This window comes from Spiroplasma endosymbiont of Notiophilus biguttatus, assembly GCF_964030985.1.
GTDB classification, from domain to species: Bacteria; Bacillota_I; Bacilli_A; order Mycoplasmatales; family VBWQ01; genus Spiroplasma_E; species Spiroplasma_E ixodetis_A.
The window spans coordinates 1326447-1383962 of record NZ_OZ034993.1 but is presented as its reverse complement, the minus strand read 5'-3'; the positions used below and the strand labels follow the sequence as shown (position 1 = coordinate 1383962).

Below are 57516 nucleotides of genomic sequence, written 5' to 3'. Positions count from 1 at the left end.
TTAACAAATATTGTTATTTGTCTACATAATTAGTGTCCAATAAATTGTAGCCGATCCAAATTCACTCTTTAACGAATGAATATAATTTAAAGCACGACTATTATATCTTTGTAAATAAGACCTAGGAAATCATAAACTAAATGTCATAGTTTCGCCACTATAACTAGGTGGCAATCCACCACGTTTAATTATTTTCTTAGTTTGTCTTTTAGATAAGACAACTTTATTATAGTCATCAACATTAGTATAAATATTCAATTTAAATTTAACTAAAAATAATAAAATACGCATTCTTTTAACTTGAACAATATATTCTACTTTTTCACGTGCTTGTTTTGGTATTCTATCGGGGTGTTGTTCAATCATATACATAATTCCATTAAAATTATGACCTATCAATTTACAAAACATTCCTAAACTTTCTTGTGTTTCTTTAAATTCGGGTGATAAATCATTACTATTAATTTTTAAACCTAATTCATCAAAAACAAGCATATCATTCTCTTTAAAAGCATAATTACTATTTAATTGATTAAATTTAAAAACATCATCATAAGAACAACGATAACTATACTCATTACGCACTTTAATAGGAATAGGACTTACTACCCTACCCTTATGTTTTTGTGCTAAACAACAAGCAAGAGCAGATTTACCAGTACGTGGTGGTGCTGAAATAATATAACTACCTACACGTTGTAATATCTTTATATTTTTTCTAGTTATTAAAAATGGATAAACTATTATTAATAATAAAACTCCTAAAAGTAAATAACCATATCAAGGCATTATTTCAACTCCTAACCAACTAAAAATCCAACTGCTTTTAAAAATACTCATAATGTTAAAACTTGTTCTAAACCACTAGTAAAATCAACATTTAAAACAGAACTAATAGTATCATCAAAAATACGCCTTAATAATCCATCAAGTTTAGTAAAAAATTCTCTTAATGGTTCAACTGGTAAAACTTTACCAACAACACCATAAAGTACTCACCTAAAAGCATTACGCAAATGACCAAAAACATCATATCAACTAACACGTTCATACTCAGGGTTAAAAGGGCTATTTGGTGGTACTGGTGTTACTTTCTCACTTGAAAAAATATTAATTTGACCAAAATTTAATTGTGGTGAAAAAGTTGGACTAGTTGATTCACCATGAACATCAAAAAACACTGTTAAATGTCTTAAATTTGGAACACGAATAGGCATAGTAACAAAATTATATAAATCTTGTTGATAAATATCATTATCAACTTTACCTTTAAAAACATATTTTGTATCACCAACATTATCTAAAAAACTAAAAACAAAATTAGCAGTAAAAGTTTTAAAATATTCATATTCAAAATAAAACATAAAACCTTGAATATAAAAACTTAAAGGTTTATCAATTTCAAAATTTAACTGTGTTTGAAAATTTATAATACTTTTACCAGTATTAACAAAATTTAAATTATTAGTATTCTTTTCTGCAACATAATTATGATTAAACATAATACGTGAAAATTCATCTAATTGTTTTCTATTAAAAGTATAAACGCCAGTTCCCATATCTATCATTTGTGATGGAACACCAACTGTATCACTATAATAATAACACGTATATAAACCTTCATTATTACCTATAAATTCACCACTAACTAATTTTAAATCCGGTTGGTCAACATCAAAATAAGCAGAATTTCATGGAATTGTTGCTCAATCATCAAAATTATGGTATTTAACATGTTTAACCATTTCTTTTGTAATATCATAATTAACAACATTAGGGTCATTTGAAGCAATTAAACTAGTCGGTGCTTGAACAGAAGTATTTACAACAAAAAATAATTTAGCAAACTTAAATCACATAATTATTTACCAAATAAACATTTTAAAATTCACCATGAACCATAAAATAAAACAAATCCAATAAAAAACTGTGTTCCATAAACTACTAAATTTCATAAAATAGTAGTAAAATCATCAACTGGATTACCTATAAACATAGTTCAATAATCAACTATACATTGATGTATTTTATTATAAATTTCTAAAACACTCATACTTAACACCTACCCAAACAATGACCTAAAAACAAATTTAATACTACGATAAATAAAATTAAAAAATACACCTAATACCAACCAAAAAGTCAAATTAAACAAAATATAAACTTCATTAGTAATATTTGGTTGATTTAAAAATATTTGAATATCTTTACTAGAAAATATAAAAATAAAATGCAATATACTAAGAACAAAATTAGACATAATTAATTACCTACATTTATTCCACTAACATCTTGTGTTTGTTTATGTCCCTTAGCAATTTGTTTACCAACTCATGATGAACCTTTATAAAATTTAACAGAAGCACGACCCATAGTTTTAACATTCTGTCCTAAATCTAACGTTGGTAACATTAATTCGGGTAAAATAACCCTAAATGCAAATCTAAGCAAAATCAAAAATATCATTAACGTACCCAAATTAAAACCTAAATCACCAAGTGGAAAACTAAAAAACTTCATAAAAATTGAAGCAAATAAATGCATAACTGTTGTAATAAAAGGTATAAACATAATTTCACATCCTAATGTCTTGTAAATCTAAATAATCCTAAAATTAAATAAAATACAAAACTAACATTTATTAAAGCAAGAATAGGCAAAGGTAAAGTATATAAACTATCATAAAAAAACGACTTAATAAAAAGTGTCACAGTATGTAATCCAGCAAAAGAACTTAAATACTGCATATAAATAGTTTGTACCAAAGTATTAACAACTGGTAAAAGTCTACCCAATAAAGGTAAAACAAAAACCAAACTAAAAAATAACTTTACCATTTACTTACTCCTTTCTAATTACTAATGAGTTCCATGGATAATATGACCAACAAACTGCTTAATAAATACAAGAACCATAAATACAATTGAAATTAACACTGGTCAATTTGTAAGTGTTCCACCATCACCAGTAGTAAATACTCAACCAAAAATATAAGTAAAAGCATTTAATAATTGTTGTCCAACACCACCAATCATATTTAATAATGCTGATAGTCCAGCGGGCATATTAATCACCCCCTTTCTCTAATTCTTTTTGTTGTTTTTCCATTTCTAATTTACGTTTCTTCTTTTCAAAATCTTTACGACAAAAAGTACAATCCGGTTCACTATCATTATCTTTTATATGTTTTTTATGTTTAAATCTTTGTATACCTTCACGTATTCAATTTCTACAAAACCAAAGAATTAAACAAAAACCACCAATATATAACGCATATTTTATAATTTCTTTCATGTCCATTATTTAACACTTCCTTTTTTTCTTTTTTTTAAAAAATTAATTAAACTAAATAATTCATAAACAATTACTAAAACAAAAAGTAAAATATTAATCCCTAAATCTAAACCGATAAAAAAGTCAAAATTACCATTTATAATATTATGTATTTCAGCAACAGTTCAAACCATAGAAAAGAAACCAACAATAAAACAAAAAACATGAAATTTAGAAGTGTCATACCACTTTTTTTTAATTTCTTTATTTTCCATTATTAAACACCACCTAGTGTATAAGCATAAGAATAATCCCAGTTTAAACTTACTCTATCTAAATTAATCTCCGACATACTATCATCATTTAAATCAACATCAACCATACTGTCATCTGTACTTTGATAATCACTAACACTAGCATTAATTAATCTTGCCCTTTCATCAGTAAATACTTCTTGTAATTCAGTAGACTTACTGCATAACTAGTTAACTTTTTATTTTTTTGTTATTATTAAAATAAAATTTGAATAGTTAAGGATAAACTTTATGACATATTTTGAATTAAAAGATAAATCTGATCAATATTTTCGTAAAATAGTGGGTATTAATAAACTCGTTTTTAACGAAATTTTAAATATTTTATTAGAACATCAAAAACTCAAAACTACTATTGGTGGAAGGCCATATAAAATGTCAATAGAAGATCGACTAGTAATGAGTTTAAGATATTTATATGAAAATCGTACATATCATAGTATTGGTGCTGAGTATGGTATGGTTGATACTACTGCTTTACGAAATATTCGTTCAATTGAAGATATTTTAATAAAGAATAATAAGTTTAATAATTTAACAAATAAAAATATTTTTTTAAAAAGAAGAATTAAAAAATAAAATTTTGATAATTGATGTAACAGAGGTAGAAACAGAACGACCAAAATATAACCAAAAAGATTGATTTTCTGGTAAAAAATGAATGCATACTGTTAAGTTTCAAACCGTAATTAATGCAAATACTAATGAAATTTTAAATATTTTTTCTGATATTGGTAAAAATCATGATTTTAAAACTTTTAAGAATTCAAAGTTAAAGTTTTTACCAGAAACTATAATTCTTGCAGATAAAGGTTATCAAGGTTTACAAAAAATTCATGCTAATACATTTTTACCCATTAAAATTAGCAAAAATAATCCTAAAACAAATAAAACCAAAATCTTTAATAAGATTATTAATAAAACTCGTAGAAAAATTGAACATGTTTTTGCATTTTTAAAATGTTTTAAGATTATTGGTTATAAATTTAGAAAAGCCAGAAAACGAATATTTTTAAGATTTAATTTAATTGCAGGATTTTATAATTTATCATTAAAACTTAAAAACGTTATGCAGTAAGTCTAATGTATATAAGTTATTGCCAATAAACGTAAAATTCCGAAATAAAATCTAATTAAAGGTGATTGAAAATGAATATTTTAGACATAATAAATAAATTTCCAAACCAAGAATCTTGTATAAAATTTTTAGAAGAAATAAGATGAAATAACAAACCAAAATGTCTTTTTTGTTTTAGTGAAAAAGTTAACTCTGTTTTAAAAGAGTCGCGTTATAAATGCAAAAAATGTCATAAGTCTTTTAGTGTAACTGCTCAAACTATTTTTCATCATACACGTGTACCACTTCAAAAGTGATTTATTTTAATAGTATTAATGGCTAATGCTAAAAAAAGTTTATCATCATCTCAAGCTTCAAGAGACTTAAATTTACGTTTAGCAACTGTATGAAAAATGATGCATAAAATTAGAAAGGCAATGGCTAATGATGAGATTAAATTATTAGCAAAAATATTAGAGATGGATGAAACATATGTGGGTGGAAAACCGCGTAAATATAATGATGTTGATAATAAAAATAACTCATTACGTGATAGAGGAACTAGTAAAGAGTGTGTTGTTGGCATTATTGAACGAAATGGTAATGGATCGGCTACAATTTATTGGACACTAATTATGTAGACAAATAACAATATTTGTTAAAAGAAAGGAAATATAATTATGGCCAATATTACTTCATATACAGATGAATTTAAAAAACAAATAGTAGCTTTATATCAAAGTGGCAAATCAGTATCTTGTCTTGTTAAAGAGTACAATGTTACAAGAGCAGTTGCATATAAATGAATTAAGCAATTTACTAATTCGGGAAGTTTTAAAACTAAAGATAATCTTTCTGATTTAGAAAAACAATTAATTCAAATGAATAAAGAATTAAAACAATTACGAATGGAAAATGATATTTTAAAGCAAGCAGCACTAATAATAGGCAGAAAGTAGAGATTATTGCAAATAATAAATGAAAATATAAGATTCGCCCAATGTGTCGTTTTTTAAAAATTTCTAAATCAACATATTATTTTAATTTAAAGAAAAAAGAAGATAAAATCAAAAATAATATTTATGATCAAGCTGTTATTAGTGCTTTTAAAGAAAACAAATGTGTTTATGGAACAAGAAGATTAAAAGTCATACTAGAAAAACAAGAAATTTATTTATCAAGAAGAAAAATTAAAAAAATTATGGATAAACATAATTTAATGTCAAAATACACTAAATTATCATTTAAAAATCATCGTAATAAAGTAAATAATGAACAAATCACTAATATTGTTAATAGAAACTTTAATAATAGAATTAAAAATGAGGTGATTGTCAGTGATCTTAGTTATGTTGAAGTTAATGGTAAATGAAACTATATTTGCTTATTAATAGACCTATTTAACCGCGAAATTGTTGGACATAGTGTAGGTACTAAAAAAGATGCATCATTGGTATATCAAGCATTTATGCAATCAAATCGCTGTTTAAAAGATATGCAAATATTTCATAGCGATCGAGGTAACGAATTTAATAATAAAATTATTAACAAACTTTTATTAGCATTCAATATTACCCGCTCTTTAAGTAAAAAAGGTTGTCCTTATGACAATGCTGTTGCTGAAGCAACTTTTAAAACTTTCAAGACTGAATTTATTAATGACAAAAAATTTACATCATTAATACAGTTAAAATTAGAATTATTTGATTATATCAATTGATATAACAATATAAGAATCCACAGCACTTTAAACTACTTAACTCCCATTAAATATCAAGAAAAAATGTCTACCAAAAAATAGTCCTAAAAAGGGTTGCCATTTCAATTATGTATTTCAGCAACAGTTCAAACCATAGAAAAGAAACCAACAATAAAACAAAAAACATGAAATTTAGAAGTGTCATACCACTTTTTTTTAATTTCTTTATTTTCCATTATTAAACACCACCTAGTGTATAAGCATAAGAATAATCCCAGTTTAAACTTACTCTATCTAAATTAATCTCCGACATACTATCATCATTTAAATCAACATCAACCATACTGTCATCTGTACTTTGATAATCACTAACACTAGCATTAATTAATCTTGCCCTTTCATCAGTAAATACTTCTTGTAATTCAGTATTATTATGTGTATTTCCTAATGGCAACAGTAAAGTATTTATAATCTCACATGCTCCGGCAATAATAGTAGGAATAGCAAAATAATTATTAAAATCATTATTTATACCCATTGCTACACCACTACTAATCAAACAACCACCAGTACCCATATTCGCTATTTTACGTATAGTTTCAAATCTATTAGGTATTAATTCAGTTAAACCACTAATAACATTTGCTATACCAAAACTATTTAAAGATATATAAGTATCTCAATCTACAAAAGGTACATCAATTATTGGTTTAACAGTTGTAAAGGGTGGATAAGTTGGTCTTGGGGGTTCAGTAGGGCATGGCGGTCAAAAACAAGGTTCATCTTTTAATAAAGTCACAGACTTATCTACATACTGAACAAACTTAGCATAGTTAATTAAACCAATTGTCCCAATTCCTAAAAATATTTTTTTATAACTATTAATAACTTTATTTCTAGTAGTTGGTCTTTGATTAATATTCCATATATCAATTCCTAACTTTTTACTAAATAACAAAGAATTAATAGAACCTAATACTGGGTCTTTTAAATATTGACCATAATAAGCACTAACGCCAACCATTGCACTTAATGGACTTAATCCAGTTCTTAAAATTTTAGTTAAAGTATAATTACTAGTTTGCTCTAATTCCAAAGGCATAAATAAAGCTCCTTACTTTATATACTAATAAGGAGCTTGTATATGAATTATAATCTAATCCATTGGGGCTTAATGAAAAATATATAATCCATATATAAGCCCCTTATTCAATTATTTGTTGATACATTATTTTCATTCAGTAATATCATAATAGTACCGGATAAATCTAATTTTAAATCATAATAATTACCAACTTTAAAACTAAGTTTATGTAAATATTGTGTAAAATCATTAACTACTAACGGGTTATATCATTTATCCCGTACTTTACCGGTAGGTATATTAGTTTGTTTATTAATCTCTAAAAAAGTTAAAACATCAAATTTCAAATTTTGACCATGATTATTTTTATCCGGTATCATTCTATTTTTATCAATATTAACCAATTGAACTTTAAACATAAAAATTGCCAACTTCTTTCTATATAAAATATAAATTGAATTGGCAAACAATTATAAATAATTAAATTAAAAATACATAACTATAAAATTAATTTAATAAATAAAAAGTTCTTAATATTAATATTTAACTATTCCTGCTAGGGAACTGTAAACCAATTCAAATAAGTTAAATATAATTTAAAAACTAATCTAAAACATATTTACTTATGACTAAATAATATCATAATTAAACAAAATATCAATAAATATACAACAAAAAAGTAAAGACATTCACTACCTAGCAGAACAGCAAATATCTTTACCACAATTAAAGTATAACAAATGTACCACAAAAAGCAAAAATATTACAAAAAAATATCAAAATATAACTAATGTAAAATTCTTTTTTGTAAAAATATTTTTTCAATTTTATTTTTTTCAAAAACTTTATAAAGAAAATCTAAAACATCATTTCTATTAAATTTATTTTTTAAGTAATACCTAAATCGTAAACTTTCTAAACTAACATAATAATTAAAATCCTTAAAATAATCACTATTAGCAACATAATCATAACTTCCACCAATTAAATTAGTAATACCTTGTTCATTTGGTTTAGTTTTAAATAAATAAAATTCTTTTGCTTTTTCACATGCTTGTACTAATTGTTGTAAACTTAAAGTTTTAGTACCACGAACTACAAGCGGATTTCTACAATTTCTACTAAAAGAATATGCTTGAACACCAACATCTTTTTGATTTAATGATTTAATATTTTCTTGTACTTTTGTTACATATTTACTTAAATATTTAACTACAAATTCATTTGTACCTTTATGAACAACTTTCAAATCAATACCTTTATTATTACCAGCATGTGGTCATCATGTAGTTATCATGCTATATGGTATTTTACGATTAAATAATATGTGAAAATGAACTGCACCACGCTTTTGATATTCATAAACATAAAAATATCTTAATTCACCTAAATGTTTAGAACGTTTATGGTCATTTCATCAACGCTTTAAACGTTTAAAAAATAATTGTAAATCATGTTTTGCTTTTCTAATATCAGTTTCATTTTTATGATAAGTTAAAGTTAAAAAACTTAAAATTCTTGCATTATAAAAATTATGTAATGCTTTTTGAACTAATTTACATTTAGTACGAACATTATTATTTCTTAACTTAATAACATTACCAATATTCTTTATACCTAATTTATTTCTTTCATTTTTTAAAATATCAATAGGTAAAACAACATTTTTAACATAACAAGCATAAAAAATTTTTTTAACATAAAAATTATATGAAATATTCACTTAAAATCAATCCTGCTAGGAACTTTTAATAAAATTGAATGATTTATAAATAAATATAAATCTTTATATATCTTATCATAAAATAATAAAAAAGTATCAAACTTTACACTTGCGGTGAAAAATGATACTTAACTAAGTAATAGGGGCTTTGCCCCTCTCGTTGCTTCGCAACTCACCCCAGCGGGGCTAAACCCCGCGGCCAACCAACCAAGGTTCTGGTTGGCAACGACCATAATATAGATTTTGTTATATTTTTAATTATTAAATAAAAATATAATAAAAAATGAACAATACCTATTCAAATTGAAATATAGAAATTGCTCATTTTATAATAAAATTTGAAGATAAAATTAATCTAAACTACTTTTGTATAAAATAAAAATACAGATTATTAAAAACCTCAATTTACATTCTAGGTCCTCGTCCTCTATTATTATTTTGTCTTTCTCTTTCAGCTCTATCTCTTGCTTCTCTTTCTCGTCTTTCTTGGTCTCGTCTTTCTCTTTCTGTTTCTTGTCTTAATCTGAAATGGCAACCCTTTTTAGGACTATTTTTTGGTAGACATTTTTTCTTGATATTTAATGGGAGTTAAGTAGTTTAAAGTGCTGTGGATTCTTATATTGTTATATCAATTGATATAATCAAATAATTCTAATTTTAACTGTATTAATGATGTAAATTTTTTGTCATTAATAAATTCAGTCTTGAAAGTTTTAAAAGTTGCTTCAGCAACAGCATTGTCATAAGGACAACCTTTTTTACTTAAAGAGCGGGTAATATTGAATGCTAATAAAAGTTTGTTAATAATTTTATTATTAAATTCGTTACCTCGATCGCTATGAAATATTTGCATATCTTTTAAACAGCGATTTGATTGCATAAATGCTTGATATACCAATGATGCATCTTTTTTAGTACCTACACTATGTCCAACAATTTCGCGGTTAAATAGGTCTATTAATAAGCAAATATAGTTTCATTTACCATTAACTTCAACATAACTAAGATCACTGACAATCACCTCATTTTTAATTCTATTATTAAAGTTTCTATTAACAATATTAGTGATTTGTTCATTATTTACTTTATTACGATGATTTTTAAATGATAATTTAGTGTATTTTGACATTAAATTATGTTTATCCATAATTTTTTTAATTTTTCTTCTTGATAAATAAATTTCTTGTTTTTCTAGTATGACTTTTAATCTTCTTGTTCCATAAACACATTTGTTTTCTTTAAAAGCACTAATAACAGCTTGATCATAAATATTATTTTTGATTTTATCTTCTTTTTTCTTTAAATTAAAATAATATGTTGATTTAGAAATTTTTAAAAAACGACACATTGGGCGAATCTTATATTTTCATTTATTATTTGCAATAATCTCTACTTTCTGCCTATTATTAGTGCTGCTTGCTTTAAAATATCATTTTCCATTCGTAATTGTTTTAATTCTTTATTCATTTGAATTAATTGTTTTTCTAAATCAGAAAGATTATCTTTAGTTTTAAAACTTCCCGAATTAGTAAATTGCTTAATTCATTTATATGCAACTGCTCTTGTAACATTGTACTCTTTAACAAGACAAGATACTGATTTGCCACTTTGATATAAAGCTACTATTTGTTTTTTAAATTCATCTGTATATGAAGTAATATTGGCCATAATTATATTTCCTTTCTTTTAACAAATATTGTTATTTGTCTACATAATTAGTGTCCAATAAATTGTAGCCGATCCAAATTCACTCTTTAACGAATGAATATAATTTAAAGCACGACTATTATATCTTTGTAAATAAGACCTAGGAAATCATAAACTAAATGTCATAGTTTCGCCACTATAACTAGGTGGCAATCCACCACGTTTAATTATTTTCTTAGTTTGTCTTTTAGATAAGACAACTTTATTATAGTCATCAACATTAGTATAAATATTCAATTTAAATTTAACTAAAAATAATAAAATACGCATTCTTTTAACTTGAACAATATATTCTACTTTTTCACGTGCTTGTTTTGGTATTCTATCGGGGTGTTGTTCAATCATATACATAATTCCATTAAAATTATGACCTATCAATTTACAAAACATTCCTAAACTTTCTTGTGTTTCTTTAAATTCGGGTGATAAATCATTACTATTAATTTTTAAACCTAATTCATCAAAAACAAGCATATCATTCTCTTTAAAAGCATAATTACTATTTAATTGATTAAATTTAAAAACATCATCATAAGAACAACGATAACTATACTCATTACGCACTTTAATAGGAATAGGACTTACTACCCTACCCTTATGTTTTTGTGCTAAACAACAAGCAAGAGCAGATTTACCAGTACGTGGTGGTGCTGAAATAATATAACTACCTACACGTTGTAATATCTTTATATTTTTTCTAGTTATTAAAAATGGATAAACTATTATTAATAATAAAACTCCTAAAAGTAAATAACCATATCAAGGCATTATTTCAACTCCTAACCAACTAAAAATCCAACTGCTTTTAAAAATACTCATAATGTTAAAACTTGTTCTAAACCACTAGTAAAATCAACATTTAAAACAGAACTAATAGTATCATCAAAAATACGCCTTAATAATCCATCAAGTTTAGTAAAAAATTCTCTTAATGGTTCAACTGGTAAAACTTTACCAACAACACCATAAAGTACTCACCTAAAAGCATTACGCAAATGACCAAAAACATCATATCAACTAACACGTTCATACTCAGGGTTAAAAGGGCTATTTGGTGGTACTGGTGTTACTTTCTCACTTGAAAAAATATTAATTTGACCAAAATTTAATTGTGGTGAAAAAGTTGGACTAGTTGATTCACCATGAACATCAAAAAACACTGTTAAATGTCTTAAATTTGGAACACGAATAGGCATAGTAACAAAATTATATAAATCTTGTTGATAAATATCATTATCAACTTTACCTTTAAAAACATATTTTGTATCACCAACATTATCTAAAAAACTAAAAACAAAATTAGCAGTAAAAGTTTTAAAATATTCATATTCAAAATAAAACATAAAACCTTGAATATAAAAACTTAAAGGTTTATCAATTTCAAAATTTAACTGTGTTTGAAAATTTATAATACTTTTACCAGTATTAACAAAATTTAAATTATTAGTATTCTTTTCTGCAACATAATTATGATTAAACATAATACGTGAAAATTCATCTAATTGTTTTCTATTAAAAGTATAAACGCCAGTTCCCATATCTATCATTTGTGATGGAACACCAACTGTATCACTATAATAATAACACGTATATAAACCTTCATTATTACCTATAAATTCACCACTAACTAATTTTAAATCCGGTTGGTCAACATCAAAATAAGCAGAATTTCATGGAATTGTTGCTCAATCATCAAAATTATGGTATTTAACATGTTTAACCATTTCTTTTGTAATATCATAATTAACAACATTAGGGTCATTTGAAGCAATTAAACTAGTCGGTGCTTGAACAGAAGTATTTACAACAAAAAATAATTTAGCAAACTTAAATCACATAATTATTTACCAAATAAACATTTTAAAATTCACCATGAACCATAAAATAAAACAAATCCAATAAAAAACTGTGTTCCATAAACTACTAAATTTCATAAAATAGTAGTAAAATCATCAACTGGATTACCTATAAACATAGTTCAATAATCAACTATACATTGATGTATTTTATTATAAATTTCTAAAACACTCATACTTAACACCTACCCAAACAATGACCTAAAAACAAATTTAATACTACGATAAATAAAATTAAAAAATACACCTAATACCAACCAAAAAGTCAAATTAAACAAAATATAAACTTCATTAGTAATATTTGGTTGATTTAAAAATATTTGAATATCTTTACTAGAAAATATAAAAATAAAATGCAATATACTAAGAACAAAATTAGACATAATTAATTACCTACATTTATTCCACTAACATCTTGTGTTTGTTTATGTCCCTTAGCAATTTGTTTACCAACTCATGATGAACCTTTATAAAATTTAACAGAAGCACGACCCATAGTTTTAACATTCTGTCCTAAATCTAACGTTGGTAACATTAATTCGGGTAAAATAACCCTAAATGCAAATCTAAGCAAAATCAAAAATATCATTAACGTACCCAAATTAAAACCTAAATCACCAAGTGGAAAACTAAAAAACTTCATAAAAATTGAAGCAAATAAATGCATAACTGTTGTAATAAAAGGTATAAACATAATTTCACATCCTAATGTCTTGTAAATCTAAATAATCCTAAAATTAAATAAAATACAAAACTAACATTTATTAAAGCAAGAATAGGCAAAGGTAAAGTATATAAACTATCATAAAAAAACGACTTAATAAAAAGTGTCACAGTATGTAATCCAGCAAAAGAACTTAAATACTGCATATAAATAGTTTGTACCAAAGTATTAACAACTGGTAAAAGTCTACCCAATAAAGGTAAAACAAAAACCAAACTAAAAAATAACTTTACCATTTACTTACTCCTTTCTAATTACTAATGAGTTCCATGGATAATATGACCAACAAACTGCTTAATAAATACAAGAACCATAAATACAATTGAAATTAACACTGGTCAATTTGTAAGTGTTCCACCATCACCAGTAGTAAATACTCAACCAAAAATATAAGTAAAAGCATTTAATAATTGTTGTCCAACACCACCAATCATATTTAATAATGCTGATAGTCCAGCGGGCATATTAATCACCCCCTTTCTCTAATTCTTTTTGTTGTTTTTCCATTTCTAATTTACGTTTCTTCTTTTCAAAATCTTTACGACAAAAAGTACAATCCGGTTCACTATCATTATCTTTTATATGTTTTTTATGTTTAAATCTTTGTATACCTTCACGTATTCAATTTCTACAAAACCAAAGAATTAAACAAAAACCACCAATATATAACGCATATTTTATAATTTCTTTCATGTCCATTATTTAACACTTCCTTTTTTTCTTTTTTTTAAAAAATTAATTAAACTAAATAATTCATAAACAATTACTAAAACAAAAAGTAAAATATTAATCCCTAAATCTAAACCGATAAAAAAGTCAAAATTACCATTTATAATATTATGTATTTCAGCAACAGTTCAAACCATAGAAAAGAAACCAACAATAAAACAAAAAACATGAAATTTAGAAGTGTCATACCACTTTTTTTTAATTTCTTTATTTTCCATTATTAAACACCACCTAGTGTATAAGCATAAGAATAATCCCAGTTTAAACTTACTCTATCTAAATTAATCTCCGACATACTATCATCATTTAAATCAACATCAACCATACTGTCATCTGTACTTTGATAATCACTAACACTAGCATTAATTAATCTTGCCCTTTCATCAGTAAATACTTCTTGTAATTCAGTAGACTTACTGCATAACTAGTTAACTTTTTATTTTTTTGTTATTATTAAAATAAAATTTGAATAGTTAAGGATAAACTTTATGACATATTTTGAATTAAAAGATAAATCTGATCAATATTTTCGTAAAATAGTGGGTATTAATAAACTCGTTTTTAACGAAATTTTAAATATTTTATTAGAACATCAAAAACTCAAAACTACTATTGGTGGAAGGCCATATAAAATGTCAATAGAAGATCGACTAGTAATGAGTTTAAGATATTTATATGAAAATCGTACATATCATAGTATTGGTGCTGAGTATGGTATGGTTGATACTACTGCTTTACGAAATATTCGTTCAATTGAAGATATTTTAATAAAGAATAATAAGTTTAATAATTTAACAAATAAAAATATTTTTTTAAAAAGAAGAATTAAAAAATAAAATTTTGATAATTGATGTAACAGAGGTAGAAACAGAACGACCAAAATATAACCAAAAAGATTGATTTTCTGGTAAAAAATGAATGCATACTGTTAAGTTTCAAACCGTAATTAATGCAAATACTAATGAAATTTTAAATATTTTTTCTGATATTGGTAAAAATCATGATTTTAAAACTTTTAAGAATTCAAAGTTAAAGTTTTTACCAGAAACTATAATTCTTGCAGATAAAGGTTATCAAGGTTTACAAAAAATTCATGCTAATACATTTTTACCCATTAAAATTAGCAAAAATAATCCTAAAACAAATAAAACCAAAATCTTTAATAAGATTATTAATAAAACTCGTAGAAAAATTGAACATGTTTTTGCATTTTTAAAATGTTTTAAGATTATTGGTTATAAATTTAGAAAAGCCAGAAAACGAATATTTTTAAGATTTAATTTAATTGCAGGATTTTATAATTTATCATTAAAACTTAAAAACGTTATGCAGTAAGTCTAATGTATATAAGTTATTGCCAATAAACGTAAAATTCCGAAATAAAATCTAATTAAAGGTGATTGAAAATGAATATTTTAGACATAATAAATAAATTTCCAAACCAAGAATCTTGTATAAAATTTTTAGAAGAAATAAGATGAAATAACAAACCAAAATGTCTTTTTTGTTTTAGTGAAAAAGTTAACTCTGTTTTAAAAGAGTCGCGTTATAAATGCAAAAAATGTCATAAGTCTTTTAGTGTAACTGCTCAAACTATTTTTCATCATACACGTGTACCACTTCAAAAGTGATTTATTTTAATAGTATTAATGGCTAATGCTAAAAAAAGTTTATCATCATCTCAAGCTTCAAGAGACTTAAATTTACGTTTAGCAACTGTATGAAAAATGATGCATAAAATTAGAAAGGCAATGGCTAATGATGAGATTAAATTATTAGCAAAAATATTAGAGATGGATGAAACATATGTGGGTGGAAAACCGCGTAAATATAATGATGTTGATAATAAAAATAACTCATTACGTGATAGAGGAACTAGTAAAGAGTGTGTTGTTGGCATTATTGAACGAAATGGTAATGGATCGGCTACAATTTATTGGACACTAATTATGTAGACAAATAACAATATTTGTTAAAAGAAAGGAAATATAATTATGGCCAATATTACTTCATATACAGATGAATTTAAAAAACAAATAGTAGCTTTATATCAAAGTGGCAAATCAGTATCTTGTCTTGTTAAAGAGTACAATGTTACAAGAGCAGTTGCATATAAATGAATTAAGCAATTTACTAATTCGGGAAGTTTTAAAACTAAAGATAATCTTTCTGATTTAGAAAAACAATTAATTCAAATGAATAAAGAATTAAAACAATTACGAATGGAAAATGATATTTTAAAGCAAGCAGCACTAATAATAGGCAGAAAGTAGAGATTATTGCAAATAATAAATGAAAATATAAGATTCGCCCAATGTGTCGTTTTTTAAAAATTTCTAAATCAACATATTATTTTAATTTAAAGAAAAAAGAAGATAAAATCAAAAATAATATTTATGATCAAGCTGTTATTAGTGCTTTTAAAGAAAACAAATGTGTTTATGGAACAAGAAGATTAAAAGTCATACTAGAAAAACAAGAAATTTATTTATCAAGAAGAAAAATTAAAAAAATTATGGATAAACATAATTTAATGTCAAAATACACTAAATTATCATTTAAAAATCATCGTAATAAAGTAAATAATGAACAAATCACTAATATTGTTAATAGAAACTTTAATAATAGAATTAAAAATGAGGTGATTGTCAGTGATCTTAGTTATGTTGAAGTTAATGGTAAATGAAACTATATTTGCTTATTAATAGACCTATTTAACCGCGAAATTGTTGGACATAGTGTAGGTACTAAAAAAGATGCATCATTGGTATATCAAGCATTTATGCAATCAAATCGCTGTTTAAAAGATATGCAAATATTTCATAGCGATCGAGGTAACGAATTTAATAATAAAATTATTAACAAACTTTTATTAGCATTCAATATTACCCGCTCTTTAAGTAAAAAAGGTTGTCCTTATGACAATGCTGTTGCTGAAGCAACTTTTAAAACTTTCAAGACTGAATTTATTAATGACAAAAAATTTACATCATTAATACAGTTAAAATTAGAATTATTTGATTATATCAATTGATATAACAATATAAGAATCCACAGCACTTTAAACTACTTAACTCCCATTAAATATCAAGAAAAAATGTCTACCAAAAAATAGTCCTAAAAAGGGTTGCCATTTCATAATGTTAAATTATTTCATGCAAAAAATAAAAGTATTAAATCTGAAGATTTAATGAAAATAGTTAAAGAAAATGTTGATATTAACAATTCTATTCTTTTTACTGATGAATATCGTGGATATTATAAAATGAATAAAATTTCGGAATTTTACGTTTATTGGCAATAACTTATATACATTATTATTTCTGAAAACTATAATTAGATATTAGTAAAATAAAATCTAATTAAAGGTGATTGAAAATGAATATTTTAGACATAATAAATAAATTTCCAAACCAAGAATCTTGTATAAAATTCCGTATTTTTTTATCTTCTTTTAAATTCAACATAATTAATTCTCTCTTTCTATAATTTTTAATATTTCTTGTATTTCAATATATTTTTTATTTTTAAGTAATTTTTCATTACATAAATTTTTAATTAATTCTATTTTTTCAACATTTAATAACATATTAATTTCCTTTAATACTTTAAATAAAATATTTTTTCATTATGAGTATTTATATCTTTTATTGGTGTAACAATATAATTAATTGCTAAATCATTATCATTATAAGGATTATTTATTTTAAAACTTTTCATATCTTGTTCTCATTTAATGTTATATTTAAAACATTCTTGATTTTTATCATTTAGACTTACTGCATAACTAGTTAACTTTTTATTTTTTTGTTATTATTAAAATAAAATTTGAATAGTTAAGGATAAACTTTATGACATATTTTGAATTAAAAGATAAATCTGATCAATATTTTCGTAAAATAGTGGGTATTAATAAACTCGTTTTTAACGAAATTTTAAATATTTTATTAGAACAGACTTACTGCATAACGTTTTTAAGTTTTAAGATTATTGGTTATAAATTTAGAAAAGCCAGAAAACGAATATTTTTAAGATTTAATTTAATTGCAGGATTTTATAATTTATCATTAAAACTTAAAAACGTTATGCAGTAAGTCTAATCTAAATTTGATGCTAAACGCATTTTTAATTTTGGTTGATAATAAATAAAATATCAAATAACAGCAATTGCAACAAACATTCAAAACATTAAGAATTCAATAATAACAGCTATTAATACTTCTCCACTTTTATTAATCATGCCATAGTTAAAAACAGCAAACTGACTAAATAAAAATAAACCACAAGCAACAAAAACGATTCATTCTCAAATTTTAATTTTAATTTGTTTACGATAACCCATAACGCAAGTAGCAGCTAGCACAAAAATATATACAGCAATAGTAATGTTAGTAGAAAATCCTAATACTGTATTAAAATCAAAAGATGCACCAATTAAATCTGGGATTATTAGCATAATAATACAAGCAATAATAGTAATAATTAAATTAGCCGTACTAGCACGCATTGCAATATTTTCTTTATTTAATTTGGCTAATTTTTCAGTAATATATCCTTCTTTCGCTAATGGTTGAATCATACCACCAGAATATAAAGAATTTTGCATAGCACCATTTAATTTTAATGATAAAGTGGAAATAACTAATACAATCATTCCAATAATACCAGCAATTCCTGATATAACATTATTTGGATTATATTCATTAGTAGCTCCAGATCACCCATTTTGGCCATTTGTACCATCAATAGTAATGGCACCAAATACTAATACTGATACAGCTAAATAGAAAATAGTTGATAATAATAAAACTATTAAAATACCTTTACCAAAGTTTTTAGTTGGATTTTTAACATTTTTTCCAACAACAATAAAAGTTTCAAAACCAATAAAGAAATAGAAGAAGCCACTAAATGCATTATTAATTTTAGGTAAAGTTAAATTAATATTTTTTGTTCCTTCAGCAGCTTGTGAAAATGCTAAACCTTTATTACTTATTACCAAAATAATAGCACAAACAATTAAAGACAAAGCAGAACCTCATTTAATAATGCCAGAAATATTAACAAATCAACGAAATCCTCTCATTCCAAAATACATGCAACTAGCAACAGCAGCATAAATAAAAATACCAATACTATCAATAATTAAACTTGATCATCGCTCAGGAGCTCAATCAAAAATTGATAATTGATCTAAATTCACCCGAAACATAGAAATAATAGTTACAATAATTGTTGAAGGTAAAGTAATATATTGAATAAAACCAATTATTCACCCTCAAAAACGGCCAAAAATTCCACGAACATAAACATAAGCGCCACCACATTAGTGTCATGATAAACACGACTACATTTAGTAAAAGCAAGTGCAGTTCCAGCAACAATTAAAGCACATAATAAAATAACTCATAGCATATGTAAACCAACACCACCATTATTTCAATAATAAATGCCAATTAATGCCATTGGAAATGCAATACCACAAGTATAGTTAAAAGCAATTCATATTAATTCATTAAGACTAATTTTTTCATTATTAGCACGAGATGCTTTTGCTCAAAACTTTAATTTTTTTAAATTAAACATTCAATTAGTAATTCCTTTCAAAAAATAAATTATTTTTAATTATCAAAATTTTTATGATATTAGAACAATAGTAGTTTTAAAGTGATTAGCAAATTAAGCAATAAAATATAACAAATTATATTACTATAATTTGTTATATAAATAATTATTATTTACATCATTAATACCAATCATTGGTGTAATACCTAGTTTTTGATAAACATCAGTAAGTGATAAATTAGACTTTGGAAAATATTGTTTTATTAATTCAAAATATTGGTTAGCAGTACTTTTAATTGCTTGTTTAGCAATATCAAAAAAAGTTAAACTTTTATCAATTACTTCTTGTCCAACAATTTCACCATAATCCATAGCCATAATGTTAACTGTAAATAAATCTTCAACTTTTAAATCTGCTTTTTGATATATTTCTAAAGCTATTTTAATAACATTCTCAATATCTCTATCAACTAGTCCTGTTGGCATTACTGGTAATGTAACACTAAAGTTTCATTTTTGATTATTTCTTTTCATTTTTATTAATGTAGTAAATAAAACCTTCATTCCATTAATATGATCACTATCAAAGTTTATACCTTCAATATCTAAGTCTAAATTTAACGGCATATCTTTAGTTTCAAATCCTGCAAATTTAGTAATGCGTTCTTGATACTCAATCAAAGCTGGTTGCAGCATTGCTACTGCTTTATTAATATCTTTATTAGATAGCCCATATGCAACATCTCATGGATTATAACCAACAGCTGAAGCAACACCACCATAAATAAGCAACAACAATATTATTAAAACCATCATTCTTTACTAAAGGTTTAAGCACTTCTGGTTTCAATTTATTTTCTACTCAATAATCATATCCAGCGCCCAAAGACTTTCCAGCAACAGTTAATTCTAATTTATCTTTAATTGCAATTGCTTTCTGAACAAAAGACAAAGTAATAGATTTTAAATCTTTTATTTTATTAAAAACTTTTTTACCATCATGTAATATAATTTCTTTACCATTAATTAAGTCTCTAGGAGTTGTTCCTATTCATAATCCTCCATCATAATAAGGTTGGAATAAATAGTTAGCATGTTGTTTAACTTTATTAGTAACTGATTGACCATCACGATTAGGGTTAACTTCAATTCATTTACGAATTAAACCTTTTCACCCTTCTAAATTTATTTTTGTCATAATTACTTTTTTCCTTTCATTAAAAACAATAAGATTTATTAAAATATTAATTTTTCTAAAGTTATTTCAAAATAAAAAATAATTGGCAATTTGGCAACAATTTTAAAATGTTATTAGAACCTGTTTAGAATCTTTTAGAGAATAAGGTAAAATTACTATATATTTTAACGGAATTTTACGTTTATTGGCAATAACTTATATACATTATTATTTCTGAAAACTTTAATTAGATATTAGTAAAATAAAATCTAATTAAAGATGATTGAAAATGAATATTTTAGACATAATAAATAAATTTCCAAACCAAGAATCTTGTATAAAATTTTTAGAAGAAATAAGATGAAATAACAAACCAAAATGTCTTTTTTGTTTTAGTGAAAAAGTTAACTCTGTTTTAAAAGAGTCGCGTTATAAATGCAAAAAATGTCATAAGTCTTTTAGTGTAACTGCTCAAACTATTTTTCATCATACACGTGTACCACTTCAAAAGTGATTTATTTTAATAGTATTAATGGCTAATGCTAAAAAAAGTTTATCATCATCTCAAGCTTCAAGAGACTTAAATTTACGTTTAGCAACTGTATGAAAAATGATGCATAAAATTAGAAAGGCAATGGCTAATGATGAGATTAAATTATTAGCAAAAATATTAGAGATGGATGAAACATATGTGGGTGGAAAACCGCGTAAATATAATGATGTTGATAATAAAAATAACTCATTACGTGGTAGAGGAACTAGTAAAGAGTGTGTTGTTGGCATTATTGAACGAAATGGTAATGTTAAATTATTTCATGCAAAAAATAAAAGTATTAAATCTGAAGATTTAATGAAAATAGTTAAAGAAAATGTTGATATTAACAATTCTATTCTTTTTACTGATGAATATCGTGGATATTATAAAATGAATAAAATTTTACCACATGAACAAGTTAATCACAAAAAATATTTTTCTTATAATGGTATTCATACAAATACAATAGAAAGTTTTTGAGCAATATTAAAAAGAGGTTTTATCGGCCAATTTCATTGAGTTTCAAAAAAATGACTCCAATCTTATTTAAATGAATTTTGTTTTAAATATAATAACCGTAAAGAAAAAATCACATTTAAAAATATCATAATTAAATTATTTATTAAGAATTAAGTGTTAACCAATAAGCGTAAAATTCCGTAATTAAAAATAATTAATACAGAAGGAGAAATTATGAATTATAAAGTTTATTCAAAAGAAACAAAATTAGCCGTTGTTAATGAGTATTTAGTTGATAAAAAACTAAAAATACATGAAATTCAAGTCAAATATAAATTATCAACTCCAGTATTAATTTATAATTGGGTTAACCAATATCAAATTAAAGGTGAAAATGCATTAGACTTACTGCATAACTAGTTAACTTTTTATTTTTTTGTTATTATTAAAATAAAATTTGAATAGTTAAGGATAAACTTTATGACATATTTTGAATTAAAAGATAAATCTGATCAATATTTTCGTAAAATAGTGGGTATTAATAAACTCGTTTTTAACGAAATTTTAAATATTTTATTAGAACATCAAAAACTCAAAACTACTATTGGTGGAAGGCCATATAAAATGTCAATAGAAGATCGACTAGTAATGAGTTTAAGATATTTATATGAAAATCGTACATATCATAGTATTGGTGCTGAGTATGGTATGGTTGATACTACTGCTTTACGAAATATTCGTTCAATTGAAGATATTTTAATAAAGAATAATAAGTTTAATAATTTAACAAATAAAAATATTTTTTTAAAAAGAAGAATTAAAAAATAAAATTTTGATAATTGATGTAACAGAGGTAGAAACAGAACGACCAAAATATAACCAAAAAGATTGATTTTCTGGTAAAAAATGAATGCATACTGTTAAGTTTCAAACCGTAATTAATGCAAATACTAATGAAATTTTAAATATTTTTTCTGATATTGGTAAAAATCATGATTTTAAAACTTTTAAGAATTCAAAGTTAAAGTTTTTACCAGAAACTATAATTCTTGCAGATAAAGGTTATCAAGGTTTACAAAAAATTCATGCTAATACATTTTTACCCATTAAAATTAGCAAAAATAATCCTAAAACAAATAAAACCAAAATCTTTAATAAGATTATTAATAAAACTCGTAGAAAAATTGAACATGTTTTTGCATTTTTAAAATGTTTTAAGATTATTGGTTATAAATTTAGAAAAGCCAGAAAACGAATATTTTTAAGATTTAATTTAATTGCAGGATTTTATAATTTATCATTAAAACTTAAAAACGTTATGCAGTAAGTCTATTCACCAAAATTTCTAAATCCCAAACTTCTCACAGGATCGATAAGAAAGATATTGAAATTAAACTATTAAACAAAGAAATTGATAAACTTAGAAAACAAGCTTTAAAAGATGAGGTTGAAAAAGAACTTTTAAAGGAGCAATTAGCCTGTGAAAAGAAATTAACAAGGGGAAAAATAGTAAATTATTAAAATATAAGTGTTTTTTAATAGTAGAAAAATATAAGCAAAAAGGTCATCAATTAAATAAAATTATTGTTTACATAGCTATTAGCAAAACAGCATACTATTTATGAGTAAAAAAAGGTAAAAAGCAATATCAATCAAAAATTAACGGAATTTTACGTTTATTGGCAATAACTTATATACATTATTATTTCTGAAAACTATAATTAGATATTAGTAAAATAAAATCTAATTAAAGGTGATTGAAAATGAATATTTTAGACATAATAAATAAATTTCCAAACCAAGAATCTTGTATAAAATTTTTAGAAGAAATAAGATGAAATAACAAACCAAAATGTCTTTTTTGTTTTAGTGAAAAAGTTAACTCTGTTTTAAAAGAGTCGCGTTATAAATGCAAAAAATGTCATAAGTCTTTTAGTGTAACTGCTCAAACTATTTTTCATCATACACGTGTACCACTTCAAAAGTGATTTATTTTAATAGTATTAATGGCTAATGCTAAAAAAAGTTTATCATCATCTCAAGCTTCAAGAGACTTAAATTTACGTTTAGCAACTGTATGAAAAATGATGCATAAAATTAGAAAGGCAATGGCTAATGATGAGATTAAATTATTAGCAAAAATATTAGAGATGGATGAAACATATGTGGGTGGAAAACCGCGTAAATATAATGATGTTGATAATAAAAATAACTCATTACGTGGTAGAGGAACTAGTAAAGAGTGTGTTGTTGGCATTATTGAACGAAATGGTAATGTTAAATTATTTCATGCAAAAAATAAAAGTATTAAATCTGAAGATTTAATGAAAATAGTTAAAGAAAATGTTGATATTAACAATTCTATTCTTTTTACTGATGAATATCGTGGATATTATAAAATAGACTTACTGCATAACTAGTTAACTTTTTATTTTTTTGTTATTATTAAAATAAAATTTGAATAGTTAAGGATAAACTTTATGACATATTTTGAATTAAAAGATAAATCTGATCAATATTTTCGTAAAATAGTGGGTATTAATAAACTCGTTTTTAACGAAATTTTAAATATTTTATTAGAACATCAAAAACTCAAAACTACTATTGGTGGAAGGCCATATAAAATGTCAATAGAAGATCGACTAGTAATGAGTTTAAGATATTTATATGAAAATCGTACATATCATAGTATTGGTGCTGAGTATGGTATGGTTGATACTACTGCTTTACGAAATATTCGTTCAATTGAAGATATTTTAATAAAGAATAATAAGTTTAATAATTTAACAAATAAAAATATTTTTTTAAAAAGAAGAATTAAAAAATAAAATTTTGATAATTGATGTAACAGAGGTAGAAACAGAACGACCAAAATATAACCAAAAAGATTGATTTTCTGGTAAAAAATGAATGCATACTGTTAAGTTTCAAACCGTAATTAATGCAAATACTAATGAAATTTTAAATATTTTTTCTGATATTGGTAAAAATCATGATTTTAAAACTTTTAAGAATTCAAAGTTAAAGTTTTTACCAGAAACTATAATTCTTGCAGATAAAGGTTATCAAGGTTTACAAAAAATTCATGCTAATACATTTTTACCCATTAAAATTAGCAAAAATAATCCTAAAACAAATAAAACCAAAATCTTTAATAAGATTATTAATAAAACTCGTAGAAAAATTGAACATGTTTTTGCATTTTTAAAATGTTTTAAGATTATTGGTTATAAATTTAGAAAAGCCAGAAAACGAATATTTTTAAGATTTAATTTAATTGCAGGATTTTATAATTTATCATTAAAACTTAAAAACGTTATGCAGTAAGTCTAATGAATAAAATTTTACCACATGAATAAGTTAATCACAAAAAATATTTTTCTTATAATGGTATTCATACAAATACAATAGAAAGTTTTTGAGCAATATTAAAAAGAGGTTTTATCGGCCAATTTCATTGAGTTTCAAAAAAATGACTCCAATCTTATTTAAATGAATTTTGTTTTAAATATAATAACCGTAAAGAAAAAATCACATTTAAAAATATCATAATTAAATTATTTATTAAGAATTAAGTGTTAACCAATAAGCGTAAAATTCCGATAAAATAACTCATTACGTGGTAGAGGAACTAGTAAAGAGTGTGTTGTTGGCATTATTGAACGAAATGGTAATGTTAAATTATTTCATGCAAAAAATAAAAGTATTAAATCTGAAGATTTAATGAAAATAGTTAAAGAAAATGTTGATATTAACAATTCTATTCTTTTTACTGATGAATATCGTGGATATTATAAAATGAATAAAATTTTACCACATGAACAAGTTAATCACAAAAAATATTTTTCTTATAATGGTATTCATACAAATACAATAGAAAGTTTTTGAGCAATATTAAAAAGAGGTTTTATCGGCCAATTTCATTGAGTTTCAAAAAAATGACTCCAATCTTATTTAAATGAATTTTGTTTTAAATATAATAACCGTAAAGAAAAAATCACATTTAAAAATATCATAATTAAATTATTTATTAAGAATTAAGTGTTAACCAATAAGCGTAAAATTCCGTATTTTAAAATAAGAGGTATATATGCATAAAAATTATCCAAGTCATGTCACTAAAGAACAATTTGAGAACATAAGATTAATTTTAGAAAATGTCAAAAAGAAAACAAAACCAAGAAATTTAGATTTATATGAAGTATTTTGTGCAGTTTTATATGTATTAAAAAGTGGTTGTCAATGAAAAATGTTACCAAAAAATTTTCCAAAATGACAAACTGTATATTATTATTTTCAAATTTGAAGTAAAAATAATGGTAAAGAACCTAGCATATGACAATTAATTTTAAAAAAATTAGTTAGAAAAGTTCGTATCAATAATCATCGAAAAGAAAAAACCAGTTTTTGTATAATTGATTCACAAAGTGTTAAAATACAGATACTACTAAAAACAAAGGTTATGATGCTGGTAAAAAGATTTCAGGAATAAAACGTCATATTGCTGTTGATTCTCAAGATTTACCACATGCAATTTACGTAACTACAGCAGAAAAAACAGATCGTAATAGTGCTATAATAATGATTCAAAATGAAAAAGAAAATCTTTCTACAATTCAAAAAATAATAGTAGATGCTGGTTATACTGGTGAAAAATTTGCTTCTGCAATCAAAACAATTATAAATGCGAATGTTGAAGTTGTAAAACGTAATGAATTACATTCTTTTGTAGTATTACCAAAAAGATGAGTTGTAGAGCGAAGTTTTGCTTGATTAGAAAAATGTAGAAGATTATGAAAAAATTGTGAAAGAAAATTAAATACTAGTTTACAAATGGTTGTTCTTTCCTTTATTTCAATTTTATTAAAAAGATTCTAAACAGGTTCTTAGGAAAATTAAAATAAATCTTAATCTAATTTTATAATTGAAAAAATTAAAAATGTCCAAGAAATAGACATTTTTAATAAAAATAAATTTATACAAATTTTTTAATAGCACTATGATTAGAACTAATAATTCTAATACCACCATGATTTTTATGAAAAGCAACTTGAATTTTATCACCAATTAATTTAGTAATAACACCTTTGCCAAAAATTTCATGAATAATTATATCTCCAACATTTCAATTATTAGTTATTTCTACCTTATCTTTATTATCAGCTTTATAGTAATTAAATTTAGAATGATTACGATTTTGATAAGTTGCTGCCATTTCTTGATGTTCGTTATTAATGATTTTTAAATATTTAAGATCTAAATCTTTTAAGAAACGAGATGGTTGTTTCATACGATCCAAGATATATGAATATCCACTGGCACTAGATAAAAATAATCATTTTTTTGCCCTAGTAATTGAAACATAAAAAAGTCGTCGTTCTTCTTCAATTTTATCTAAGTTTTCTATACTAGATTTACCTATTCCAGGTAAAATACCTTCATTAATACCAACTATAAAAACAACATCAAATTCTAAACCTTTAGCACTGTGAATTGTCATTAAATTAACAGCTTTATTAGTACTATTTTCATCTAAATCAGTATATAAACTTACTTCTTGTAAAAATGATGTTAATAATTCTTCACCTTGTAATTCATTATTACTACTATCATATTTAAGCAATTGTTCTAATAATTGTTGAACATTTTCAATTCTTTCTTTTTCAAGATTATCTTCTAATTTTTTTAAATAATTAGTTTTATTTAATAAATTTTCAACCATGTTATGTAAAGAAGTAACATCTTTGATATTAGTTTGCATCTCATTAATTAAATTAATTAAAGGTTGTAAATGTTGACGATAATTTTTTGGTAATCCATGCTGAAATTTAAATAAGTATTCATTTAAAGTTAGTGATTGTTCATTAGCAAGTAATAATAAGTTATCAATAGCTTTTGGTCCAATTTTAGGTGTTGCATTTAAAATTCTAATCATTGATATATTATCATTTCAGACAATAATTTTTAAATATGCCAAAATGTCTTTAATTTCTTTACGTTCAAAAAATTTATAACCACCAAAAATTTTATAATTTATATTATTATTAATCAAAGCTTGTTCTAAATCTTTTGATAAATAATTATTACGATAAAGAATAGCAATTTTATTCAAATCTAAATGATATTTTAAATGGATTTTTTTAACAGTTGTTGCAACTCAATATGCTTCTTGATCACTACTACTAGCATGATATATAACAATATCATTACCAAGATCATTTTTAGTAAACAGTTCTTTTTCAATACGTTCAACATTATTTTTAATTAAACTATTAGCCGTATTTAAAATCTTAGTTGTTGAACGATAATTTTGATTTAAAATAAATGTTTGTGTATTAGGAAATTGTTTAGTAAAATTCAATATTAAATTAATATTTGCTCCTCTTCAACTATAAATAGTTTGATCAGGATCACCAACTACAGTAATATTTTTATGATTTTTAGCAAGTGATAATAAAATATTATATTGAATATTATTAGTGTCTTGAAATTCATCAACTAAAATAAAATCAAATTTCTTTTCTCATTTTGCTAAAATATGTGGAAATTCTTTAAATAGACGTTCAACTAATAATAATAAATCATCAAAATCTAAACATGAATTAATAAATTGATATTTTTTATATGATTCAAAAACTTTGATACGTAAAATTCACTCATCTTGATTTTGATAATCAGCTAATAATTCATCTTGGGAAAGATAATTATTTTTTCAGTTAGAAATATTAGAACTTAATAATCTTAATTCCTGCAATTCAGCCTTATGTGAAAATTCTTTTTGAAAAATATCTTTTAATATTTTTCGTTGATCTTCTTGATCAATAATATTAAAATTATTATTAATTTTTAAATGTTGAATATCTCTTCTTAATATTTTGGCACATAATGCATGATAAGTAACAATATTAACATTAATGTTAGTATCATTTAAAAGTTGCATTATTCGTTCTTTCATTTCGCACGCTGCTTTATTAGTAAAAGTTAATGCCAGTATTTTTTCACTAGCAATTTTAATTACATTAATTAAGTAAGCAATCTTATATGTTATAACCCGCGTCTTTCCAACTCCAGCCCCTGCAATAATACGACATGGGCCATCAACATTAATAATTGCTTGTAGTTGTTGTTCATTTAGATTTTCTAAAAGTTTTGTTTTATCCATGTTATTTATCCTTAAGTTAGTAAGAGTATATACTATTAAAGACTATTTATATTTTCTAATTCGTCATCATTAATATTTCCTGGTTGAGAATAAACTAAATGAATATGTGGATCATTAACATTAGTTGATATCTTTCTTTTATTAGTTGCAAGTGGTTTCTTGTTAATGACAAAAGTTTTATGATAACGATCAAAGAATAACTGATGATATTTATCAATTTTAGTGACAATCATAATCCCACAATACCAAGCAAAATCAAAACTAACTACAGAACGAATAAGAATATTTAATCAAGAATTTAAAGTACTATTACTATTAATAGTAGCAATGTTTTCATTAAAAGTCAATTTCATAAAAAGAATTATTGAAGTGGTTAATAATAGAGGAATAAAAACTAAAAATAGTTCACGATAAAAAAAATGTTTTAACTTTAAATCTTGATTTTTTTCATTTACTAATCTTATTTGGAAAATTAATTTTCCAAAAGTTTGACCCTTACATTTTCATGGGATAATAACAAAATATATAATGACAACAATTATGTTAATAATAAAAATAATTATTAATTGTCATGATTCTTGATCACTTTTATTATCTAAATAATGCATTGCTAATCCAATTATTAATGGCATTAAGCTAACAAAAATCACATCAAAAATACGTGCAATAATACGTTTTCATGTTTTAGCTATTATATATGTTTCGGTTGTATCTAATTTTTTAATATTCATTTTTTTACTCTCAATATTTTGAATCATCTCTAATATTATTATCTTTAAAATATTTTTTAAAATAAGTACTTAAATCAGGAGCATAAGTGGTAAATTTATCATTTGGATTAATAGTATTAAAATAAGAATTTTTTTTAAAATTTTTAAATTTAAATTCAATAATTTCTTTGACACGATTATATGTTTTTTCAATTAATGCAGGTTTTTTAGAAATACTAATAAATCTTAAAAGAGTATATAGATAGTATCTAACAAAAGCATATTCCAATTCTTCATATAAAACTTTTTTAATTTTATAATTATTATAATAGTTTAAAATATGTATTCATTGATGCATTAGTTCAAAAATATTATCATTTTCCAATGTGTTATTTTTAGACGTTAATAATGTTTCATTAATTGCATAATATGTTTTACAATGTGCTAAAAATGAGTATAAAAATAAACTATCAAATTGGATTTCTTTACGAAATTGTAAATTATATTCATTAATAATACTAACTTTCATGATTTTTGTTGTTAAAACTGCTGTTGTTAAAGCAAATACTATTTTTCCTTGTGTTGTATTTAAATTATATAATTTATTAACTTCAGTTCTAATTGTTGAATGAAAAACATTATTTATATCAAATTCATAGCGAACACAATATTCAATACAATCTAAATCTTTATTGTTATCTAAAATTTTATTAAATGTTTCAACAAAATTAACGCTAAGAATTTCAGTTGGATTTAAAATAACTACATATTGTCCAGAAATATATTTAAGACCAAGATTACGACTAATGGCAATCCCTGATACTTGATAATTAGTAATGATTTTTAAGTTTTGTGGATATAATTTAAAATATTTACTAAATATCTCCAAATTTTCATTGTTAATGCCATCATCAACAACAACAACTTCAAAATTAGTTTTTTTATTTATAAAAATCTTTGCTAAAAAAGAATCTAAGTGTTCGGATTCAAATGAAGTTGTATATAAAATAAAACTTAGTAGCATAATAAATATTTCCTCCCTTTTATAAATAATTATAACACTTCTTTAACAATTTTAAGTGAAGGTTTATTAACATTTATTTTTTATTTTTTTGATTACTATTTTTAAGTTTATTTTTAGATTTTAAAGTAGATTTTTCTATATTAGCTGTTTCTTTAATAACTTTAACAGTCATATTTTTATGATCAAAAATAGTTTTTAAATTACCTTCAATAATAACAGTTTCAGTATTATTAGGCTTAATAACATTTCGCTTTGCGGGCTTGCTAACTTTTTTCTTTTTTTGTCCTTTTAATATTTCTGCTCTTAATAAAGCACGTGTTTTTCTAATTTCAAATTTTTCAAATTTAAAAAGAAATGATTTAATAAACTTTTTATACGAATTAACAAAATATCGAAGTCTTTTCTTGCTTCGAGCATGATTATCATATTTTAATAAAATACAAACATAGTTTAATTCATTTCTTGCTTCTGATTCAATTAATGAATTAAAAAAACTGTGATAATTATGACTTAAGTTATATGGTTGACCAGATATTGGACTTTTATAAGGAGTAAAACCTAGATTACCAGTAGTTTTATAATATTTAAAATCAGCAACTCGTGTTGTCATTTGTCCCTTAGGATGTTCTGGTGATTTAATTTCTGATATTTTAAAAATATTATTTGTATCAAATTCTAAAAAATAGCAATATATCTTATGAACAAAATTACCTGCAGTTTTAAAAGCAATATATAAATCTACTTTTGCTTCATAATTTAAATTATCAAAAATACTAACGTATGGTTGATAAAAATCATATTTTTTATCAATAATTTCTCATCCTTGTTTTTTAATAGTAAGTTCAATTTCATCAGCACAAATATTTGGATTTAAAATAATTTTCTTCATTTTCTACTCCTAACTCTAATATTTTCTAAGTCTATTTTATCAAATTATATATAAAATGTGGGCTAAGAAAATTTTCCACTTTGATTAATAATTAAAGTACTTTTATTTTCGGAATTTTACGCTTATTGGTTAACACTTAATTCTTAATAAATAATTTAATTATGATATTTTTAAATGTGATTTTTTCTTTACGGTTATTATATTTAAAACAAAATTCATTTAAATAAGATTGGAGTCATTTTTTTGAAACTCAATGAAATTGGCCGATAAAACCTCTTTTTAATATTGCTCAAAAACTTTCTATTGTATTTGTATGAATACCATTATAAGAAAAATATTTTTTGTGATTAACTTGTTCATGTGGTAAAATTTTATTCATTTTATAATATCCACGATATTCATCAGTAAAAAGAATAGAATTGTTAATATCAACATTTTCTTTAACTATTTTCATTAAATCTTCAGATTTAATACTTTTATTTTTTGCATGAAATAATTTAACATTACCATTTCGTTCAATAATGCCAACAACACACTCTTTACTAGTTCCTCTACCACGTAATGAGTTATTTTTATTATCAACATCATTATATTTACGCGGTTTTCCACCCACATATGTTTCATCCATCTCTAATATTTTTGCTAATAATTTAATCTCATCATTAGCCATTGCCTTTCTAATTTTATGCATCATTTTTCATACAGTTGCTAAACGTAAATTTAAGTCTCTTGAAGCTTGAGATGATGATAAACTTTTTTTAGCATTAGCCATTAATACTATTAAAATAAATCACTTTTGAAGTGGTACACGTGTATGATGAAAAATAGTTTGAGCAGTTACACTAAAAGACTTATGACATTTTTTGCATTTATAACGCGACTCTTTTAAAACAGAGTTAACTTTTTCACTAAAACAAAAAAGACATTTTGGTTTGTTATTTCATCTTATTTCTTCTAAAAATTTTATACAAGATTCTTGGTTTGGAAATTTATTTATTATGTCTAAAATATTCATTTTCAATCACCTTTAATTAGATTTTATTTTACTAATATCTAATTATAGTTTTTAGAAATAATAATGTATATAAGTTATTGCCAATAAACGTAAAATTCCGAAATTTTATTCATTTTATAATATCCACGATATTCATCAGTAAAAAGAATAGAATTGTTAATATCAACATTTTCTTTAACTATTTTCATTAAATCTTCAGATTTAATACTTTTATTTTTTGCATGAAATAATTTAACATTACCATTTCGTTCAATAATGCCAACAACACACTCTTTACTAGTTCCTCTACCACGTAATGAGTTATTTTTATTATCAACATCATTATATTTACGCGGTTTTCCACCCACATATGTTTCATCCATCTCTAATATTTTTGCTAATAATTTAATCTCATCATTAGCCATTGCCTTTCTAATTTTATGCATCATTTTTCATACAGTTGCTAAACGTAAATTTAAGTCTCTTGAAGCTTGAGATGATGATAAACTTTTTTTTAGCATTAGCCATTAATACTATTAAAATAAATCACTTTTGAAGTGGTACACGTGTATGATGAAAAATAGTTTGAGCAGTTACACTAAAAGACTTATGACATTTTTTGCATTTATAACGCGACTCTTTTAAAACAGAGTTAACTTTTTCACTAAAACAAAAAAGACATTTTGGTTTGTTATTTCATCTTATTTCTTCTAAAAATTTTATACAAGATTCTTGGTTTGGAAATTTATTTATTATGTCTAAAATATTCATTTTCAATCACCTTTAATTAGATTTTATTTTACTAATATCTAATTATAGTTTTCAGAAATAATAATGTATATAAGTTATTGCCAATAAACGTAAAATTCCGTTTATTTTTACTATTAAACAACTAACAATACGTCATAAAATTATCATTAAACTGTATGAATTTGTCATATATTTCTACACATATTAAAGTTTTTAAATAATAATTTATCTTCATCTATAACTTATTTCTTTTATTTTTAAACAAAAAAAGTAAGTTTCTATTTTTTGCAAAATTAATAATAATAAAAATATCTAATTTACTTAATCTGAATAATAAACACCATCACTACTTCCAATATATATTTTTTTAGTTGCACCATTGAATATTAATTTTTTACGCTTTTCTCCCTTTATGTACTATTTTTTAATTTTATCACATAAATGCTGAGAAAAGAGTATCTACGGACTTCTTCCCACATTTTTAAATTAAACACAGCATTACAATTTCAAAACTAGGTATCTTGTTGAATTTATATGCAGCTTCTTTGGCATATAAATAAACATGATGTTTTGCAACTTTGATATGTATTTTAAATGTTCTTCTTATATGTTTTCAAACTGATTCAATTTGATTGGTATTTACACCAGTTTTTGAAACATAACCATCTTGATGGTTAACTGTTTTATGTTTTGGGAAAACCAATTTGAAATCGCAATATCCTTTTCAATCATCAGTATATACATGACATTTTGAAGAAATGTGGCTTCTTGCAAAATTCAAAAGACTTTTATTCTTTGCATTTTTCAATACTTTCACAATTAAATTATTAGTTGTTTTTTCATAAATGCCAACAATCAATGTTTTATTTTTCAAGGATCTTCCTTGTTTTTTAAAAGCCATATGTGAAAGATACATTTCATCAATTTGCACTGTGCCTTCAATAATAAATTGAGGTTCTTGTTTTGCAATACGTGTTCTAATTTTATGACCCATTCTCCATGCTGTTAAGGGGACGTATGAGATTAATGGATAGAAAGGGACAACTAGAACAATAAACTGATGTATTTGTATTTTTTGTTAATTTAGTTATATCATAAATTTTAAAAAGATTAAAAAATATAATTATAAAATTCATTTAAATAACACAAAAATACTAATCTTAAAATTAGTTTTTAAAATATTAAATTTTAACTTATTAAGTACTATTAATATAACTTCTAGAATTTAAATAATTTGCTTTTGCTATTAACATATTATTTAATGTTTGATGATGATATATTTTTGCTCCATTAGTTAAAGATTTTAAAAAATGATATACATCACTGGCATCAGTCACTTAAGTTTACCAATTAATATTTTCAATCTGTAATATAATTAAAAATAATTAATACAGAAGGAGAAATTATGAATTATAAAGTTTATTCAAAAGAAACAAAATTAGCCGTTGTTAATGAGTATTTAGTTGATAAAAAACTAAAAATACATGAAATTCAAGTCAAATATAAATTATCAACTCCAGTATTAATTTATAATTGGGTTAACCAATATCAAATTAAAGGTGAAAATGCATTCACCAAAATTTCTAAATCCCAAACTTCTCACAGGATCGATAAGAAAGATATTGAAATTAAACTATTAAACAAAGAAATTGATAAACTTAGAAAACAAGCTTTAAAAGATGAGGTTGAAAAAGAACTTTTAAAGGAGCAATTAGCCTGTGAAAAGAAATTAACAAGGGGAAAAAATAGTAAATTATTAAAATATAAGTGTTTTTTAATAGTAGAAAAATATAAGCAAAAAGGTCATCAATTAAATAAAATTATTGTTTACATAGCTATTAGCAAAACAGCATACTATTTATGAGTAAAAAAAGGTAAAAAGCAATATCAATCAAAAATTAATGATAATTTGATACAAGCAATAAACAAAATAGTTCTCATTAAAAATGAAAAAAAGTACATTAATATCACTAGTTTTGAAAAAGTAAGATTAGAGTTAAAAATAAAAAATAAAGGTCTTAAATGCAGTAAAACAAGCATAAAACAAATATTAAAAGATAATAATATTAAATTATTATTAGAACCTAAATCAACAAATAGAGTAGTAGAAAATAGTGATTTAAAAAATAATAAAGATTTATTAAAACGTAATTTTTCAAGTAATAACTTTCTTGAAAAAGTTGGTATGGATGGCACATGATTTAAAAATATAATTATTGGTGATAAAAAAACAAAATTATTAGTTGTTTTTGCTACTGATATGTACAGTAATTCAATTGTTGGCTGAAAAATAAACAAAAGTGAAAATGCCAAAACTGTGTTAAATGTGGTTAATCAAATAGAATTAGCGAGTGCTAAACAATGTAATTTTACGACTATTCAATCAGATTTAGGTTCTGCTAATACAAGCGAAATTGTTAGTAAAGTTTTTAATACAAGTACTAATCTAATTCACTCAAAAAGTCTATCAGGTTTTAAAGGTAATCAAGTTAGTGAATGTTTAAATCGTTGAATAGACTTACTGCATAACTAGTTAACTTTTTATTTTTTTGTTATTATTAAAATAAAATTTGAATAGTTAAGGATAAACTTTATGACATATTTTGAATTAAAAGATAAATCTGATCAATATTTTCGTAAAATAGTGGGTATTAATAAACTCGTTTTTAACGAAATTTTAAATATTTTATTAGAACATCAAAAACTCAAAACTACTATTGGTGGAAGGCCATATAAAATGTCAATAGAAGATCGACTAGTAATGAGTTTAAGATATTTATATGAAAATCGTACATATCATAGTATTGGTGCTGAGTATGGTATGGTTGATACTACTGCTTTACGAAATATTCGTTCAATTGAAGATATTTTAATAAAGAATAATAAGTTTAATAATTTAACAAATAAAAATATTTTTTTAAAAAGAAGAATTAAAAAATAAAATTTTGATAATTGATGTAACAGAGGTAGAAACAGAACGACCAAAATATAACCAAAAAGATTGATTTTCTGGTAAAAAATGAATGCATACTGTTAAGTTTCAAACCGTAATTAATGCAAATACTAATGAAATTTTAAATATTTTTTCTGATATTGGTAAAAATCATGATTTTAAAACTTTTAAGAATTCAAAGTTAAAGTTTTTACCAGAAACTATAATTCTTGCAGATAAAGGTTATCAAGGTTTACAAAAAATTCATGCTAATACATTTTTACCCATTAAAATTAGCAAAAATAATCCTAAAACAAATAAAACCAAAATCTTTAATAAGATTATTAATAAAACTCGTAGAAAAATTGAACATGTTTTTGCATTTTTAAAATGTTTTAAGATTATTGGTTATAAATTTAGAAAAGCCAGAAAACGAATATTTTTAAGATTTAATTTAATTGCAGGATTTTATAATTTATCATTAAAACTTAAAAACGTTATGCAGTAAGTCTAATTAAAAGAGATTTTAAAATGATGTTTGGTAGCACTTTTGAAAGTATGGAAAGTTTTAATAAAATATTAGAAAAATTTGTTAGATATTGAAACAATGATAGAATAGTTATTAGATTGAAAATGCCTCCAAATCAATTTGTACAGATTTGAAGACAAGAAAGTAAACTTATCTAACCAATGCCTATTTACGGAATTTTACCACATGAACAAGTTAATCACAAAAAATATTTTTCTTATAATGGTATTCATACAAATACAATAGAAAGTTTTTGAGCAATATTAAAAAGAGGTTTTATCGGCCAATTTCATTGAGTTTCAAAAAAATGACTCCAATCTTACTTAAATGAATTTTGTTTTAAATATAATAACCGTAAAGAAAAAATCACATTTAAAAATATCATAATTAAATTATTTATTAAGAATTAAGTGTTAACCAATAAGCGTAAAATTCCGAATATTTATATAGTAATAACTAAAATTAAAAAAATTATTTTATCGTTTAATGTTTTAAAAATTAAAACTAATGATAGAATTAAACCATAAAACAAATTAAAAGAAAAGGTAGTGAACATATGCATAATAAAAGCAAAATACAACATATTAATTCTATAAAAGAAGTTGATCAGTTTTTACAATCAAAAAAAACAACAGTAATTGATTTTTCAGCAGAATGATGTGGTCCTTGTAAAATGTTGGGACCAAGATTTGAAAGTGTTGCTAACGACACAAAACACAATAATATTAATTTTATTAAAGTTGATATTGACAAAGCTAAAGAACTAGCAAACAAGTATGAAATCCAATCAATTCCAGCATTAATTTATTTTAATAAAGAAGGAAAAGAAGTTAAAAAAACTTTTGGTTTAGTTTCTGAAAAAGATATGACTAATACTATCGAAGAAATAGAAAAATAAGGTATTTATAAATGGCTATTAAATTAATTGTTCTTGATCTAGATGGAACTTTATTAAAAAGTAGATGAAAAATTCATCCTAAAAATCTAATTGCAATCCAAAAAGCATATCAAAAAAATATTAAAGTTATTATTGCAACAGGAAGAGCGCCAAGTTCAACCATTGATATTGCAAAAGCATGTTTAATGCATGAAAAAACTGGTCATATTATTTGTTATAATGGTGGTAACGTCCTTGATATTACTAATGATAATAGATTAGATATATTATATGAAAAATCCTTAACAAAAGAACAAATACAAACAATAGTTAAATTTGCTAATAAAAATAATTTAGCAATATGAGGATATAGTACCGATAATAAAACAGGCTTAATTAATCGCAGATCACTAAAAGTTAAAATTATGGAAAATTTTAATAACCTACCAACTAAACAAATTGATGAGAATACCAATGAGGGTATGTATAAAATTTTATTATTTTGTAAAAAGAAAAAACAAGTTAATCCAATTTTAGAACAATTAAATACTATCAAAAATTTAGAACTTGCTACTTCTTCTCATAGTGTTATCGAAATTAATCCAATTGGCGTTAATAAGGCAGCTGCTGTACAATTTTTATGCAAAAAATGAAATATTACTCCTAACCAAGTACTAGCTTGTGGTGATGGTATGAATGATTATAAATTAATAAAGTGGGCTAAATATGGTATTGCAATGCAAAATGCTCATCCTAATTTAAAAGAAATAGCATATGATGTTACTAGTAAAAATACTTGTGGTGGTGTTGCAAAAGCTATCGATAAATATGTATTTCCTAAATCAGAGTTTGAATAAATAATAGTTTAATTTTCTAATATAGTTTATTATCAAATATAACTTTAAAAATGCTGGACAATTACCAGCATTTTTAATTCAATATCATTTGTATTAATGTTTGTCAAATTTACATTCTTTTAATATAAACTAACTATTTATTGAATTATTAAAAGTAGCTTTATCTAATACTATAGAAAAAGTAAGACTATCATTATAAAAAAATGAATCTTCACCAATTCAAAATTTAATGTAAATACCAGAAGAATCATGTTAAATAAAAACAGATGAATTAATATATGCGTGTCACATAAAACCACTTACAGAAAAATTATTTTCAAATTTAGCAGAATTATCAATCGCTTCTGTTATATCTTTTGTGCTAATTTTAATATTATGTTTTTGAGTACTTTGGCTTGAATCACCAGCAGAAATAAAAGAATTATTATCAAAGCTGATACTAGGAAATAAAGTAGTAAAATCATTCCAAGATTTAGCATAGTCGGTTCAATTTGAAAATATATTTTTTTGCTCACTATTATAAACATTTGTAGAATCTGTTCCATTATAATTAGTAGTATAATTAAAATTTACATTTTGTGTAATATTATCATTTTTAAATTTATTATAATAAATTTCAATTAAATTATTACTATTATCAAAAATATAGTTTAATAGACTTACTGCATAACGTTTTTAAGTTTTAATGATAAATTATAAAATCCTGCAATTAAATTAAATCTTAAAAATATTCGTTTTCTGGCTTTTCTAAATTTATAACCAATAATCTTAAAACATTTTAAAAATGCAAAAACATGTTCAATTTTTCTACGAGTTTTATTAATAATCTTATTAAAGATTTTGGTTTTATTTGTTTTAGGATTATTTTTGCTAATTTTAATGGGTAAAAATGTATTAGCATGAATTTTTTGTAAACCTTGATAACCTTTATCTGCAAGAATTATAGTTTCTGGTAAAAACTTTAACTTTGAATTCTTAAAAGTTTTAAAATCATGATTTTTACCAATATCAGAAAAAATATTTAAAATTTCATTAGTATTTGCATTAATTACGGTTTGAAACTTAACAGTATGCATTCATTTTTTACCAGAAAATCAATCTTTTTGGTTATATTTTGGTCGTTCTGTTTCTACCTCTGTTACATCAATTATCAAAATTTTATTTTTTAATTCTTCTTTTTAAAAAAATATTTTTATTTGTTAAATTATTAAACTTATTATTCTTTATTAAAATATCTTCAATTGAACGAATATTTCGTAAAGCAGTAGTATCAACCATACCATACTCAGCACCAATACTATGATATGTACGATTTTCATATAAATATCTTAAACTCATTACTAGTCGATCTTCTATTGACATTTTATATGGCCTTCCACCAATAGTAGTTTTGAGTTTTTGATGTTCTAATAAAATATTTAAAATTTCGTTAAAAACGAGTTTATTAATACCCACTATTTTACGAAAATATTGATCAGATTTATCTTTTAATTCAAAATATGTCATAAAGTTTATCCTTAACTATTCAAATTTTATTTTAATAATAACAAAAAAATAAAAAGTTAACTAGTTATGCAGTAAGTCTAATGTTTAAATCGTTGAATTAAAAGAGATTTTAAAATGATGTTTGGTAGCACTTTTGAAAGTATGGAAAGTTTTAATAAAATATTAGAAAAATTTGTTAGATATTGAAACAATGATAGAATAGTTATTAGATTGAAAATGCCTCCAAATCAATTTGTACAGATTTGAAGACAAGAAAGTAAACTTATCTAACCAATGCCGAAAATTAAATACTAGTTTACAAATGGTTGTTCTTTCCTTTATTTCAATTTTATTAAAAAGATTCTAAACAGGTTCTTAGAGAATAAGGTAAAATTACTATATATTTTAAAATAAGAGGTATATATGCATAAAAATTATCCAAGTCATGTCACTAAAGAACAATTTGAGAACATAAGATTAATTTTAGAAAATGTCAAAAAGAAAACAAAACCAAGAAATTTAGATTTATATGAAGTATTTTATGCAGTTTTATATGTATTAAAAAGTGGTTGTCAATGAACAATGTTACCAAAAAATTTTCCAAAATGACAAACTGTATATTATTATTTTCAAATTTGAAGTAAAAATAATGGTAAAGAACCTAGCATATGACAATTAATTTTAAAAAAAATAGTTAGAAAAATTCGTATCAATAATCATCGAAAAGAAAAAACCAGTTTTTGTATAATTGATTCACAAAGTGTTAAAAATACAGATACTACTAAAAACAAAGGTTATGATGCTGGTAAAAAGATTTCAGGAATAAAACGTTATATTGCTGTTGATTCTCAAGGTTTACCACATGCAATTTACGTAACTACAACAGAAAAAACAGATTGTAATAGTGCTATAATAATGATTCAAAATGAAAAAGAAAATCTTTCTACAGTTCAAAAAATAATAGTAGATGCTGGTTATACTGGTGAAAAATTTGCTTCTGCAATCAAAACAATTATAAATGCGAATATTGAAGTTGTAAAACGTAATGAATTACATTCTTTTGTAGTATTACCAAAAAGATGAGTTGTAGAGCGAAGTTTTGCTTGATTAGAAAATGTAGAAGATTATGAAAAAATTGTGAAAGAAAATTAAATACTAGTTTACAAATGGTTGTTCTTTCCTTTATTTCAATTTTATTAAAAAGATTCTAAACAGGTTCTAAGAACAACCAATAAAATAATGTAAAAAATAAAAAAATAAAGAATATTTATCTAATTTTTGAATCTTAAAATACTTTAGATAATTCTTTATTATTTTTTAACGCTTTTCTCCCTTTATGTACTATTTTTTAATTTTATCACATAAATGCTGAGAAAAGCGTATCTACGGACTTCTTCCCACATTTTTAAATTAAACACAGCATTACAATTTCAAAACTAAGTATCTTGTTGAATTTATATGCAGCTTCTTTGGCATATAAATAAACATGATGTTTTGCAACTTTGATATGTGTTTTAAATGTTCTTCTTATATGTTTTCAAACTGATTCAATTTGATTGGTATTTACACCAGTTTTTGAAACATAACCATCTTGTTGGTTAACTGTTTTATGTTTTGGGAAAACCAATTTGAAATCGCAATATCCTTTTCAATCATCAGTATATACATGACATTTTGAAGAAATGTGGCTTCTTGCAAAATTCAAAAGACTTTTACTCTTTGCATTTTTCAATACTTTCACAATTAAATTATTATTTTTTTTCATAAATGCCAACAATCAATGTTTTATTTTTCAAGGATCTTCCTTGTTTTTTAAAAGCCATATGTGAAAGATACATTTCATCAATTTGCACTGTGCCTTCAACAATAAATTGAGGTTCTTGTTTTGCAATACGTGTTCTAATTTTATGACCCATTCTCCATGCTGTTTTTAAGGTCACTCCCAATTCTTTTGAAACATCAGTTGACGGAATTCCATGTTTGGTGTTTATTCATTTAAAGATGAGGTAAAATCATGATCTTAAAGATGTTTATGACCTTGAAAATATGGTACCCGTGAGAATACTAAATGTTTGATTACATTTCAAACATCTTATTCTTTTTAAATCAGAAATATTCAAATTAAAACTAGAACACCTAATACATTTGTTTTCTTTCAAATTTGCTATATACGAAGACATTGCTGTTCAGTTTGAAAAGCAATGTTGAACTCATTCAGTTTCATTATTCCCTCCACAAGTACATGTGGAGAGAAGCCCGTTTTTTAATTTTAAAAGAGAGAGAAATTTAATATTAAAAATATAAGTATTTTTAATTGTTTTAAGAAATTATTCTTTCAAAGTATTGTCACTATAACTTACAATTTTATTATTTAAATTTAAATTTTTATTAATACCAATATTGGCAATTGTATTAAAACTTGATATTGGTAATGTTTTTACTCTAAAAGATAAATCATGAATTTCAGTTTCATTTAAGATACGAAGTTCTCCATTGATTAAGTACTCATCACCAATTCTAAAGTTTTTAATTTAAGTTGCACGATTAAGATCATCATAACTAATATCTTCCTCGCGAAAACTTAAAATAGAATTATTATTAGATTTTTTCAATTTAATAATAGATAAGTTATCACCTAATAAGCCTAGGCTTTGCTCATGCTGTTCAATTGAATTTCTAATAATAGGAATTATTAAACATTTTTGATCAGGAGTTTGTGTTCAAATGATAACTGTTTCAAGTTTGCAACCATTACAATATTGATAATTACAATTTATATTTTCACATCTAGTTTCGTTAGTTGTTTTTGTTAATGGCACATTAGCAAAATAAATGCCACAATTTATAATATTCTGCATTTAATAAACCTCATTTTCTAAAGTTTTAATAATACTTTTACTATAAACAAACTTAATTACCATAAAAGAGTAAATTTGACCTTAAACTTAATACTTTTAAATTATAATGATATAAATTTTAAAATGTTTTTAATTATTAGTCTGTATAAATTTTCGTTTAAGGGTAAGTGGGAATATTAATTTATGAAATTGGAATAGATATTAAATTGAGTTTTTAAACTAAATTAAAGACTCATATCAATAAATTAAAATACAAAACCCTTACATGAAAATTACTCATATAAGGGCATAAAGCCAAATTTACAATTTTAAATTAATTAAACTGATGTTTTGTCCTAAAATTTTAGGACAAATATAATAATAACAAATTTAAACCAAATTACAATAGAATCTCATACTGTATATAATATATTTTGATTAATCATCATTATAAATTATTATCAATGCTTTAATTAATTTTATAATATAAATATTATTTAATTAATTAAAATTCATAAACAAATTATTCACTTCATTATTCTTTTAAAAATAAAAAAGCAAAAACAGCATTTAAATGCTGTTTTTATGATATATAGTTGCTTAATAAACTAATTGCATATTAAAATTCATATAAATTTAGATTTAATTCAGTATTAAAATAACCTCTTACAAATTTTGTATTATCATTATTATTTGCTGAAACTGTTTCAACACTAATGAATTTAAAAGTGAATGTTTTTTGATTTCAATTATAATCGAAACTTATTGTTTGTTGAATTTCATTCATATTTCCTTGATTTCCAATAGAATTTAAAACAAACTTTGTATTACTATCTACAACAACTGCATTTTGATTTTAATCATTATGATAATAATCTTTTCCATTTATATGAAAATCGACATGACTTTTTATATCAGTTAATTCTATATATTTTTAAATTAGATTTTTTTACATATGAATGAACTTGATAATATTGCCGATGTTGATAATGCTAATGTTGTTAAAATAGACAAATATTTTTTCATAAATAACACCTCTTTTTTAATAACTTCTTAAATTTAAGAAGTTGCATATATCTTAGAACCTGTTTAGAATCTTTTTAATAAAATTGAAATAAAGGAAAGAACAACCATTTGTAAACTAGTATTTAATTTTCTTTTACAATTTTTTCATAATCTTCAACATTTTTCTAATCAAGCAAAACTTTGCTCTACAACTCATCTTTTTGGTAATACTACAAAAGAATGTAATTCATTACGTTTTACAACTTCAACATTCGCATTTATAATTGTTTTGATTGCAGAAGTAAATTTTTCACTAGTATAACCAGCATCTACTATTATTTTTTGAACTGTAGAAAGATTTTCTTTTTCATTTTGAATCATTATTATAGCACTATTACGATCTGTTTTTTCTGCTGTAGTTACGTAAATTGCATGTGGTAAACCTTGAGAATCAACAGCAATATGACGTTTTATTCCTGAAATCTTTTTACCAGCATCATAACCTTTGTTTTTAGTAGTATCTGTATTTTTAACACTTTGTGAATCAATTATACAAAAACTGATTTTTTCTTTTCGATGATTATTGATACGAACTTTTCTAACTATTTTTTTTAAAATTAATTGTCATATGCTAGGTTCTTTACCATTATTTTTACTTCAAATTTGAAAATAATAATATACAGTTTGTCATTTTGGAAAATTTTTTGGTAACATTCTTCATTGACAACCACTTTTTAATACATATAAAACTGCACAAAATACTTCATATAAATCTAAATTTCTTGGTTTTGTTTTCTTTTTGACATTTTCTAAAATTAATATTATGTTCTCAAATTGTTCTTTAGTGACATGACTTGGATAATTTTTATGCATATATACCTCTTATTTTAAAATATATAGTAATTTTACCTTATTTTCTAAAAGATTCTAAACAGGTTCTTAAACTGTTTTAAAAAAAAGAGCAAAAAAATTATTTCTATCGATTTTTTTGATAATTATATACTAACTTAAGTACTGTTTTTAAGGGTAATATTCTAATAATAGTTCTTGTAATTTTATTAGAAATTCCTGTAATAATAAAACTTTTTCTTTTTGTTTTTAAGGCTGTTTGTAAAGACTTTTTAGCATAAGTTTCAGTATCTAAAACTGGTAATAATGAACTATAATGTTCTTTATTACCTTTACCATTACTACTACGGTTTCAAAATTCAGTTTTTAATGGACCTGGACAAATTGTAATTACTCTTACTTTACTTTTTGCTCTTTTTAATTCGTAATTAATTGCAACACCTAAACTTCAAACATATGATTTAGAAGCATAATAACTAGCAAAAACAGGTCCTGGACTAAAAGCTGCCATACTTCCAATATTAATAACACGACCATAATTATTTTTACTAAAACGTTGAACAAATAACTTTGTTAAAATATGTAAACAAGAAATATTTAAATTAATCATATTTAATTCTTGTTCTAACATACTGTCTGTAAATGTTCCTCAAACACCATAACCAGCATTATTAATAACTACTGTTACATTTAATTCTTTTGATAACTCAAATAATTTATAAACATTTTTTAAATCAGATAAATCTAAATCATAATTTTTAACTTGTAAGTGTGGATACTTATCTGCTAATTCTAATATTTTTTTACTATCACGTGATACCCCTAATACGTGATAACCTTGTGCTAATAATGCTTGACAGTAATAATATCCCAATCCTTTAGACGCTCCTGTAACTACTGCTCACTGATTCAAAACAATTACTTTATTTATCATTTATATTAATACTCCTTTTATTTTTAGATATTAAACAATTTTTTACTATTTAAACTAATATAATTATAAGCACTAAAAATACTTAATACTGTAGCAACGTACATTGGTATCATTACTAATTGATTAATTAAACCATATTGATCATTATTACTATGACCATTAACACTACCATTTAAAAATTGTCAATTAATAAAAAATAAAATTGTAATTCCTAACATTTGTACTGCTGCCTTTATTCTACCATATTTATCAGCAGCCATTATTGTACCTTTAGTAGCCAAAATTTGACGAACTACATCAATAATAAAATCACGTAATACCAAAATAACTACCATTCAAATTGGAATTATAGTAGCACATGCCATTACAATTAAAACACCATTAGTTAAAAGCTTATCTGCAATTGAATCAAAAAATTTACCAAAAGTTGTTACCTGATTAAATTTTCTTGCTCATCATCCATCAATAAAATCACTAATGGCAGCAATAATAAATAAAATTGCTGCCATTAACCAACTAATCGGTAAGCTATAAGTATTAATATTAATACTTGCTATTCAAAGTTGATAAAAGTTATCATTATTTATTGGACCGATAATCATTAAACTAACAATAATTGGGACTAATATTAATCTTATTAAAGAAATAATATTGGGAACATTCATATTTAAAATCCTTTCATATAAGTTTATTTATAATATTTAACATTATTATGTACTTACCTTTTTTAGCATAATTTATAAAAAGTAAAACTTATATTTTTGATCTATTCATGAAATAAGTATATCGTTATTTTCTATATCTATCAATAATATACATTTATATATTTAAGATAAATATTCTTTTATATACAATTTCTTAACTATTGTTTGTTTTTTATTTTTCTGATTTTTCTCTTTCAGCAGCAGATTGTGGATTTTTTCTTTTCTCAATATAATAGAATAAACCAATATAACTCAAATAATAATCTTTATTAAAATCAATTAAACGTGAAGCGTTTGTAACGGTTGCTTGTCCTGCCGGTTTACTTCCTCATTCATAAAACGGAATTAAACGTGTTTTTGCTGGATTATGTTTTGCTAAAAAAATAACAGCAGTATCAAAATCTAATTTCATTAACTCACTACCTGTAATTAATTTTTTACCTTGTAATGATGAATTAATATTATCAGCTTTTTTATCTTTATTACCAGAATGACTATAATTAATAATTGTCTTTTCACCGAACATATCTGAATATTTATTAGCAGTTTGTAAATCCATAGTTTGCAAAAAAGTATGCAAAATACAGTTATTAAAAATAGTTTCTGCTGTTTCTTTACCATATTTTTGTGTTAATTGTTGTAAATCTTGCATAATCATCATGAAAAAAATATTACGACTTCGTGCAACAGTAATCATTTGTGCCATACTAGCAATGGTTGGTATATTACCAAACTCATCAAATAAAAAGTATAAAGGACGTGGTAATTTAATATCAGGCAAAGTACTTGCATAACGAATCGTATTTTTATATAACTGTGCAATAAACATTGATACAAAAGCATTACGTTCATTACTTTCATCAGGAACAACTAAGAAAACAGCACTTGGTTTTTTTACAATTTCATCTAAATTTATATCATTACTACAACTAATATTTCGTGTCACTGGATCAGTAAATAAACGTAATCCATTAGCAACCATTTGACTAATTGACCCTGCAGTTTCTTCGGCACCTTCTAATGCACCTAAACCAATTTGACGAGCTAAACTATGAGTTGGCATTTTTTTTAGAATTTCAACATATCGTTGACGATTAGTAGCAACAATAGCAGCATTTGACATACTAAAGTATTTTAAAGGAACATCAGGTTGATCTTCAAGTTGTTCTAACATAAATAACATAATTGATTTAACAACTTGCATCGCTGATTGATTTCAAAATTTTTGTTTTGGATCTGATTCAGGAAATAAAGCTTCAACAATATCATTAATTCATGATAATGCCATTGATTCATAAGTAATTGATTCATTTAAAGGATTATTTTCTTTTTTTAAACGCATTGATTCTACATAAAAATCATATACTTTAACAAAAGGATTTCATGAATTAGATACTGATGTATCACGTAAATTAATAACATAAACATCATAACCATTATCTTTTAATATTTTAGAATGATTTTGAAATAATTCTCCTTTTGGGTCAGTAATAACCATTGATGGTTTAATTTTCGATTGGGCATTTAAATATATAGTTGGAATAACTAATTTTTGAGTTTTACCACTTCCTGTTCCCCCAATTACAATATTATGAGCATCAGACTTAATATTAAATTGGACACCACCAATTTTAGTCTTTGTTGTTTGAACAACAATACCATAATCATTTTCAACAGTTTTTGATAAAGGAAAGGTATTAGCAATTTCAGTGGGCGTTAATCAAGCAGCGGATCCATACACTTTATTTTTTGAATCGCGTAAAAAGCGACTTTTATTATGAGTTTCACGATAAATTTTATATTTATGAATCATAAAGTAAGATAATAAAACTGAAAATTCAATAAGAAATAAAACTAAAAATATTAATCAATAATTAATAACATCCTGTATTAAAAATTTAAGTGTAAATGGTTGTTGATTATCTCCACTATGAAAAAACATGTTACGAACAAAGACTAAAGCATAAACTAATAAAGTATTTATTAATACTAAAAAGGGTATAACAATTATAATTACTGCTGGTAGTACTCATTTTTTTTGACGAATAAATTTCATTTTTATGTTCCTTTATTTTTTATATATTTTATAATAATTTATATTTTACCCATATTGGGAAATAACACCAGCAATACCTGATATTATTAATAATAAAATACCAATAGTTACATTACGTCTTCAACGATAACTTTTTTTCTTTTTAAATTCATTTTTTGTTTTTTTAAATTTCATGATTATTTCTCCAAGATTTTAATATTTTACTTTTTTATTCATCAGAATCTCCTCTTCTTGCATTCTTTCTAATGTTATTTAAATTTACAACAGGTTCTTTAAAAGCACCCTTAGCCATATTTTTTAATCCAACAAAAGGACTTTTTAAATTATTTTTTGTATCTTGTCATTTAGTACCTTGATCATGAGAATTTTGAATTTTACCAATTCCTTTGACAAATCCCTTAGTACCTTTGCCTAAATAACCTGTGATACCATTTTTTAATAGTCCACTTGCTTTCTTTTCGCTACCATCAGGATTTCTTCCATCTTTAGCACCACCAAATGCAATTTGTTTCCCGAGTTTTAATGCACCAGCACCACCTGCTGCAAGGCTAGCAAAAGTACGAGCTTTACCCATAATATTTCCAGCAATAGCTGCTCCATTAGAATCAATAGCACTTTGTACACCTAAGTTTTGTGTTACTAAGTGATTAATAATTTTTTGAGTTCTTAAACAACTAATAGCACCGGCTGTACAAAATAACGTATATAAAACTTGTTTTTCAAGTCAACTAAAATTAGTATTATTAGTAATATCTAATATTGCTTTTGGTAATATTTGAAGGAAGATATAAATAGGTAACATTGTTCCTGGACCAATAATAAACTTACCTATTACCATTTCTTTTCAAACACCCAATCTTTTTCCTTGATCAACAGGCATCATAGAAGCAACAATTGGTGATATTGAAAATAAAAGTAATAAATCAATAATTCTTTCAACCAATGTCATTGATGCAACAAATAATACATATAAAGTAAATCACACCGCAATAATTTCAAGAATAAAGTTTCAATGTTTTAATTCAGAAATAGGTGGCATTAAATAAACACCAGGATCATGCTGAACAGCATTAGCATCGGGTGCACCAATACCTCATAATAAATCAGCTAAACTAGCATTTTTTCCTAAAGCTGTAATTTGTAAAACTGCCAATAATCCTGTTATTAAATAATTTATAGTACTCATAAAAAATGGAATGAAAACAATTACTAAAAAAGCTAAAAATGTATTTTTTATAGCTTTACCTAATTTTTCTCTAATTGTATGTGTTTCAGTAAATTGAATAATAATTAATTGCATAATAAACATAATAAGTATTACGCCAATTGAAACAATTGCTAATGCTGAAAAAAATACTGGTAAATTTTTACTATTAAGTGGATCTTTAGTAAAATCGCCAAAAACTAAATTAGTTATCGCATCAGTTGTTAAATAATCAAATATGCCGCCATGACCATGATTAGGTGATCTCAATAAAATATCAATTAAATATAATGGTCCTTGAATGAAAATAAGTCAAGGTATTAATAATAAAGCTCCTAGTATAATATCTGTTAGTCAATCCATATTTTCATCTCTTTTCTCTTCATAACTTAATATTAAGTTAATATATAACTTTCTTTAGTTAGCTAGGAAGAATATTTGAATTACCACCAAAAGCTTGCACAAGAGCAATTATTATTGCTGATGCAGTAATACCAATAATTGGTGCAATTAATGTATACATAAACGCTTTTTTAATCTCACTTCTACGTTGTGGATCATCACCAGCAGCGGCTAAATCTTTTGCCAATATAATTATTTTAAAAACACTAAATGCAATTAAAGCAGCAATTAGCAATCCCGCAACTGCTGAAACATAAGGTTTTGCTACATCAATGATTTTATTTATATCAGGTTCATCTGATAGATAATTAAAAATCATAAGTTTTTCCTCCTTAAATAATAAAAAAATAAAATTATTTACTAATCAAAATTGTTTATAAAGCATGAATTTATCTAATAATATAATAAGTCCTATTTTACTCCTTAAAGAGATAAATTAGGACTTACAGTCGTCAAATTCATATGTTATAAATAATGTTGATACACTTTAATTATAGTTGGTTTTAAAATAAAGTAAATAATAATTTACAATTTTATTAACTTATTTTTTATTTAAAATAAATTAACAGCTATTGATGAAATGGATAATGTATAAAAATATACTAATTTTCAATTTCTTTATTTTTTATATTTTTAATTGCTTGTGTTTCAGCATCACTAACATTAATATTTAAACACATACGATATAAACTAGAAATAGCAAAAAGACATTCACCAACTTTAGCACGAGCAATAAAATCAGTTTCATTAGCAGAAATGCCACCATATGAAGAATACAATTCATTTAATGCCGCTAAATCATGAGGTTGTAAGTTTAATACTTTTAAATATTGACTTGAGTTAATGATAGCAGTAGTATATTTTTTAATTTCTTCAGAACCAAGAAAATCATTAATATTTTGCGTAATAATATTTATCATACCTGTATACTTACGAATTCTCTTAACAATTTGATACATAAATAATAATGCTGCTGGAAATTCTTTATCAATAAGTAAATGGGCTTCATCAATAGTAATTGAAATTCATTGTTGTTTATTATTAATTTCATTATCATTTTTATTTTTTCGTACTTCATTTTCAATATATTTCAAAATTAAAAACATTTGAGCGTTAACTAAACGTTTATTACCTGATTGCGTTAAAGTATATAAATCATAAACTTGTAATAAACTACTGTTATTAATATTAGTATGAGCATTTCATAAATTAGCATCAGTACCACCAGTAGCAAATCTTGATAATATAATTAGTAAATTTTTTAATTCATTTTTACTTCTAATCTCTTCTTCTTTAACCATATCAGATTCAATAATATCATATAAGTCTTGAAAAATTGGAAATTGATTTGGTTTTAATAAATGAATTTTTGTTCGAAAAGTAATACCAAATTTTTCATACATTAAATGTACATAAATCATTAATAAACTTGATTCATTTCTCGTTAATCCACCAGTAGCAACGTTTAAAAATTGTTCTAAGAATTGCATATGTGGTGCTAAAATATCACGAGTATTATTATCATCACTCAGTGCCAATGTAATTTGAAATGGATTAATATTGCCAGAAGAACCATCACCAACATCAATTCAACTTCCATCATGATAATTACATAAATCGCGATATTCACGTTCAGGATCAATAACAATTACTTTATGACCAAGCATAATTTGATAATTTACTTCTTTTTTAGAAGTATAAGATTTTCCTGAACCACTAGTACCAATAATTAGTTGATTATGATTTTTACGAGTACTACTTTTAGTTCTTTGATCAAAAAATACTTTATTACCACTTTCATTAAATCCAAGAAACAATCCTTGTTTATCATTTAATTCTTGATTTAAAAAAGGAAAACTAGCAGCTATTGTTAAACATGGCATTTCGTGACCTGTTTCTTTAAATCAATCAGCACTATCTGGCATTACTGATAAAAAAGCTTCTAATTGACGATAATATAATTTATCAAACTTCATATTATTGTTTTTTATTTCGTATTCGGCAGTACTAATATTTTGTTTAAGTTGCTTACGATCAGCACCATTAATTAACAAATACATATTAGTATTAAATATTTTTTCACCACCACCAGCAATTTGATCTAATAATTCACTTAATGATTGATAATGATAATCATAATCTCTTCGTTCTGACAATGATTTTGTCATAAAATTTAAAGTTGCTAAATTTTGCATAGCTTTATTCAATTGTTTTTTAGCACTTTCTTCACTAATACTATTAAAAGTAAAGATTAAACTAGTATTAGGAATATTTACTAAATTTGCTAACCAGACTGCTGAAACTTCAAATGGATAATCATATATGTTATAAACAGTTTGAAAACAATTAGCAAATTCTAAATTATTCTTATGAACTAATAATTCTTTAATCGCCAAATCATTAGTTAAATCTTTACTTTTAACAGTTTCTTCTTTTTTTGTAGTAAACATTTCTTCTAAGGAAACATTTTCGTTAGAATTTATTAATTTACTATAAACAACCATCATTTCAAAACAATTAATATCACTAGTTTTAATGCCACTACGACTGATATAATTTTTAAAAGCATTTACTTCTTCTTTTAATTTTTCTTGATTTGATGAATAAAAAAATAAGTAAAAAAATGGTTGCGTCATTTCATTTTGATTTTGAATTTCATCATTAGCATTAATTGCTGATATCATTTGAAATTTTCTTGCTAATTTTGCTTTTTCAGTAATATTTTCTAAATCAATTTTTTCGAGTTGTTCTTTATAAAAATTAGTTTGTGCAGTTATATCTAAAGGCATATCAATCTTTATTAAAGACATAGAAATATTAATAATTTTAAAAGCTGCAGCTAAATCTTTAATTTTATTTGAGGCTTCTTCATTAGATAATAATGTAATATTAAAACCCTCCAATAATAAAGCTCTAGTATAATTTGTATTTTTCACATTTAATTCCATCACATTCTTACTAATAATTTTTTTAAATGGTACTAATATTTGTGAATTTTTTTCAGATTTATAATAACGATTTTTACTATGAAATTTAAATCATAATAAAATAATTTCTCATCCTTTTTTTCTTGGCTGTCAATAAAAAGTAAGCGGAATAGTAGCACAGCCAACTAAAATAACAGCTAATATTTTAAAAATAATATCAATTTGCAACAATAAAATAATAATTGAAGCAAATCCAACTACCATTAAAATAATTAATAAATCAATTAAACCAACACTTCTTCAAATTTGTAATTTTACAAATTTAATAGTTTTAGGAATTAAAAATTTCATTTATCTTATCTTTTGAAATTTCATTAGAATTTAGCGCTGAATTTCGCTTACTGTTTATTTTCTCTATCTTTATACTATTAACACGCTTCTTAAAGCCACAACGACTGCAATTAACTTGAATATTTATTCCTTCTAAGTAATCAGCTATCAAAATTACTCTACCACATCGATAGCAAGCAAAAGAATTTTGTGGCTTTTGAGCTAATCGAACAGATGTATACGTATCTTTCATAATCATAGTCTCCTAACTGAATTTAATTTGTTTACTAAACACAATTCAAAGTTATCTTGTTCCCTAAATATTGTTAAGCAACTGAAAAAGAAAAAATAAATTTTTGCTATATTTTTAATTTAAAATAACCCACTATTTAAACACTATTTTCTTTTTAAAAATCTAGTTTTACTTTAAAAAAATAAATTAAAGTTTTAAAAACAAAGAAGAAAATTTAAAAAAATTTTAACAAAATAATATCTATAAAAACTCAAGAAATCAAAGTTTTATACATTTCTTGAGTTAAGTAAATTTTAACAAATTAACAAAAAATAACAAATTTTTTTTATTTTTCTAACTTTTTATTAATTTATCTAATCCTGAAATATTTGGCATTTCTCCTTTTTTAATCTGACCAGCAATTTGATTCATAACTTTTTTAGTTTTTTCGAATTGGTTTAACACTTTATTTAATTCTTTTTCTGAACGACCTGAGCCTTTTAATACTCTTGCTTTTCTAGTTGGATAACGTAAAATTTGTGGCTTTTCACGTTCTTGAGCAGTTGTTGAAGCAATAATATATTCTGCTATTTTTAAATCAGTTTCAGCATCACTAATTTTAGCATCACTAATTTTAGCAGACATACCAGGAATCATTTTTACAAGTGATCCTAATTTACCCATTTTTTGAATTTGTTTCATTTGATTAACAAGGTCATTCAAATCAAATTGACCTAACATCATTCTATTCATAGTTTCTTCAACATCACGAGTTGAAAGTATACTTTCAGCCTTCTCCATTAATGTAGTAAGATCACCCATGCCTAAAATACGCTCTGCCATTCTTTCTGGATAAAAAACCTCTAAATCAGTTACCTTTTCACCCATTCCTAAGAACTTAACAGGAATCTTTGTTAAATAAGAAATTGAAAGGGCTGAACCACCCTTAGCAGTACCATCTAATTTAGTGATTATACTTCCAGTAATAGGAATAGTATTATTAAACTCAATAGCAACATTAATTATATCTTGTCCTGCCATACCATCGCAAACAAGTAAAACTTCTTTTGGTGAAGTAATTTTTCTTATTTCCACTAGTTCTTGCATTAATTTTTCATCAATGTGTAATCTTCCGGCTGTATCAATTAATATTACATCAAACTTATTTTTATTAGCATATATTTGAGCATTTTTAACAATATTAGTAGGAGTTTCATTTTTTTGGGAAAAAACTTCAATATTCAACTGTTTTCCTAAAACTTTTAATTGTTCAACAGCAGCTGGACGATAAATATCTCCCGCAACTAATAAACATTTTTTTTGATATTTATCTGTTAACAACTTTGCTAGTTTAGATATTGTTGTTGTTTTACCAGAACCTTGTAAACCAACTATCATAATGACAGTAGGATTAGTAGATAAATCTAATTCAACATTCTTAGTGCCCATAATCTTTGTTAATTCATCATGAATAATTTTAATTAACATTTCTTTTTGATCTAAGCCTTCTTTAATAAATTCACCTTTTGCTTTATTAATAATTTCATTAGTTAAAGTTTTAACCACTCTAAAATTAACGTCAGCTTCTAACAAAATTAATCTGAATTCTTTAATTGTTGCTTCCATATTTTCCATGGTTAAAGTTTTTTTACTTAAATTTTTTTCTAATGTTTTTTGTACTTTTTTTGACATAATGTCAGCAAAACTCATATTTATATTCTCCTCTATTTTTAAGACTATATTATTTTAACACTAAAATAATAATGAAAAAAATAAATTAAACATAAAAAATAAATATTTAAATTAACAAAATTATATTTTTTATAAAGTTAAAAGAGAACCTAAGGGTTCTCTAAAAAACAATTAATTAATTTTGTTAATTAATTAATTCCGTTGCTCTTACTTCACGAATAACAGTAATATGAATATCGCCTGGTATTGTAATCATTTGTTCTAATTTTTGTTTTAAGTTTCTTGCTAATATATGAGCATCAAAATCATTAATAACTTTAGGATCAACAATAACTCTAATTTGTCTTCCTGCCTGAACAGCATATGCTTTTTCTACACCTTTAACAGATTTACATAAATCTTCAATTTCTTTAATTCTAGTTATAAATTCTTCTAATGAATTATTTCTTGAACCAGGTCTAGCTGCTGATAATGTATCAGCAGCTGAAACTAAAGAAGAATAAACATTATCTTTTGCAACATCACCATGATGAGAATGAATAGCATTAATAATAATATCGCTTTCACGATATTTTTTTGCTAAAATCACACCATTATAAACATGTGAACCTTCTAATTCATAATCAGCAGCTTTACCAATATCATGTAATAAACCAGCACGTTTTGCAATATTAACATCTAAACCTAATTCAGCTGCCATTGCTCCTGCAAGTTTGGCAACTTCAAAGGAATGCAATAAAACATTTTGACCATAACTTGTACGATATTTTAATCTTCCAATATAAGATACTAACTCTGGTTCAAAACCAGTTAATTTTAACTCATCAATAATTTTTTTACCATCAACTTTAAAACCTTCATTTAATTCCTGCTCATGAAATCTCAAGATTTCTTCAATTCTAATTGGATGAATTCTTCCATCTTTAACTAAATCTTCTAAAGCTCTAGTTGCAATTTCTCTTCTGATCGGATTAAATGAAGAAATTTGAATTGTTTCTGGTGTATCATCAATGATAATATCTACACCTGCTGTTAATTCAAAAGATTTAATATTTCTACCCTCTTTACCAATAATTCTACCTTTCATTTCTTCATTAGGTAACTTAACATATGATACTGACTTATCAACAATAAAATTACTTGCATAACGTTCTATTGCTTCACTAACAATATTATTAGCTAACTCTTTAGATTGAAGTTTAATATTATATTCATGATTTTTAATAATTTTATTAAATTCTAATGATAATTTTTCTTTTAATTTACTAAACAATTCATCTTTTGCTTCATTTCGGCTCATACCAGAAATTTTTTCTAATTCCATAATAATTTGATCAATTTTTTGATGATATTCTAATTTAACATTTTTTACAATTTCACGTTGATGATAAAGATTTTGTGTTTGTGTTTCAATTATTTCTTCACGTTGACTTAATTTGCGTTCTCTTTTATTTAAAAGTTTCTCATATTCTAAATTTTGTTCTTTACGATATTCAATCTCTAAATACAAATCTTTTTTCATTTTGCTTATTTCAATTTTTGCATCGGCTCTTGAGGATTGAATTAATTTTTGAGATTCTTTTTCTCTCTTTAAAATATTAGTAAAACTTTCTTGTTCTTTAATTTTTAAATACATTTTTCTAATTAGAAATCCAGCAATTATCCCTACTATCATTGCTAGAACAATTGATATACCTACTCACATTCCAAACTGTTGACTACTTATATTTGATAATATAGCTAACATATTTTTTTCCATTTATATTTCTCTCCTTGCTGTAAAATACCTACAAGAAAAAGAATCCTTACACTCAAAAACTTAAATAAAATTAAAATTTTATATTTTTCTTCTTTAATATCTACACACAAATAAGTAGGATAATAATCCTATATTAATTTTAGCATGTTTTAAATATTAATTTTTAAAACTTGATTCGTTCCTTAATTTGTTCTAAAAGAAAAGTATTTGCTTCTAAACTTTCTTTTGCTTTTATTTTTCCTTGTCCTAATTTTACATCTTCATAAGTGTATCAGCCACCAGATTTATTAATAACTTCTTTCTGAACAGCAATTGTAATGATTATTTCACTAATTTTTGAAAATCCTTCTTCAAAACAAAAATCAAGACTTGCTGTTTTAAATGGTGATGCTACTTTATTTTTTACAATTTTTATTTTTATTTTATGACCAATTATTTGATTACTTTTGATTAATTGTTCACCTTTACGTACTT

Annotated in this window: 78 protein-coding genes (1 of these 78 cut by a window edge); 28 read left to right on the top strand and 50 right to left on the bottom strand. The window is 24.1% G+C overall.

The window, feature by feature from the left end; translation table 4 throughout:
* Positions 1–21 precede the first annotated feature (21 nt).
* The 7 genes from AAHM85_RS08425 to AAHM85_RS08395 all read right to left on the bottom strand — a co-directional run bounded on the left by AAHM85_RS08425 (position 22) and on the right by AAHM85_RS08395 (position 3548).
* Positions 22–789 carry a hypothetical protein gene (locus AAHM85_RS08425; protein ID WP_342260492.1) on the bottom strand — a complete coding sequence of 256 codons (768 nt, stop codon included), beginning with the start codon at positions 787–789 and terminating at the stop codon, positions 22–24.
* An 11-nt stretch (positions 790–800) separates the two neighbouring features.
* Entirely contained in the window at positions 801–1859 is a 1059-nt protein-coding gene (locus AAHM85_RS08420; protein WP_342260493.1) for a hypothetical protein, read from the bottom strand.
* Between the two features lie 2 nt (positions 1860–1861).
* Complete coding sequence (locus tag AAHM85_RS08415) at positions 1862–2053, bottom strand: hypothetical protein (protein WP_174479934.1); 192 nt, start codon at positions 2051–2053, stop codon at positions 1862–1864.
* A 209-nt stretch (positions 2054–2262) separates the two neighbouring features.
* Positions 2263–2571, bottom strand: coding sequence for a hypothetical protein (locus tag AAHM85_RS08410; protein WP_342260494.1), 309 nt, complete (start codon positions 2569–2571; stop codon positions 2263–2265).
* 287 nt (positions 2572–2858) lie between these two features.
* A complete protein-coding gene (locus AAHM85_RS08405) occupies positions 2859–3065 on the bottom strand; it encodes a hypothetical protein (protein WP_174480363.1) in 207 nt (68 codons plus the stop codon).
* A gap of 1 nt (position 3066) precedes the next feature.
* Positions 3067–3300 (bottom strand): hypothetical protein, encoded by a 234-nt coding sequence (locus AAHM85_RS08400; RefSeq protein WP_342260495.1) that lies wholly within the window; start codon positions 3298–3300, stop codon positions 3067–3069.
* Complete coding sequence (locus AAHM85_RS08395; protein WP_342260496.1) at positions 3300–3548, bottom strand: hypothetical protein; 249 nt, start codon at positions 3546–3548, stop codon at positions 3300–3302. Before AAHM85_RS08395 ends, AAHM85_RS08400 begins: the two co-directional genes overlap by 1 nt.
* A gap of 270 nt (positions 3549–3818) precedes the next feature.
* On the opposite strand from AAHM85_RS08395, the gene AAHM85_RS08390 reads away from it, so the two are divergent.
* From AAHM85_RS08390 to AAHM85_RS08375, 4 genes are all read left to right on the top strand, one after another.
* Positions 3819–4166, top strand: a complete 348-nt coding sequence (locus tag AAHM85_RS08390) for a transposase family protein (RefSeq protein WP_342260488.1) — start codon at positions 3819–3821, stop codon at positions 4164–4166.
* A 4-nt stretch (positions 4167–4170) separates the two neighbouring features.
* On the top strand, positions 4171–4665 hold the full coding sequence (locus AAHM85_RS08385; RefSeq protein WP_342260487.1) for a transposase family protein: 495 nt from the start codon (positions 4171–4173) through the stop codon (positions 4663–4665).
* A gap of 71 nt (positions 4666–4736) precedes the next feature.
* A complete protein-coding gene (locus tag AAHM85_RS08380; RefSeq protein WP_342261670.1) occupies positions 4737–5285 on the top strand; it encodes an IS1595 family transposase in 549 nt (182 codons plus the stop codon).
* A gap of 39 nt (positions 5286–5324) precedes the next feature.
* Positions 5325–6445, top strand: a protein-coding gene (locus AAHM85_RS08375; protein ID WP_425289706.1) for an IS3 family transposase whose coding sequence is annotated in 2 segments (ribosomal slippage) — positions 5325–5568 and positions 5568–6445 — 1122 coding nt in all. Because the reading frame shifts where the segments join, the coding sequence is not laid out codon by codon here.
* A gap of 2 nt (positions 6446–6447) precedes the next feature.
* On the opposite strand, the gene AAHM85_RS08370 is transcribed toward AAHM85_RS08375, so the two are convergent.
* The 12 genes from AAHM85_RS08370 to AAHM85_RS08315 form a co-directional block, all read right to left on the bottom strand.
* Positions 6448–6579, bottom strand: coding sequence for a hypothetical protein (locus AAHM85_RS08370; RefSeq protein ID WP_342261673.1), 132 nt, complete (start codon positions 6577–6579; stop codon positions 6448–6450).
* 2 nt (positions 6580–6581) lie between these two features.
* On the bottom strand, positions 6582–7445 hold the full coding sequence (locus tag AAHM85_RS08365; RefSeq protein WP_342260841.1) for a hypothetical protein: 864 nt from the start codon (positions 7443–7445) through the stop codon (positions 6582–6584).
* A gap of 47 nt (positions 7446–7492) precedes the next feature.
* Positions 7493–7846 carry a hypothetical protein gene (locus AAHM85_RS08360; RefSeq protein WP_342261672.1) on the bottom strand — a complete coding sequence of 118 codons (354 nt, stop codon included), beginning with the start codon at positions 7844–7846 and terminating at the stop codon, positions 7493–7495.
* Positions 7847–8214: 368 nt separating this feature from the next.
* A complete protein-coding gene (locus tag AAHM85_RS08355) occupies positions 8215–9150 on the bottom strand; it encodes a rolling circle replication-associated protein (RefSeq protein ID WP_342261671.1) in 936 nt (311 codons plus the stop codon).
* A 547-nt stretch (positions 9151–9697) separates the two neighbouring features.
* Positions 9698–10818, bottom strand: a protein-coding gene (locus tag AAHM85_RS08350; protein ID WP_425289706.1) for an IS3 family transposase whose coding sequence is annotated in 2 segments (ribosomal slippage) — positions 9698–10575 and positions 10575–10818 — 1122 coding nt in all. Because the reading frame shifts where the segments join, the coding sequence is not laid out codon by codon here.
* 39 nt (positions 10819–10857) lie between these two features.
* Positions 10858–11625 carry a hypothetical protein gene (locus tag AAHM85_RS08345; RefSeq protein WP_342260492.1) on the bottom strand — a complete coding sequence of 256 codons (768 nt, stop codon included), beginning with the start codon at positions 11623–11625 and terminating at the stop codon, positions 10858–10860.
* Between the two features lie 11 nt (positions 11626–11636).
* Positions 11637–12695 carry a hypothetical protein gene (locus tag AAHM85_RS08340; protein ID WP_342260493.1) on the bottom strand — a complete coding sequence of 353 codons (1059 nt, stop codon included), beginning with the start codon at positions 12693–12695 and terminating at the stop codon, positions 11637–11639.
* A gap of 2 nt (positions 12696–12697) precedes the next feature.
* Entirely contained in the window at positions 12698–12889 is a 192-nt protein-coding gene (locus AAHM85_RS08335) for a hypothetical protein (RefSeq protein WP_174479934.1), read from the bottom strand.
* Positions 12890–13098: 209 nt separating this feature from the next.
* Positions 13099–13407 carry a hypothetical protein gene (locus tag AAHM85_RS08330; RefSeq protein ID WP_342260494.1) on the bottom strand — a complete coding sequence of 103 codons (309 nt, stop codon included), beginning with the start codon at positions 13405–13407 and terminating at the stop codon, positions 13099–13101.
* A gap of 287 nt (positions 13408–13694) precedes the next feature.
* Positions 13695–13901 carry a hypothetical protein gene (locus AAHM85_RS08325; protein WP_174480363.1) on the bottom strand — a complete coding sequence of 69 codons (207 nt, stop codon included), beginning with the start codon at positions 13899–13901 and terminating at the stop codon, positions 13695–13697.
* A 1-nt stretch (position 13902) separates the two neighbouring features.
* Positions 13903–14136: a hypothetical protein gene (locus tag AAHM85_RS08320; protein ID WP_342260495.1), complete on the bottom strand. Its 234-nt coding sequence runs from the start codon at positions 14134–14136 to the stop codon at positions 13903–13905.
* A complete protein-coding gene (locus AAHM85_RS08315; RefSeq protein ID WP_342260496.1) occupies positions 14136–14384 on the bottom strand; it encodes a hypothetical protein in 249 nt (82 codons plus the stop codon). Before AAHM85_RS08315 ends, AAHM85_RS08320 begins: the two co-directional genes overlap by 1 nt.
* 270 nt (positions 14385–14654) lie before the next feature.
* Here AAHM85_RS08315 and AAHM85_RS08310 point away from each other — a divergent pair, with 270 nt between their 5' ends.
* From AAHM85_RS08310 to AAHM85_RS08285, 6 genes are all read left to right on the top strand, one after another.
* Entirely contained in the window at positions 14655–15002 is a 348-nt protein-coding gene (locus tag AAHM85_RS08310; RefSeq protein WP_342260488.1) for a transposase family protein, read from the top strand.
* 4 nt (positions 15003–15006) lie between these two features.
* Positions 15007–15501 (top strand): transposase family protein, encoded by a 495-nt coding sequence (locus AAHM85_RS08305; protein ID WP_342260487.1) that lies wholly within the window; start codon positions 15007–15009, stop codon positions 15499–15501.
* 71 nt (positions 15502–15572) lie between these two features.
* On the top strand, positions 15573–16121 hold the full coding sequence (locus AAHM85_RS08300) for an IS1595 family transposase (RefSeq protein ID WP_342261670.1): 549 nt from the start codon (positions 15573–15575) through the stop codon (positions 16119–16121).
* 39 nt (positions 16122–16160) lie between these two features.
* Positions 16161–17281, top strand: a protein-coding gene (locus AAHM85_RS08295) for an IS3 family transposase (RefSeq protein ID WP_425289706.1) whose coding sequence is annotated in 2 segments (ribosomal slippage) — positions 16161–16404 and positions 16404–17281 — 1122 coding nt in all. Because the reading frame shifts where the segments join, the coding sequence is not laid out codon by codon here.
* Positions 17282–17293: 12 nt separating this feature from the next.
* Positions 17294–17470 (top strand): hypothetical protein, encoded by a 177-nt coding sequence (locus AAHM85_RS08290; protein WP_342261669.1) that lies wholly within the window; start codon positions 17294–17296, stop codon positions 17468–17470.
* Positions 17471–18017: 547 nt separating this feature from the next.
* Complete coding sequence (locus AAHM85_RS08285) at positions 18018–18260, top strand: hypothetical protein (protein WP_342261668.1); 243 nt, start codon at positions 18018–18020, stop codon at positions 18258–18260.
* A 2-nt stretch (positions 18261–18262) separates the two neighbouring features.
* Here the strand turns inward: AAHM85_RS08285 and AAHM85_RS08280 are convergent, their stop codons facing one another.
* The 4 genes from AAHM85_RS08280 to AAHM85_RS08265 form a co-directional block, all read right to left on the bottom strand.
* Positions 18263–19378, bottom strand: coding sequence for an amino acid permease (locus tag AAHM85_RS08280; RefSeq protein WP_342261667.1), 1116 nt, complete (start codon positions 19376–19378; stop codon positions 18263–18265).
* A gap of 56 nt (positions 19379–19434) precedes the next feature.
* On the bottom strand, positions 19435–19752 hold the full coding sequence (locus tag AAHM85_RS08275; RefSeq protein WP_342261666.1) for a hypothetical protein: 318 nt from the start codon (positions 19750–19752) through the stop codon (positions 19435–19437).
* Between the two features lie 123 nt (positions 19753–19875).
* Positions 19876–20529, bottom strand: a complete 654-nt coding sequence (locus tag AAHM85_RS08270) for a hypothetical protein (protein WP_342261665.1) — start codon at positions 20527–20529, stop codon at positions 19876–19878.
* Positions 20483–20929, bottom strand: coding sequence for a hypothetical protein (locus AAHM85_RS08265; protein WP_342261664.1), 447 nt, complete (start codon positions 20927–20929; stop codon positions 20483–20485). The genes AAHM85_RS08270 and AAHM85_RS08265 overlap by 47 nt, the downstream gene beginning before the upstream one ends.
* A gap of 268 nt (positions 20930–21197) precedes the next feature.
* Here AAHM85_RS08265 and AAHM85_RS08260 point away from each other — a divergent pair, with 268 nt between their 5' ends.
* The 9 genes from AAHM85_RS08260 to AAHM85_RS08220 all read left to right on the top strand — a co-directional run bounded on the left by AAHM85_RS08260 (position 21198) and on the right by AAHM85_RS08220 (position 26780).
* Entirely contained in the window at positions 21198–22076 is an 879-nt protein-coding gene (locus AAHM85_RS08260; protein WP_342260524.1) for an IS1595 family transposase, read from the top strand.
* 60 nt (positions 22077–22136) lie between these two features.
* Entirely contained in the window at positions 22137–22322 is a 186-nt protein-coding gene (locus AAHM85_RS08255; protein WP_342261014.1) for a transposase, read from the top strand.
* Positions 22323–22382: 60 nt separating this feature from the next.
* Positions 22383–22730 carry a transposase family protein gene (locus tag AAHM85_RS08250; protein ID WP_342260488.1) on the top strand — a complete coding sequence of 116 codons (348 nt, stop codon included), beginning with the start codon at positions 22383–22385 and terminating at the stop codon, positions 22728–22730.
* Positions 22731–22734: 4 nt separating this feature from the next.
* Positions 22735–23229, top strand: a complete 495-nt coding sequence (locus AAHM85_RS08245; RefSeq protein ID WP_342260487.1) for a transposase family protein — start codon at positions 22735–22737, stop codon at positions 23227–23229.
* A 436-nt stretch (positions 23230–23665) separates the two neighbouring features.
* The gene (locus tag AAHM85_RS08240; protein WP_342260605.1) at positions 23666–24322 is read left to right on the top strand and encodes an IS1595 family transposase; all 657 of its coding nucleotides are present in this window, start codon (positions 23666–23668) and stop codon (positions 24320–24322) included.
* 60 nt (positions 24323–24382) lie between these two features.
* Positions 24383–24730 carry a transposase family protein gene (locus AAHM85_RS08235; RefSeq protein WP_342260488.1) on the top strand — a complete coding sequence of 116 codons (348 nt, stop codon included), beginning with the start codon at positions 24383–24385 and terminating at the stop codon, positions 24728–24730.
* A gap of 4 nt (positions 24731–24734) precedes the next feature.
* Positions 24735–25229 carry a transposase family protein gene (locus AAHM85_RS08230; RefSeq protein ID WP_342260487.1) on the top strand — a complete coding sequence of 165 codons (495 nt, stop codon included), beginning with the start codon at positions 24735–24737 and terminating at the stop codon, positions 25227–25229.
* Positions 25230–25517: 288 nt separating this feature from the next.
* On the top strand, positions 25518–25943 hold the full coding sequence (locus tag AAHM85_RS08225) for an IS1595 family transposase (RefSeq protein ID WP_342261711.1): 426 nt from the start codon (positions 25518–25520) through the stop codon (positions 25941–25943).
* 49 nt (positions 25944–25992) lie between these two features.
* A protein-coding gene (locus AAHM85_RS08220; RefSeq protein WP_342261663.1) for an IS5 family transposase occupies positions 25993–26780 on the top strand; the annotation gives its coding sequence in 2 pieces (ribosomal slippage) (positions 25993–26335 and positions 26335–26780; 789 coding nt in all).
* A gap of 97 nt (positions 26781–26877) precedes the next feature.
* Here the strand turns inward: AAHM85_RS08220 and AAHM85_RS08215 are convergent.
* From AAHM85_RS08215 to AAHM85_RS08180, 8 genes are all read right to left on the bottom strand, one after another.
* A complete protein-coding gene (locus AAHM85_RS08215; RefSeq protein ID WP_342261662.1) occupies positions 26878–29064 on the bottom strand; it encodes an ATP-dependent helicase in 2187 nt (728 codons plus the stop codon).
* Positions 29065–29099: 35 nt separating this feature from the next.
* Positions 29100–29795, bottom strand: coding sequence for an RDD family protein (locus AAHM85_RS08210; protein ID WP_342261661.1), 696 nt, complete (start codon positions 29793–29795; stop codon positions 29100–29102).
* A 4-nt stretch (positions 29796–29799) separates the two neighbouring features.
* A complete protein-coding gene (locus AAHM85_RS08205; RefSeq protein WP_342261660.1) occupies positions 29800–30798 on the bottom strand; it encodes a glycosyltransferase family 2 protein in 999 nt (332 codons plus the stop codon).
* 73 nt (positions 30799–30871) lie between these two features.
* Positions 30872–31687 carry a hypothetical protein gene (locus AAHM85_RS08200; protein WP_342261659.1) on the bottom strand — a complete coding sequence of 272 codons (816 nt, stop codon included), beginning with the start codon at positions 31685–31687 and terminating at the stop codon, positions 30872–30874.
* A 136-nt stretch (positions 31688–31823) separates the two neighbouring features.
* On the bottom strand, positions 31824–32702 hold the full coding sequence (locus AAHM85_RS08195; protein ID WP_342260524.1) for an IS1595 family transposase: 879 nt from the start codon (positions 32700–32702) through the stop codon (positions 31824–31826).
* Positions 32703–32776: 74 nt separating this feature from the next.
* On the bottom strand, positions 32777–33202 hold the full coding sequence (locus AAHM85_RS08190) for an IS1595 family transposase (RefSeq protein ID WP_342261658.1): 426 nt from the start codon (positions 33200–33202) through the stop codon (positions 32777–32779).
* Positions 33120–33452 (bottom strand): transposase, encoded by a 333-nt coding sequence (locus tag AAHM85_RS08185; protein ID WP_342261028.1) that lies wholly within the window; start codon positions 33450–33452, stop codon positions 33120–33122. Before AAHM85_RS08185 ends, AAHM85_RS08190 begins: the two co-directional genes overlap by 83 nt.
* Before the next feature lie 460 nt (positions 33453–33912).
* A complete protein-coding gene (locus AAHM85_RS08180) occupies positions 33913–34425 on the bottom strand; it encodes an IS1595 family transposase (RefSeq protein WP_342261657.1) in 513 nt (170 codons plus the stop codon).
* 411 nt (positions 34426–34836) lie between these two features.
* Between AAHM85_RS08180 and AAHM85_RS08175 the strand changes: the two genes are divergently transcribed.
* The 7 genes from AAHM85_RS08175 (at position 34837) to AAHM85_RS08145 (ending at position 38626) form a co-directional block, all read left to right on the top strand.
* Entirely contained in the window at positions 34837–35964 is a 1128-nt protein-coding gene (locus tag AAHM85_RS08175; protein ID WP_342261656.1) for a hypothetical protein, read from the top strand.
* 60 nt (positions 35965–36024) lie between these two features.
* Positions 36025–36372: a transposase family protein gene (locus AAHM85_RS08170; protein WP_342260488.1), complete on the top strand. Its 348-nt coding sequence runs from the start codon at positions 36025–36027 to the stop codon at positions 36370–36372.
* Between the two features lie 4 nt (positions 36373–36376).
* The gene (locus AAHM85_RS08165; RefSeq protein WP_342260487.1) at positions 36377–36871 is read left to right on the top strand and encodes a transposase family protein; all 495 of its coding nucleotides are present in this window, start codon (positions 36377–36379) and stop codon (positions 36869–36871) included.
* A 23-nt stretch (positions 36872–36894) separates the two neighbouring features.
* Positions 36895–37050, top strand: coding sequence for an IS3 family transposase (locus AAHM85_RS08160; protein WP_342260555.1), 156 nt, complete (start codon positions 36895–36897; stop codon positions 37048–37050).
* A gap of 3 nt (positions 37051–37053) precedes the next feature.
* Positions 37054–37302: a transposase gene (locus tag AAHM85_RS08155; RefSeq protein ID WP_342261655.1), complete on the top strand. Its 249-nt coding sequence runs from the start codon at positions 37054–37056 to the stop codon at positions 37300–37302.
* A 146-nt stretch (positions 37303–37448) separates the two neighbouring features.
* Positions 37449–37790 carry a thioredoxin gene (gene trxA / locus AAHM85_RS08150; RefSeq protein ID WP_342261654.1) on the top strand — a complete coding sequence of 114 codons (342 nt, stop codon included), beginning with the start codon at positions 37449–37451 and terminating at the stop codon, positions 37788–37790.
* An 11-nt stretch (positions 37791–37801) separates the two neighbouring features.
* A complete protein-coding gene (locus AAHM85_RS08145) occupies positions 37802–38626 on the top strand; it encodes an HAD family hydrolase (protein WP_342261653.1) in 825 nt (274 codons plus the stop codon).
* A gap of 659 nt (positions 38627–39285) precedes the next feature.
* Here the strand turns inward: AAHM85_RS08145 and AAHM85_RS08140 are convergent.
* A complete protein-coding gene (locus AAHM85_RS08140) occupies positions 39286–39780 on the bottom strand; it encodes a transposase family protein (RefSeq protein ID WP_342260487.1) in 495 nt (164 codons plus the stop codon).
* A 4-nt stretch (positions 39781–39784) separates the two neighbouring features.
* A complete protein-coding gene (locus AAHM85_RS08135) occupies positions 39785–40132 on the bottom strand; it encodes a transposase family protein (RefSeq protein ID WP_342260488.1) in 348 nt (115 codons plus the stop codon).
* Positions 40133–40246: 114 nt separating this feature from the next.
* On the opposite strand from AAHM85_RS08135, the gene AAHM85_RS08130 reads away from it, so the two are divergent.
* Both AAHM85_RS08130 and AAHM85_RS08125 read left to right on the top strand, forming a co-directional pair.
* Positions 40247–40402, top strand: coding sequence for an IS3 family transposase (locus tag AAHM85_RS08130; protein WP_342260555.1), 156 nt, complete (start codon positions 40247–40249; stop codon positions 40400–40402).
* A gap of 132 nt (positions 40403–40534) precedes the next feature.
* Positions 40535–41322, top strand: a protein-coding gene (locus AAHM85_RS08125; RefSeq protein ID WP_425289720.1) for an IS5 family transposase whose coding sequence is annotated in 2 segments (ribosomal slippage) — positions 40535–41228 and positions 41228–41322 — 789 coding nt in all. Because the reading frame shifts where the segments join, the coding sequence is not laid out codon by codon here.
* A gap of 194 nt (positions 41323–41516) precedes the next feature.
* Here the strand turns inward: AAHM85_RS08125 and AAHM85_RS08120 are convergent.
* The 17 genes from AAHM85_RS08120 to recA form a co-directional block, all read right to left on the bottom strand.
* On the bottom strand, positions 41517–41876 hold the full coding sequence (locus AAHM85_RS08120; protein ID WP_342261651.1) for a transposase: 360 nt from the start codon (positions 41874–41876) through the stop codon (positions 41517–41519).
* Positions 41863–42057: a hypothetical protein gene (locus AAHM85_RS08115; protein ID WP_342261650.1), complete on the bottom strand. Its 195-nt coding sequence runs from the start codon at positions 42055–42057 to the stop codon at positions 41863–41865. The genes AAHM85_RS08120 and AAHM85_RS08115 overlap by 14 nt, the downstream gene beginning before the upstream one ends.
* Positions 42058–42141: 84 nt before the next feature.
* Positions 42142–42291, bottom strand: a complete 150-nt coding sequence (locus AAHM85_RS08110; protein ID WP_342261649.1) for a hypothetical protein — start codon at positions 42289–42291, stop codon at positions 42142–42144.
* A 351-nt stretch (positions 42292–42642) separates the two neighbouring features.
* Complete coding sequence (locus AAHM85_RS08105) at positions 42643–42969, bottom strand: hypothetical protein (RefSeq protein ID WP_342261648.1); 327 nt, start codon at positions 42967–42969, stop codon at positions 42643–42645.
* Positions 42970–43567: 598 nt separating this feature from the next.
* Entirely contained in the window at positions 43568–43735 is a 168-nt protein-coding gene (locus AAHM85_RS08100) for a hypothetical protein (RefSeq protein WP_342261647.1), read from the bottom strand.
* A gap of 302 nt (positions 43736–44037) precedes the next feature.
* The gene (locus AAHM85_RS08095; protein WP_342261646.1) at positions 44038–44826 is read right to left on the bottom strand and encodes an IS5 family transposase; all 789 of its coding nucleotides are present in this window, start codon (positions 44824–44826) and stop codon (positions 44038–44040) included.
* Positions 44827–44929: 103 nt separating this feature from the next.
* On the bottom strand, positions 44930–45736 hold the full coding sequence (locus tag AAHM85_RS08090; RefSeq protein ID WP_342261645.1) for an SDR family NAD(P)-dependent oxidoreductase: 807 nt from the start codon (positions 45734–45736) through the stop codon (positions 44930–44932).
* 23 nt (positions 45737–45759) lie between these two features.
* Entirely contained in the window at positions 45760–46401 is a 642-nt protein-coding gene (pgsA, locus tag AAHM85_RS08085) for a CDP-diacylglycerol--glycerol-3-phosphate 3-phosphatidyltransferase (protein WP_342261644.1), read from the bottom strand.
* Positions 46402–46612: 211 nt separating this feature from the next.
* Positions 46613–48253 (bottom strand): VirD4-like conjugal transfer protein, CD1115 family, encoded by a 1641-nt coding sequence (locus AAHM85_RS08080; RefSeq protein WP_342261643.1) that lies wholly within the window; start codon positions 48251–48253, stop codon positions 46613–46615.
* A 288-nt stretch (positions 48254–48541) separates the two neighbouring features.
* Entirely contained in the window at positions 48542–48670 is a 129-nt protein-coding gene (locus tag AAHM85_RS08075; protein ID WP_255495888.1) for a hypothetical protein, read from the bottom strand.
* A gap of 34 nt (positions 48671–48704) precedes the next feature.
* A complete protein-coding gene (locus AAHM85_RS08070) occupies positions 48705–50063 on the bottom strand; it encodes an Mbov_0396 family ICE element transmembrane protein (protein WP_342261642.1) in 1359 nt (452 codons plus the stop codon).
* A gap of 58 nt (positions 50064–50121) precedes the next feature.
* Positions 50122–50421, bottom strand: a complete 300-nt coding sequence (locus AAHM85_RS08065) for a hypothetical protein (protein ID WP_342261641.1) — start codon at positions 50419–50421, stop codon at positions 50122–50124.
* Between the two features lie 283 nt (positions 50422–50704).
* The gene (locus tag AAHM85_RS08060) at positions 50705–53380 is read right to left on the bottom strand and encodes an Mbov_0397 family ICE element conjugal transfer ATPase (protein WP_342261640.1); all 2676 of its coding nucleotides are present in this window, start codon (positions 53378–53380) and stop codon (positions 50705–50707) included.
* Positions 53361–53612 carry a hypothetical protein gene (locus AAHM85_RS08055; protein ID WP_342261639.1) on the bottom strand — a complete coding sequence of 84 codons (252 nt, stop codon included), beginning with the start codon at positions 53610–53612 and terminating at the stop codon, positions 53361–53363. Before AAHM85_RS08055 ends, AAHM85_RS08060 begins: the two co-directional genes overlap by 20 nt.
* Positions 53613–53945: 333 nt before the next feature.
* Entirely contained in the window at positions 53946–55301 is a 1356-nt protein-coding gene (gene ffh, locus AAHM85_RS08050; protein WP_342261638.1) for a signal recognition particle protein, read from the bottom strand.
* A gap of 166 nt (positions 55302–55467) precedes the next feature.
* The gene (gene rny / locus AAHM85_RS08045; protein ID WP_342261637.1) at positions 55468–57042 is read right to left on the bottom strand and encodes a ribonuclease Y; all 1575 of its coding nucleotides are present in this window, start codon (positions 57040–57042) and stop codon (positions 55468–55470) included.
* Positions 57043–57205: 163 nt separating this feature from the next.
* Positions 57206–57516: the end of a recombinase RecA gene (recA, locus tag AAHM85_RS08040; protein ID WP_342261636.1), read on the bottom strand. 676 nt of this gene lie beyond the right edge of the window; only the last 311 of its 987 coding nucleotides appear in the window; its start codon lies beyond the right edge, outside the window; it ends in the stop codon at positions 57206–57208.